The following is a 57,671-nucleotide window of genomic DNA, read 5'->3' as shown; positions in this document are numbered from 1 at the left end:
TTCTTAAACTTCAACAAATTTTCATCGTGAAATGTGTAAAATCTCATATACTGTAACATCTTTATTCGTTACTATATTAGGCTTTTCATTATAAAACCTGATATGGCTATATCCCCATTTATCTGGATTATAAATGATTATATTTCCTAAACATTTTTCTATGTTTTGTACATTCTCATTCATAGTGTTTAATTGAGTCTCTCTCAGTGAATTACTTTGAGAAATACTCCCTGTATACTCAACAGCATATTTACTTTTTTTAAAATCATCACTTAGATTAACAACGAATGGAACACCTATATTTATTTGTTGCCATCCAAAAGATTGTAAAATATTATCGTAATACCCTTCAAATATAAATTTATTCATTCCTTCATGGCCATTCCAAACATATATAGGGGCATAACAGTTATAGAAATTCCCCTCCTTACCTGCCTCATTAATTAAATACGCTTTAAAATTTAGTTCTTGAAAACCATCAGTTTTATGCCCATTGTCCTTTACCCTATTCCTAATAATCTCCATATCATAATCTTTCGGCAAAATGACCTTATATTGCATTCCAATCATGTTTATCACTCACTTTCTATCCTATATACATAATGATAAAGCGATGACTGGCTAACGTAAAATAGGTATAACTTATGCTTGGTATCATTTATAATGATATCTTATAAGGAGCTGTGATAAATGGAAATAAATGATCTTATTATATTCAAAACTGTAGCTAGCGAAGGTTCTATTAGTAAAGCTGCGAAAGAGTTAGGATATGTTCAACCAAACGTAACTGAGCGAATCAAAAAATTAGAACTAGAATTAGAAACACCTTTACTACATAGAGATAACAAAGGCGTTTCGTTGTTACCTTCTGGTGACATTTTACTAGACTACACAAATCAAATATTAACGCTAGTAGAAGAAGCGAAAGATAAAATTAAAATGTGTGGTTCTTCTTATATAATTGCGACGTCACAATCGATTTTGACTAATTATGTAAGTAAGCGCATTAAAGAAAATTTCAGGAATTATCAAATATATGTAGAAAATAGTAGTCATTTGCAAAAATTACTGCAGCAACAAAAAGTTGATATGGTCATTACTTATGAGGATTACCCGGACACAGCGTTTAAAAAAGTATTTGCCACTTCAATTTCTATCGGTTTATTAAAAGTTAAAGAAAAGTGTACCGTTGACTATTCAAAGGAACTCTTCTTCGTTAGCAATGACAAAAAGTGCCCTTTTAGAAATAAGACCATTCAATTTCTAAAAGAAAATAATTTATCTCAGCGTCAACTTCAACAACTAGATTCTTATTCGCTTATGGAAGAGTATATTCAGGACGGAAAAGGGATAGCCTTTTTACCGATTAATAATGATAAATTGGTACCAATTGAAGATGTTCAAATTGAGAAATTAACTATCCATTTTTTCACAAATCAAAACTCTTTAAAACAAATCCCTGATGAATTATTTAATTAATAAAAAATCCCTCCTTTACGAATCTAAAAGAGGGATTTTCATATTTTATACAATCGATTTTTCACACGTTTTGCTCCACTTCTGCACTTTTCTCCTTCTTATTCCGTTTCATATTCTTCAGACCCTTAACCATGCCAACTAATCCTTTCGGGAAAACTAGCAATACGATAATGTACAATAAACCAAGAATAATTGTCCATCGTTCAAAAATCGGATACTCTGTAGCTAGTTCTGATAAATAATATTTTAGGGATTCAATAATTCCAGCTCCAGCAATTGCTCCAATTAACGTTCCAACGCCTCCAATCATCGTCATCAATAATGCATTTAATGTCATTTCAATTGAAAATACAGTTGTATTAACAAAGCGTAAAGTGATAACAAATAAACCACCGCTTATCGCAGCTACTACTCCTGCAACAACACTAGCAATAATTTTATAATGAAGAACTTTATATCCTAGTGCTTCCACACGTTGCTCATTTTGTGAAATTGCCTTTAATACTTTTCCAATAGAAGATTTTGTGAAAAGACGTAACAGAACAAAAATGATAAGTAAACATATAAGTGTTACATAATAAAACGTAAAGCGATCACGGAATACGTCTGGTACACCAAATGTAAAACCGTCTCCTCCGTGAGTGAGCCCACGCCATTTTTCAGCAAGTACGAAAAACAACTGTGAAATAGCAAGTGTTAACATTGCATAAAAATGACTTTTCAGCCGTAAAGAAAGCAAACCAATTATATAACTAACAATGGCTGAAATGATAATTGCAGCTACTATCCCTATAAAAAAGTTCGTTATGGATACTCCTTGTCGATCAAATAAAAGCGCTACGCCATATGCTCCTATTCCAAAGAACATACAATGACCAAATGATACAATCCCTGTATACCCAAGCAATACATCAAAACTCATTGCAAAAATAGCAAAGATGAAGATTTGAGTGAACAAAATTAACAAGCTCCGTGAATCATTTACGAATGGAAATACACTTAAACAAATGAGCATACATACTCCGAAGTATACTTTAATTCGAATTGATGTGCTGTTCACCATTTCACCCCTTTTCACCAACAAGTCCATTTGGCTTCACGATTAAGAAAAACAGTAGCATTAACATATTGATTGCAAGTGATAAATCCGGTATAAAATACGCTGTAAAAGCACCCGCTAATCCGACAATTAAAGAAGCGATTGCTGAACCTTGTACGCTTCCTAACCCTCCAATGATTACTACTATGAAAGCTAAAATCGCATACTGCATACCCATCTCGGCGAAAATAACGCCTGAATACGGTGCTAATAAGAAGCCTCCTAAGGCAGCCATCCCTGCTCCTAATAAAAAGACGAAAGAAAATATTGCTTTTACGTTAATACCGAGCGCTTGAACCATCTCTTTATCCATTACACCTGCACGTATCATAAGACCTATCTTTGTTTTTTTGAGCAATACTAGTAAGGCAATGTAAATGATGATCCCAATTAAAATAACGAATAAACGATATTTAATTAATATAACGCCTCCAAACGTAAAACTTCCTTGTAGCCATAACGGTAATTTTGCACCAATTGGATTAGGTCCCCAAAATACTTTAATACATTCACTAAGTACAAGCATTCCTCCAAGCGTCACAAGAAGCTGACGAACATGATTTCCATATACCGGTCTAATAAGGAATCTTTCTAAAATGAATCCAAGGAACATTCCCATAGCTATTGCTCCAATTAACGCTAATACGTAACTACCTGTCATATTAAATAGCCAAACTCCTGTAAACGCTCCCCACGCAAATAAACCACCATGTGCGAAGTTTAGAACGCTCATTAAACCGAAAATCAGTGAAAGACCTGATGCTAATAAAAAAATGAGCATCCCTGTTGAAATCCCATTTACAAATAAATTGATTAACACATCCATCCTTCTCACCTCGGATTCATGTTAAGAGATTCCTAAATATTTGTGACACATTTCCTTATCCTCTTTTAATTCATGCATAAAACCGTTATGAACAATTTTTCCGTTATCCATAATATAAAAGTAATCACCAATTTGACTAGCCATCATAAAATTTTGTTCAACGAGTAAAACTGTTGTTTTCTCCTTCATTTTCAAAATGGCTAGCATTAACTTTTCTATCATAATAGGGGACAAGCCTTTACTCGGTTCATCAATAAGTAATAAACCACCACTATTAATAAATGCTCTTGAAATGGCTAGCATTTGCTTTTGTCCTCCGCTTAAGAGCCCACTTTTTTTGTGCCAAAACTGCTTTAAATCTGGAAATAATTCCAGCATCCACTCGATTTTCTCTTCCGCTTCTTCTCCCTTCCCTCTAGCAAGAGCGAATGTTTCTTCTACTGTCAGGTCGTGAAAAATACCTTGATTTTCTGGCACATACCCTATTCCTTTTCTTGAAATTAAATGTGTAGATAATCCATTTACTTGTGTACGATCATAATAAATTTCACCTTGTGCGATATGGTGAAATCCCATAACCGAACGTAATGTCGTAGTCTTTCCTGCACCATTTCTTCCAAACAGTACAGTAATCGTTCCTTTCTCAACAGCAAGAGAAACCCCTTGTAAAATATGAAACTGATCTAAATACGTTTCTATATTATTCACTTGTAATAGTGCCACTGTATAATCCCCCTAAATAAGCACTTTGTACACGCTCATCTTTCATAATTTCTTCAGGCAAACCTTCAGCCAATAGCTCTCCATGAAATAAAACGATAAGATGGTCTGACAAACCTAGTACCATATCCATTTTGTGTTCAATCAGTACAATTGTACTCTCTGGATGTTTTTTTATATTTTCAATCACTTGCAAAATAGCCGGTACCTCTTCAACTGATATACCTGCCGTCGGCTCATCCAGTAGTAACACATCTGTTTTTAAAGCTAATAACATCGCAAGCTCTAACTTTCGTTTTTCCCCATGTGCTAAATCTTTCGCTAATACATGTTCTTTTTCCTGAAGTAATACTGTTTTTAAGAAACGTCTCGCCTCTCCAACTTGTTGCTTAAATTTTGCTGAACTCGGAAAAAAACTATAGTAATCTTGCACGAATGATTGAACACTTAATCGAACATTTTCAAGTACCGTTAACTCTGGGAATATATTTGTAAGTTGAAAAGAACGACCAATTCCTAATCGAGTTCGATCCGAAATTGATAACTTTGTAATCTCTTGTCCTTTAAAATATACTTCACCCTGTGTTGGAGAAATTTGCCCACTTAATAAATTAAATAACGTTGTCTTTCCTGCACCATTTGGTCCAATAATGGAAATGAGCTTCCCTTTTTGTACTGTTACATTCACATCCTTAATAACATGATGTTCACCAAAAGATACGCTAAGATTTTTCGTTTCAAGCAAATGTGTCACGAAATCCCTCCCTTTAAAGCTTTAAGTATGAAAGAAATACGTATAAAGAGGGGTTCCCCTCTTTATACAAAAACAACAGAAAATTCAGTCTATTTATTTTGAACTGGTGGTTCTGTCTCTTTCATCGTTAATTCACGCTCTAATACTGGCACAGGATAGTCTACACCATCTTGCTTTTTCAATGTGATGGAATACAGTGTCTGCATCGCTTGATGATCCTTTTCTCTAAACTTCATCTTTCCTTTCGGTGTATCAAATTCCATTCCTTCCATTTTCTTAATCAACGTATCTACATCTGTATCGCCTTTTGATTTCTTTAAAGCTTCTACAATAGAAATTGCTGCTGACATTCCACCTGCTGTAAATAAATCTGGCACAGCACCATTAAATCGTTTTTTATGTTCTTCCACTAACCAATCATTCACCTTATTTTTCGGGAGTGTATGATAATAAACAGAAAAACCTTGCATTCCTAGTAACGCATCCATTGTTTTTAATGCCGGTATATCTGGTGCACCTGTAGAAATTTTAATACCTTGCGCCTCCACATTCATATCTTTTAACTGTTTCCAAGGTGAATTTGCCCCTGCCCAAACGATAAATAAATAATCTGGTTTTGAACTAATGATATTTTGAATATTAGCAGTGAAGTCAGTCGAATTTGTATCAGCATATTGCTCGTTTACAATATTTGCACCTAATTTCTTCGCTCCAGCTTTAAATGCCGCAATTCCTTCACGGCCAAATGCATTATCTGGGGCAAACGTCGCAATCTTTACATCTTTTTTTGCAATTGCAGCTGCTCCTGCAATCGCATCTTGCGAAGAGCTTCTTCCTGTTCTAAAAACATATTTATTCCAATTCTTTCCGGTAATACTATCAGCAACTGCCGGTTCTACAACCATTATTTTTTCATATTCTTCAGCTAGTGGTAAAACTGCTAATGTATCACTCGAACTAGACGATCCAACTAAAAAATCGACTTTCTCTTCTTCTAATAACTTTGTAGCTTTTTTAACCGCTACCTCTGCTTTCGTCTCTGTATCTTCTACAACAAACTTAATCTTCTTCCCTTCCACTTTCCCAGTTCCACCCGTTGCATAGTCTAACCCTAATTCAAATCCGTTCACTGTTTGTTTTCCATACGATTCTAATGGACCTGTTAAGGAAGCAAGAACTCCTACCTTAATCGTCTTTTCATCCTCTGTACTTGTTTTCTTTCCTGAACAAGCTGCCGTTATTAATAACGAGCCTAAAACACAACCAGTAGCCATCATTCTTAGCCATTTACGTTTTTTCATCGACATTGTGATCCTCCTCATACTTTTCTTTCTGATAGAATCAAACACGCCAAAGTCCCCTGCCCGTAATCATGACTAACTATAAGGTAGGTAATGGAAAACTCTTGTAGTATCCTCTACATTCGGCACAAATCTATAATCACCTTCCTATTTAATGGAAACGGACATACAATCAATATATATTCTACTTTCTAATTTAAAATACTGTTTCGTTTTAGTATTAATCATGAAAAAACTACAATAATTAACTTAAGTTATTAAGTCAATTATTGTAGCCTATGTAAAAAACACTTAATTATTTTCTACTTTCTCTAACCCTTCAGCCAATTGTTTCTTATCTAGCCCTTCCCCTATTACTACTAAGTTCGTCGGGAAACCGAAGTCTTGTTCCAGTAAAGTTGGTACCCCAAATGAATATTGGAATAGGTGTGGGTATTTATCTCCATGGAATTTCACAAATCCTTTTACACGATAAATACTATCTGGTAAATTTGAAAGCCATTCATATAAATTGTCTTGATCAATCGATTTCGTAAATTGATACGTCATCGTTTGTATATGTAAATGCTGTTTTACATGTAGTGTCTCATGTTCCGCGTCATTCGTAAATTCAGCTTCTTCTATGTCTTCTAAAGATATATTGCAATATTTTGTTTCAAACAATTTCGCATGATTATTTATCACTTTCACTTCTTCTATTACTTTGTTCTTATCCGTATCTGTTAGTAAATCTGCTTTATTAATTAAAATGTGGCTACCAAACTTCAGTTGCTCATACAATAATTGCTGAACGTTTGCACTTAATACACTTCGATTTAACCACCTTACTGCATCTAATACAACGACAATTGATTTCACTTCTAAGAAAGGTGCTAAAATTGGTGATACACATGCATCTAACACTTCAATTGGATGCGCAACACCTGTCGTTTCGATATAAATGACATCTGGTCTTTCTTGCTGATATAACGAATGCAGCTGTATTTCAAGCTCTTCTTTTAGCGTACAACAAATACATCCTTTCAGAAGTTCTCTTAAAACATTCTCTTTTCCAATAATATCTGTATCTACCGAGTATTCACCAATTTCATTCATTAATACTGCGACTTTTCTATTCTTCTTTTTCTCCGCTAACAATAAATTTTGTAATAATGTTGATTTTCCACTTCCTAAAAAGCCACCTAATATATGAATTTCTACTTTATTCATGTAATCGACCATCCATTTCTTTATTTCAAACGAATTCAAAGCGTAATAATTACGATTTATATTTATTATTTTATTAAAAGAATAGTCATTTGTAAATATATCTTCACCGTTCGTTTACTTCATACGCAACTCTAATTCCTGACTCTATTGCTCCTTGCATCCACCCATGTGTTAATGTCGTATGCTCTCCTGCAAAGTGTACTTTTCCAGATGGTGGTGTAATATACGGAAATAACTCGAGCTCTTGACCTGGTTCAAAAGCTGTAAATGCGCCGCAAGAATACGGATTTTTACTCCAGCTAAAAGATGTTCCAGTAACAAACTCACTATAAACGATGTCACCATATATTTCCGCTAAATTTTTTAATGCGTAACGAATACGATCTCTTTGCGAGAGACTATCCCATGTTAATGCCTCATCTGCCCACGTATAACTCGCTAAAACAATGGCTGCTCCTGGTGTGTGAATGCCATAACTCGGATAATATGTAAATCGTATAGGTAAATCTGTAATAGATTTACCGCCACATTGTCCCGCTTCCTCCCAGAATCTACTTTTAAACTCTATTGCAATTTTAGTTGCAGCAATATAATTTAACTCACGAATTGCTCGTCTTTTAAAATAAGAGAATAAATGATATGGCTGAATTTCTACAAATCGTAACGCTGAAAATGGAATTGTAATAATAGCAATATCACTTGTTATTGTGAATTGTTCTAACGTTTGCTCATGATTTCCTTGTAGCATTACTTTATCATCTTCCTGTATAATTTTTTCTACTTTATAAGACATAAAAATATTATCTTTTAACTCCGGTAAAAATGAATTTGGTAATGTATCCATTCCGCCCGTTATTTCATAATATTTTGTCGTTGAAGTAAAAAAGATCATTTCACGTAATACTTCAATTAAAGATATTCCCATATATGCTTCCATATCAAGAAGTACACCGATCATATCGATTGCTCCATCTGAATAATACTCAATTAAAAATGAGCCGAGCGAATATGCTTTATACTTTTGTTCAATGATAATCCAGTTTTTGCTCGGATCTTTTTTTATAAAATTAAGTATTGGTTCTAATACTACTAACATTAACTCTTCTGCCGTTTTTCCCTTTTCATTCTCTAAAATGGGGTATCCAAGTATACTTGGATTTTTTTCGAATATGCTCAATCTCGTCTTACTATTATTTGTATAAATAATATCTGAATCGGTTTTATTTATAAACGGATTTAACGGTAACTTAAACTTACGAATGTAAGCTACAGTTAAATCGTGTGTTGCAGGAATTCGCATCGGCCCTGCATTGAAATATAAACCTCTGCTAAACGGTTTACGAATCGTATATATTCTTCCGCCTATTCGGTTGTTCGCTTCTAAAATTGTTATATTGTGCCCTGCTTCTTTCAATAACGATGCTGCAACTAACCCTGAAATTCCTGCACCAACAATAATAATTTGCTTTGGTTTTTTCGTTTTAACGAGCCCCACATTAATAATATGAAGCATTCTTTCCGTCGTTAATGGCTGCATCATACCCTTTTCCCCTTCAACAAAGGATTTTATTGCATTATATTCAGTTAACTTGATTCCTATGTTTCATGCAAGAAATTGCACGGATACATTTTCAATTACTTGAATATCTTTTATAAAATGTAATAAACTAGATATGAATCTATAGAAGTAAGACGTATTATCTTACATAATAAAATCAATGAAATTGCGAGGAATTTTGAAATGAAAAAAGGTATTAACCGAGTTGTATTAGTAGGAACAGGAGCGGTTGGATGTAGTTACGCTTACTGCATGATTAACCAAGCTGTAGCTGAAGAGTTTGTTTTAGTTGATGTAAACGAGGCGAAAGCTGAAGGAGAGGCAATGGATTTAAGTCATGCTGTTCCTTTTGCACCAGCTCCAACTAGAGTATGGAAAGGCAGCTATGAAGATTGTAAAGATGCGGATCTTGTAGTCATTACGGCTGGATTACCACAAAAACCAGGCGAAACACGTTTAGATTTAGTTGAGAAAAATGCAAAAATCTTTAAACAAATCGTTCGCAGTATTATGGATAGCGGATTTGATGGTATCTTCTTAATCGCAACTAACCCTGTCGATATTCTAACTTACGTAACTTGGAAAGAATCTGGTTTACCAAAAGAACGCGTAATTGGTTCTGGTACAACACTTGATTCTGCTCGTTTCCGCTATATGTTAGGTGAGTACTTCAATATTGGTCCACACAACATTCATGCTTATATTATTGGAGAACATGGTGATACGGAACTTCCTGTTTGGAGTCACGTATCGGTTGGTATTCAAAAACTACAAACACTTCTTGATAAAGACAACACATACACACAAGAAGATTTAGACAAAATCTTCATAAACGTTCGTGATGCAGCTTACCATATTATTGAGCGAAAAGGTGCAACTTACTACGGTATCGGGATGTCACTTTTACGTGTTACTAAGGCCATTTTAAACGATGAAAATAGTGTATTAACTGTTTCGGCATATTTAGAAGGCCAATACGGTCAAAAAGATGTTTATATCGGTGTCCCTGCTGTTTTAAATCGCGGCGGTGTTCGTGAAATTTTAGAAGTAGAATTAAGTGAAGAAGAAGAATTAAAATTCGATCACTCTGTTCAAGTATTGAAAGAAACAATGGCCCCAGTTCTTTAATATGTATAGTAAAAAAGCAATCCAATTTATTTTGGATTGCTTTTTTTGTTTATTTTCTATTTTTTAATCGTTTCCTCATTATTTACATTCAGTACATCTAGTAAGAAGATGAAGATTGGTATCCCGATAATAAGCCCCCATATTCCAAGGAAATGCTCTGAAAAGATGAGAATCATAAATGTATAAAAGATTGGTAAATTCGTTTTCGCAGACATGAACTTCGGGTTTAAAAAATAACTTTCAAGAGCATGGATTATTGTAATGAACACAAGTATGTATACAACATACATAACTCCGCCTACGTTATAAGCAATAATACATAGCGGGAACAAGGAAATGATTACACCCGCAACAGGAATCAAACCGAGTAGAAAGACCATGACAGCCAATACAAGAAGCTGCGGAAACCCTAAAATCACAAGTGCAATTACAGTGAGTACACAATTGACAACTGCAATTAAAAACTGTGCTTCAATTACTTTACCGAACGATCTTGCAAACCTTTCACCAAAATATGCAATCTCCTCATAGAAAACCTTAAGACTACTATCTTTAAATTTTGAAGTAAATGATATGATGCGTTCTTTTTCTAACAAGAAAAATAAACTTAAAATAAGAGAGAGTAGTATTTGCAAACTAACTTTTCCTATATTTGCAATGGATTGATAGATGACATCTACACCTTGTTCTATATATTTTGATACTTCCATTCCATTAATTGTTGAAAGCGCATATTTAATGATCTCATTATCCGGTGGATTTTGAAAAAACAACCTAAACTGATATATCAATTGGGAAATTTGTATCGTTAGCACAGGTAAGTATTTATACAATGTTGTGCCGATAAAAGTAACTAATATGATATATAAACACGCGATAACAATTTTCCGGTTCACTTTCAATTTCTTTGAAATAAAACGTTGAAACCGATCCATTAAAAAAGTCAGTATAAACGTAATTAATATTAAATTGATCATACTTTTTAGTCCATATAACATAAGCGCTACTATTATTAAAACGAGAAACCGTTGGAACCCTCTACTTCGAAAGAAATTTTTCACTTCATTCATTAAAATTTAACCTCCCCCTTCAATGGATGGAAATTGAATATATTACACTTTATGAACTTCTATAGACAATCTTTCTTACTAATTGAGCAGAATCCTTTTTTTCTTTTTATAATGTTAGATTCTTTTTGTATTAGCCCATCAACATATTTTAGCGGAACTCTTTTTTCGTTAATCTTTTACAGTTTTGGTGATTTTCTATTTTTAGACTGCTGCTCATACGCATATCCTATATTGAACAGTTCTTTCTCACCGAATTGCTTCCCGACAAACACTGCACCTACTGGTTCTCCATTGTTATCATATCCTGCTGGCACCGCTAATTCTGGATAGCCAGCTACAGCGGATAGAAGAACTTCTTCGTTGTTAATCATAACTAAAGCATCCAAATCCTTTTCTACTAAATATCTATCTAGCTCTTTTCTTGCATTTTCTTGACTCGTTTGCACTACTTTTTGAAACTCATCTTTCGTTATAGCAGATTTTTCAGATCCCTCAATTAATGTTTGTCCATATTTTATTCGTCTATTGCTATCCTTTTTATTAAACGCTATAATCTCTTCTAACGATTTTACCGGCGCATTTTTTTGCTTTGAAAGATAATCGTTAACATTATGTTTGAATTCATATTCTAATGTTTGTAGATTATCCACACCCTCAGCGTTTAACTGAATATCATCAGTCAAGATCGCACCTGCATCTTGAAGGTCTTTTCTTATCTTTTCTGCTACTTCCTTTCTATTCTCATCTTGTTGATCTATTGAAAAAAGAACCCCTATTTTTTTCCCTTTTAATCCGTCTATTGATAAGTCCTTCGTATAATCCATTGTTTCTTGATCTTTCATTTTTTCTGTCATAGCATCTTTTTCATCATAACTTACCATTACGTTAAATAACGTTGCCGCATCCTTCACCGATTTTGCCATCGGTCCTGCTGTATCAAGTGTTTCAGCTAACGGAATAATACCTGATCTACTCACCATACCTAGTGATGGACGTAATCCAACTATTGATTGTTGCGCTGCGGGGGCTACAATTGACCCAGTCGTTTCCGTCCCAATTGCAAGTGGTGAAAAATCTGCGGCAACGACTGTAGCAGATCCAGAACTTGATCCCGATGTATCAAACGTAATCGGACCGTATGGATTCAAATTTTGTCCTTTTTTCCCGCTATATCCGCTAGGCATTGTAAAAGATAAATAATTTGCCCACTCAGACATATTCGCTTTTCCTAAAACGAAAGCACCTTCTTCTTTCAACTTCTTCACGACCGTCGCATCTTCATCAGCAATCCAATCTTTTAACACATACGTGCCTGCACTTGTCGGCATCACCTTTTCCGTTTGTACATTATCTTTTACGATGACCGGCATGCCGTATAAGTTCGACTTTTTATTGAAAGATCTTTCTTTATCTAACTTTCGCGCTTCTTCCATTGCATTTGGATTAATCTCTGTAACAGCATTTAATGATATTCCATTTTGGTCATGTTCTTGTATTCTAAAAAGATATATACTCGTTAATTCTTCATATGATAATTTCCCATCATCAATCATTTTTTGAAGCTCATCTACAGTCGCATTTACGACTTCTTTTTCTTTTATCTTTACATTTTCTATATTAATTCCTTTTAACTGGTTATGTATCGGTTTTAACACTCTATCTTTATCATATACGATACGCTCCGGTTCCTTTGGAAAATAATTTTTATACAAGTAATATCCTCCGGCACATGCCAACAGGACAATTCCTCCAGCAATCGATAACGTTATCTTTACCCACTTTTTCATGTTGTTTCCTCCACTCTAAAAGTTGCTCAATTGTATTGAAAAAGAGAGTTATCCTTATAACTCTCTTTTATTAAAATGCTAAATGAAAAAATGAAGAATTTCAATTTCATTACTTCTTTTTTTGCATTTGCTTCACTAATAATTCCTTCACTTGATTATACGTTAATCCTGAATCTTTATTTAAACGTTTTACTTCCTCAACATCAGTACCTACTACTGTATATTTTTTCTCATCATTCATTTTTCCACTTCCCTTTCTATTGCATTATTTCTAATATTTTTTCCCTAAACCCTAATAAATTAATACAAATAAGGAAACTGTACGAAATTCAATACCTAAGGGCAATTACGTAAGAGGAAAAGATAAAAAAATGTCGAATGTATATACTTGTTGAATTTAAGAGCTTGGAGGGTATATTTTGAAAACATATGAGTTTAAACATAACATTCCAACATTAGAAGAGTACAAATACTTGTGTGATTCTGTTGGATGGACTGATTATATGAATTTTGAGGTAGCAGATATTTCACTAAAAAATTCTATCCACTGCATCACAGTCAATGATAATGAAAAAATTATCGGTATGGGGAGAATTGTTGGTGACGGATCTATCTATTTCTATATTCAAGATATAGTAGTTCACCCAAATTATCAGAAACATGGTATCGGGAAAGAAATCATGCATCGCTTAGTTACATACTTACATGAAAATGCCCCTGATAGGGCATTTGTCGGTTTGTTTGCAGCAGAAGGTAAAGAATCATTCTATGAGAAATTTGATTTTAAAGATTACTCACCAAACATGACGGGGATGTTTACGGTCATTTCAAAATAATAAACATAATAGATTTTTAATTGTAAGGGAAGAATTACATTCATATGAATGTAACTCTCTTGCAATAAACGTTTATTACATACGAAAGGAGAGTACATATATGGCTGTACTCTCCTTTTATTTCACTCTTTACATATTAAATTTCTTAATAAAATTTCACTACATCTTCAGTAGGTAAGAATGTTCTTTCTCCTGGTTGTTCATTTGGCTCACCAAATGGCATTTGTCCTACTAAGCTCCACTCTGCTGGAATGTTCCAAGTTTCTTTCACTTCAGTGTCTACGATTGGATTGTAGTGTTGCAGGGATGCACCAATTCCTTCAGCTGATAATAACATCCATACAGTATGTTGTAACATTGCATTTCCTTGATGAGACCAGAATGGGAACTGATCTTTATATAATGGTGCATTTTCTTGCATTTTTTCTACTGTTGCTTGATCTTCAAAGAATAACACAGTCCCAACACCTGCATGGAAACCTTTTAATCTTTCTACAGTCGCTTCAAAGTTTTCTGCTGGTACGCGGGCTCTTAGTGTTTCTTTAACAATATCCCAAAACTTTTCATGTTCTCCATCCATTAATACAACCATACGACCACTTTGCATATTGAAAGATGTTGGTGCGTGTAAAGCTGTTTTTAAAACTTCTTCAATTCTTTCTTTCGTAATTGCATCGTTTTTTGTTACTTTACGAATAGAACGGCGGTTCACGATTGCTTCTTTTAAGTTTGTTGTAGTTGCTGACATTTTTATTCCTCCAAATATTTGTTTTATAATTTATCCCGCTTTAATGGGCAGTAAGACCCCCACCTCAAAATTCAGCGAAAGCAAAGAAGTTAGGTTTGGGATCAACTGCCCATAAAAGTCCGATTGGTGAGGGCTGATAATCAGTGGGGGATGAAGAAAACCCCCACTGATTAAAGCTTCACTTTATTTTGTTATTTCATAACAAGTGAATTAGCAATATCCATCTGTATTACACTGCATACCTTCAAATGAATTTGTTTTATCCTTTTCAATTTCTTTATCAATGACTCTTTGTAGCGTTTCTTTACTAGCAAGTCCTTGAATGACTTCATCTCCAATCATGACAGTTGGAACAGCCATAATATTGGCTTCATCATATGCGTGCTGAATTGCTTCTTGATGCTTCTCTTTATATTTACGGGTTACTAAAGCATCTTTAAATTCGGCTTCAGGAAGACCTACTTCCATCGCTAATTTTGTTAAAACATCAATATCTTCAATGTTTTGCTCTTCTTGGAAAAATGCTGTGAATACGCGGTGATGATACTCATTTCCAAGTCCGCGTTCTTTCGCAAATTGACATCCTTCAAAAGCTAAATGTGTATATGGATGCGGAGAAACACGCGGCAAACGCATATCAATTCCTAACTTCTTCGCAGTTGGAAGAATGAAAGCATCCCATGAGCCTAATTTTTCTGGCTCATTCCATGGATCTATTTTTGAATATGGACTTGGACGTAATTCAAATGGCATCCATTCAATTTCTATATTTTTCTCTTTCGCTACTTCGTCTAATGGACCTTTTGCTAAAAAACAAAATGGACATATAAAATCTGAGTATACTTTCATTTTTACAGTCATAACTTTTACACCTTACCTTTATTGTTGTAATCGATCTGGTTACATTAATGATAAAAAAATATAAATATGATTTAAACATTCATTTTTTCTTGCAAAGTTTCAAACAACTGCCCCATCGTAATATTTCTCAAAACTTCTTCCATCGCAGATTGTGCTTGTATTAATATAACTTCTAATACAGCTTGAATATTTGCTCCAATTGGACAATCTGGATTCGGTTGCTCGTGAATATGAAATAACTTGTCTTCTTCCACTACATTCACTGCATGATACACATCTAACAATGTGATTTCATGTAAATCCTTTAATAATCCCGCACCACCTGGACCGCGATTTACATATACAAATCCAGCTTGCTTCAAATACGACATGATTTTACGAATGACTACTGGATTCGTATTTACACTTTCAGCCATATAGTCTGAAGTACAAAGTGAAGATGGATTGTTTTTCAAAATAGATAAAATATGAACAGCTATAGAAAAGCGGCTACTAATTTTCATCGTGATCACCACCTCGATGTAATCATTATAGTTACAACAAAAAGATAAGTCAATCCTTTTCATAGATTTTTTATAAGCAAATTAAAAAGTGTCCCATTAAGATATATGAGACACCACTTTTTATTCTGCAAATAGCGCTTGAAATTCCTCAATAAATAGCTGCACAGCGATTGAAGAATCCTTTAATGAAGGAACAGCTAAAGCAATTTCTCTCCATACTTGTGGTTCCAATTCTCTCGTTTGCACATTCTGTGGTAAATTTGTTAAAGATAATTCTGCTAATATTGCAATACCTAATCCTTCTTGAATCATATTTAAAGCTGTAGTAACGGTTGATATTACATACTCAGCCCGAAGTGGTACGTTGGCTTGTTTAAACATATCAATAATGGGTGGTTCGTATCCGCCCTTACATAATATGATCGGTTCATTCTCTAAATCACTAATTGTAATAGAGTCCTTCTTACAAAGAGGATGATCCTCTCTTAAGATAACAACCATTTTTCCTTTCGTTAATGGAACAATCTCCATCTCTTTATTAGGCAAAATAACAATTCCTATATCAACAACCCTCGATACTAACCAACCTTCCACTTCTTGAATCGTTCCTTCGCAAAGAACGACCTCTAAGTTCGGATATTTCTCCTTAAAATGGTTTATCATTTTCGGTAAGAAATGTGCAGAAGCACTCGGAAAACTCCCAATTCGAATCGTCCCAACTTCGTGCCCTTTCTCCATCGCAACTTCTTGTTCAATCTTCTCTACACCGTTCAGAATCTCTCTAATATGTACAAGAATTCTGTTTCCTACATCCGTAACGATTAGCCCTTTTCGTTTATCACGTATAAGAATCGTAACTCCTAATTCTGACTCAATACTTGAAATGGCATGACTTACAGCTGGCTGCGTCATATTTAACACCCGGGCCGCCTTCGTAAAACTACCTAACTCAAAAGTTTTTATTAGTACTTGCAGTTGTGTAATGGTCATAACTAATCACTTATACTCCCCATAAAAAAGATTCATTTTATTTATTACAGTCGATATCATATCATAGTGAAATGAATAACAACAAGGAGGTCTTACCGTGACACAGCTTTCTCGAACTAAGACGGCCATAATTCTTACCTTTCTCGTTTTCATGTGGGGAATCAATTGGCCTTTATCTAAGTTTGCCCTGCATTATACACCACCCGTTTTATTTGCAGGTGTTCGAACTTTAATTGGAGGATTCATTTTACTCTTGTTCGCAATACCGAAATACAAAGAGTTACACTTAAAAGAAACTTGGCATTTATACGTTATTTCTTCTTTACTTAACATCATTATATTTTACGGATTACAAACTGTCGGCCTTCAATATATGCCTGCTGGGCTATTTTCCGCCATCGTATTTCTACAACCTGTTTTACTCGGCATCTTCTCATGGATTTGGCTTGAAGAATCTATGTACGCCTTAAAAATTTTCGGGCTTGTTCTTGGATTTATTGGCGTAGGTGTTATTAGCTCTAGTAGTTTAACTGGACATATTTCTATTATCGGAATCCTTCTCGCGTTAGGATGCGCGATTGGCTGGGCACTTGGCACAGTATTTATTAAGAAAACTGGGCACCGTGTTAATGCTATTTGGATGGTAACACTGCAGCTTATTATTGGCGGGCTTTGTTTAATTGGATTTGGTTCAGAGTTTGAAAGCTGGTCTAGTATCGCTTGGAGTATACCGTTTGTTAGCGTACTTCTCTTTATTTCGTTCTTTGTTATTGCAATGGGATGGCTTGCATACTTTACTCTTGTTGGAGCTGGTGAAGCAAGTAAGGTTGGGGCTTATACATTTCTTATTCCACTAATAGCTATTATTGTAAGTTCAATTTTCTTACATGAGGCTATTACCATTAGCTTATTCATCGGACTATTATTTATTGTTGTGAGTATTTGTTTTGTAAATATAAAACCGAAAACACTTGCTGTAAGGCAGCAAGTTGAAGTGAAATAAATATGGGAAAGAGCTTACTGTTTGTAGGCTCTTTTTTATTGTATGATGATATTCAAGTAGTAAGAATATTACCTCTACTATACATGGATGAATTAACAATTCTAATCATAAGGGGGAAATTATATGACTTTACTATATAAAGAATTTGGAGATTCAAGCTCTCCACTTATGGTTTTTATTCATGGGGGACGGAGTCGGTGGATGGATGTGGGACAAACAAATTAAACATTTTACTAACTTTCACTGCCTTGTTCCTGATTTACTTGAGCAAGGCAAAAATAGAAATAAAGATCATTTCTCAGTAAACTTTAGTGCTGAAAAAATCATAGAACTAATTGAAAAAAAAGGACAAGGTAAAACTGTTATAGTAATTGGATTTTCATTAGGCGCTCAAGTATTAATTGCTATGCTCAGCATGAAACCAAACTTAATTCAATATGCTATGATCAATAGCGCATTAGTTAAACCAATTCCTTTCGCTAAAATAGTAAGTAACTCCCTTGGCTTAACCTACTTCCTAGTAAAGTGTAAGGCATTCTCCAAAATACAAGCAAAATCAATGTACATAGATGAAACACAATTTGATAACTATTATCATGACAGTTGTCAAATAAGTAAAAATACATTTGTAAGGATATTAGAAGAAAACATGTCGTTTACAATACCAAAAGGTTTCAAGGATGCTAGTAGTAATATATTAGTAACTGTTGGAGACAAAGAAAAAAGAATTATGAAAGACTCGATGAATGAAATCCTTGCAAATAATACGAATTGCACAGGTATTATCATTCCTGAAATTGGTCATGGAATCTCTTTAGCCAATCCCATTCTATTTAATACTATAATTGAAAACTGGATCGAACATGATATCCTGCCGGAAAACTTAATAATCGTCAATTAGATTCCATACATTATTACTAATCCAAAGACCTAATAAAAAAGGTCTCATTATTTTCTATGAGACCTTTCAACCTTACTTATCTTTTACGACGTACGACAAAAACACACGCTCCTACCGACGATACAATCGCTAAAATGGATAAAACAATCACTATCACTTGCATATTACTAGTACCTTCGTTCTTTTCTACACTAGACACTTCACCATGTTCTCCTGTTAATGACGTACCTTTTGCAATTGTAGTAAGTGAATGTGGTTTTTCAGCTTTTTCATCGCCTGTCCATTCAACAATTTCTCCGTCTTTATATTGTTGATATGCATCCCAAGCTATTTTTTGTTCTTTATCCGGATTTTTAGCGACGAAAGTAAATCGCTGGAACTGACCAGGTAAAATCCCTTCTCCCGTTGCTTCCCATACTACAGTTTTGACTTTTCCAGCATTATCTTTTTGCTCTGCCACTTTCCATCCTGGCACTGGTTCATACTGTTGGAACTCCACTTCAGACGGTATTTTCAGTGTAACCTTTGTCGTTGCTACATTCTTTTCAACTGGTACTTTTATCGTGTAAGTCTCCCAAGAGTTGACGTCCGAAGTTGCTGGCTTCACAGTGACGTGCGCACTAACAGGTGATGAAAAAATTCCCATTGCAATCATTGTTGCGATCATTGTTGTGCCAAAATTTTTTATACGTTTCATTTTCTATTAGCTCCTTTTTATCTATATCTTCTCTTTATCTGCCGCCTACTATAAATTTATAATCCGTATCAAAGCTATCAAGAGATTTTGTTAATCCGTGCACTTGTATATTCCAGTTTCCTGTCATGTTAATATACATACCTTCCGCTTCATATTCTCCTGGTGAAACAGCGGAAACTTTAAATGACCCTTTTCCCATATTCATATCTAATGATTGCGTAGTTAAAATAATTTGCTCCATATCGGTAACAGGTTGTCCATTCTCATCCTTTAAAGTAATATGGAATGTATTTTGTCCTACTTTATTAGGACTTACATGTAAAGTAAGTTCATATCCATTATCTAATTGTTTACTCTCTGTAAAAGGTCCGGTAGGAGGCATCGGTGGTGTTTGTACGTTCGTCATAAAAGCTACGATTATGAAAATGATAATTCCAATGATAAACTCTATTTTCACCGTAGCGCCTAATCCTTGCTCTGCTCTCATTTTCCCTTTCACATAATGAACAATTCCCAATATCCCCATGAAAATGAATAAAAGTATCTTTGCTAATAAAGCTAATCCATACTTCGTATCAAATAACGAGTGGATTGTTGGAATAAAGAATGTACTGTTAAAAAGACCAGTTATTAAGATCACAATGACAGCACCTGTTGCCCACGGCGAAAAACGCTTAATCATATCCCAATACTCACTCCACTTGTCATCCTCTTTACGTAAAAGAAGAATAATGGATGATAGACCACCAACCCATAATGAAGCTGCGAATAAATGTAGAAAATCCATAACGACAGCAATGTCTTTAAACTTTAAACCATATGCATGACTATTAAATGCTTTCATAACAAGTATCCCAATAAACAATACTATCGGAATGCTCCATACTTTAAACGACGACAGCTTCTCACACTTCATCGCAAAATACGTAACAATTATAAGCGAACCAATAAGAACCATTTGAGTAATCCATACATATCCAAAAACAGAGAGCTGCAATGTTTCTTTTAATAGTAAAGGATTGAATGCTTCTAGCCATGAAACATCAGCATTTATTTTCGCTTGCAATGGTAGATTGAATAGTAAACTAATGAATATGCCAATTAATGAGATCCATATTATTTTTTCACTTCTTGATCGAACCGAGGTTGCATTCCCTTTATACATAATCAGATTAAAGAATAGCACTCCTATAAATAGCGAGAAACTTGTATATAAAACTCCACGTTCCATAATCATATCTATTTGTGGGACATATCCCATCTCTTCTACTTGTATATCGTCTGCTCCCGCTTCCGCTTCCCCAATTCGGAACGGAATAACTCCTTGAATTGGATGCCCGTCAGCAGAAATCACTTTCCACTGAATAGAGTAGAGTCCTTTTTTCAAGTTTTCTTTCAACCCTGCTTCTAATAATTTTTTATTTTTCTTATCAATATGAGCATCTTTTAAATCTACTCTTGTACCTGATGTATCTCTTACATACAATGTATTAAAATGCGAAACTTGTATATCCTCATCGAATTCAATTTTCACAACAGCTGGCGCTTTCTTCATTGTTTCATTTTCAGCAGGGTTTGATTTCACAATGTACGCATGAGCAGATGCACTTTTTGGTATCAATATAATAAGCACACATGCAATTAATAACCATGCCCCTAACCTTCTCATTACTTTCACTCTCATTTCACTTCTTTCTTCCACATCACTATATTTTCATTCCTTTAACTTCCCAAGTTCAATTCTCCGGCGAAATATTAACCTGATTAAATATAAATTTCTATACAATATAACTCTTTATTTCTCCCTCACCTCTAAACTTCTAATACAATAGTAACTACCTTCAGTGATATAACTTACATTTTTAAAGCTGATTGTTATTATATCATAAAATATATTTATGTAAGTTCCTGAAGAAGAAAAGTTATCGTGAATCATTTGTGAAGAAAGTGTGAAATACATAAATAAAAAAAGGTATTACGTTTTTATGTAATACCTTTCTTCCATCATAAAATTTCTTTATTTCTCTTCCGGATAATCACAATACTCAATGATTGTTCCCTCTGTATCCGCTGGGTTAAGATATATTAATCTTCTACCGTGCTTATTAATTCGAAGTGTATGCTCTAACGTTCGAATGCCTTGTTCTTTTAACTCTTCTAATGCTACATCTAAATCATCGACACGATATGCAACGTGATGAACACCTTTACCTTTTTGCTTTATAAATCGGGCAATTGGTGAAGTCGTATTATTCGTCGGTGCAAGTAATTCAATTCTATCCCCATCCACTTCAAGAATGGCTACTTCGCTTTCCACACCAGGAGCTTCACTTACGTAACGATCTATTAAAGTTCCTAACAATACCTTTTCATAAAAACGTATCGTGCTATCTATATCTCGAACTGCGATGCCGATATGATCAATTGTTTTTTTCATTTTATTTCCCCTACTACTTTATTTTCTATCCTTATCAATAGTAACAAAAAAAGTTATAGAATCAAATTCTATAACTTTTTTATTTAACCTATTTTCTTATTTGCACTAGCTGTTGGTTGAACTTGATTTTTTACTTTCATAATGCTAATGCCGTATCCGATAAATCCACCGATAATCGCTGGTAAGATCCATCCTAATCCTACTTCTTGCATCGGAAGGAATTTAGTGAACACTTGGCTTACTACTTCAATGTTAACTCCAGCTGCACTTAATCCATCGAATAAGCTGATGATAAATGTTACGATTAAGCTCACTTGATAAACTTCAGCTCTTCCTTTGAATAATGAATGGAAGAATGTTAAGAAAATCAATACAATGGCTAGTGGATAAATTGCTGTTAATACTGGAACAGAAACTGCGATTAATTGTGTTAATCCTACGTTTGCAACAATGGCACTAAATACACATAACGTGATTGCAATTGCTTTGTAAGGAACATTTGGGAATAACTTATGGAAGAATGAAGAACATGCTGATACAAGTCCCACACTAGTTGTTAAACAAGCTACTGTAATCATTAATCCTAATAATACTCCGCCATATGATCCAAAATAGTAGTTAGAAACTTTCGCTAATACTTCTCCACCGTTCTCTAAATGTCCAAGCTTTGCAACACTTGAAGCACCCATATAAGAAAGAGCTGTATAGATAATTGCTAAAATAGATGCTGCAATGATTGTTGCTTTTGCACAAACGACCATAATTTGTGTTTTCGTTTTTGCACCTTTTTCTTTAATTGCATTAATGATAATAATTCCAAATACGAATGATGCAAGTGTGTCCATTGTTAAGTATCCTTCTTGGAATCCTTTAAAGAATGCATGTGATGTATAAGCTTCCACTGGTGCTTGCATATCTCCAATCGGATGTATAAAAGCAACGATTACTAAAATACCAATGAAAGTTAACTTAATTGGCGTTAAGATTTTCCCAACAATATCGACAATTTTCGCAGGATTTAGCGAAAAAAAACAAGTGATGCTAAAGAAAACAATTGTGAAAAGAATTAAAGGTGTAGAACCTAATCCTTCTGGCATAAACGGTTTAAGACCAATTTCATAAGAAACATTTCCTGTTCTTGGTATTGCAAATAACGGACCAATCGCTAAGTATAAAACTGTTGTAAACACAATCCCGAACACTGGGTGAGCACGACTTGCTAATGACTGTAAATCATCTTTACCCGAAAAACCAAATGCTAGTACACCTAGTAATGGTAACCCTACACCTGTTACTAAAAATCCAGCGTTTGCAATCCATACATTCTCTCCTGCCGATTGCCCTAACATTGCCGGGAATATTAAATTTCCTGCCCCAAAAAATAGTGCAAATAACATTAATCCAATAACTACTATGAACGAAAACGGTACTTTATTCGCCATAATATAACCCCCATTCAAATTTCCTTATCTCATTTTCCATTTTTAACTAATTGAATTTTCTGAATTTTTAATTCAACTATCAACTATTCTTGACCTCATTATAGTTTGCTATATAATATTTTGCAATACTATTTTCAAACTTTTCATTTATTTTATAAATATACATTTTTTAACATAGAAATAGACTAAAAAACCAACATGGTCATTCATGTTGGTTTTTTACATTTATTATCAATTAAAATTTAGACGCTACTTTTTTAACGTTCTCTAAACCTTCTTCAACAATTTGTTGTGAACGATCTGGATATTGATTGTGCCCTTCAATTACAACAGTCTCTGGATTTGTAATTCCCCAGAACCCAAGTACATTCGTTACATAATTAACGGCCATTTCCATAGGAGCCATTTGCTCTGAAGAGTAATCTGAACCACGCGCACCTAATACAACGACTTTCTTATCACCAGCTAAACCTACTGGGCCATTTGCTGTATATTTAAATGTTTTTCCAGCTTGAGATAAGTATGAAATATATGTGATTAATGGCGCTGGTACTGTGAAGTTCCATAATGGGAACGCAAATACAACTTTATCAGCTTCTAAAAACTGATTTAAATATTGATCTACCGTTGCTACAGCCTTCTCTTCTTCTGCTGTTAACTCCATTCCTTGACTACGTTTATATCCACCTGAAATAGCGATATTTCCGTAATACGGAAGATCTAATGCAAATAAATCTAACTCCGTAATTTCTGTATTTGGATTCGCTTCTTTATAAGCACTTACAAATGTTTCATACATTCTTGAACTAACTGCTTGCTCCGCTGGACGATCGTTTGCTTTCACAAATAATACTTTTGACATTGTTTTATTCCCCTCTACTTTTGTATTTTCTTCTTTTTTACCAAATAATGAGCTAAATAATCCCATTTTCTTCACCTAAGCTTTCTTGTCATATTCATTATTTATCATCATAAAAATTCTTATTCTAATAAAAAGTTCCAATTGATACCTTAAGTAAAACACTTAAAACTTTTTGTTATTTAATTACCTTATGTAAGTGATTGTAATACACTAACTTACTTTAGTCAAGTAACTTTAAATAAAAAATAATATCTCGAATTAAAAATAATAACTACAATTCAATTCATACACCCATTGTAACTTTATTGTTTGTATAATAGATGTAGAGAATGCAATTTATATTTAGAAAGGATTCACTCATGAGCACTATAGAAAAGATTCAAACTTTTATTATTCTTTTTGCTGTTACATGCGGCATCGTAATCGGACAATTTAATGTCATACATATGCATTCAGACAAATTGATTATTCCCTTCTTATTTTTCATGCTGTATGGATTATTCCTCAGCATCCCATTGAAAGAAATAAAAAACGGGTTCCGCAATTTAAAATTTGCAGGAACGAGCCTTACTATTAATTTTGTATGGACACCTTTACTCGCTTGGGGGTTAGGAGCATTATTTCTTTCAGATCACCCAGCACTTTGGGTTGGATTTATTATGTTAATGGTTACTCCATGTACAGATTGGTACTTAATCTTTACTGAAATAGCGAAAGGAAATGTAGCACTTTCTACTGCAATTTTGCCTGTAAATTTAATATTGCAAGTACTACTCCTTCCCATTTATTTGTTTTTATTTGCTGGTGTCATGAAGACTGTAGCGGTTTCTGTTTTAGTAGAAAGTATAGTTATCGTAATCGTCTTACCATTTGTACTTGCACACGCTACAAAATTCATTATGCATAAAATGAAAAAAGCTGAAACACTCGAGAATACACTCATTCCGTTTTTCAGCTCTGCGCAAATTGTATTTTTAAGCTTAGCAATCGTAGCGATGTTTGCATCACAAGGGAAATACTTACTACAAAATATGAATGTCGTTTTCCTATTACTCATTCCGGTTCTATTGTTCTTCATCATCAATTTTGTCCTAGGACAATTTATCGGGCGCATGATGCGTTTATCTTATAAAGATACAGTCAGTTTAAACTTAACAACTTTAGCAAGAAACTCACCTGTTGCACTCGCTATCGCTGTAACAGCTTTTCCAGACGAACCTCTTATTGCACTTGCACTTGTTATTGGACCGTTGATTGAACTGCCAGTACTTGCTTGTGTTTCACAGGTATTGTTGCTTATTAAGAGAAAACAGCAGTATACATAATAAAAAAACGTCCTAATTCGGGACGTTTTTTTATTATCGAGAAATTATAGAAGTAACGATAATTATCGGCTCTAACGATTTTATACGTGATAACAAATTTTCTTTTCGTTACATTCACAAAGTCTTTCTAATTAAACATTATAGGAAAAGTAAATATTACGAAAGCTGCCCAAATTCCGTAGATTGGCAAATACTTCGTAACGGCATCTTGGATAGCTGTCGGTCCTGATTTGTTTTGTAGAAAACGCATATAGGAAAACATAATCCAAATGAGATTTGCCCAGATCAGTATGTTTACACCTAAAACAGCAAGTCTATTAGGTGTAATCCCGTAAGAAGAAAGTCTGAATACGATGGCTGACAATGCGACAGTGTCAATAATAAGCGCCAGAACAATTAAGGCAAAATTTATATAATCTGAAATGCTCTTTTTCTCGTCTGAATCACTCTCAACGATAGAAAATATAGTAACAGCCAATACACCAAGGAGTATTCCGTTGAAGGCCATTAGGAAATTGCGGTCCAAGAATGGATTTTTCCCGACCCAAATTACCGTTATAAGATAGATAAACAATGTGATCAAGACAAGCGGACTAAAAATTTTAGATATGTATGGTGTAATATTTTTAGCAAGTTTAAGATTCAATGATACTAAGTATGCAGCCACTACAGCTAGAGCAGCAGCTCCAAATAAAACAACATTACTAAAATAGAACTCTCCTATATCCAAGTCAACAAAGCTAAATAAGCGCATGGTGAATACTGCTAGTATCATTCCGCTCACTGCCATGCTCGCGTAGAGAAGACCATATTCTAAATTAAATTTAATATACGCTAATCTTGTACTACCTTTTGAATATTCATTTCCCGTAAACGCAAGTCCCAATAAGACCCATAACAATATAGGAAGATGTAAATACGCAAGGATACTGCTGTCTTTATAATTTAATGGCAACATATTAAGATAAAATCCGGCAATTAAGAACAACGCTGCAAGGAAATAAATAATACTTTTTTTCGGAGTATTATTGTAAATAAAATAAGCAGCAATAAAGGGAATTACACCAAAAGCCAAGTTAATTGGAGCAATTGCCTCCTGCTCAACAAAATGGAAAATGATTCTAGTGCTTAGCCCTGCTAAAATAGCTAACATGCCCATGAATAAGAAACCTTTTTGAAACAGTGATATTTTTTCTTTATTTGCCGTCTCCTTGAAATACAATCTTTCATACCAAGCAGCTAGTACCTGAGAATCAAGGTTTTCATCCCATGCTTGTGAGAATGACTTTTTAAAAGCTTTTGGGTCTTTTCTATACATTCTCTCCAACTCATGAGGATTATCCATATTTTCAATAATTAAATTGTGATTGTTCATAGTTTTACCTCCTCTAATAAAAAACAGCGTTGTTACCTTTCTATAAAAAGCACCTCACTGATTTATCATGATATTGATTTTAATACAAAATTTATTGTTTTACAATAAATAATTATCAATTATAAAGATTTTTTTATTGTATATTTTATTTTAAATAATAATAAATATTACTACTTATTCAAAAAAATATCCTATAGAATAGACTTTTTTAAGTGTCTATTCTATAGGATATAGTTTAATTATCATATTTTTATTTGTTGAAACCACTTAATTCTCAAACACGAAATTAATCTTATTATCTTTCCACTCTAGCTTCGCATCAAATGTTTTCTCGCCTTTTTTAAAGCCTTTAATTAAATCGGTCTTCTCACCTTTTAAAAGCTTAGTCATATTCTTTTGCGAAATTGTTTTACTTAATATCTTCTTTGAGATAGTAAAATCACATTGTGTTGTGTTGTAGTTAGAACAACCGTAAAACGTTGACTTATCAATCACATCGCCATCACACTTTTTACAGCTACCAACCTTTTTACCTGTTGTAAATTTCGATCCTTTTCGCTCTATCGATTCAACATGTAATCCAGTGAAATCCCACTTCTCTGACATTTCCACTGCATCTTCAATAATTTTCGCTGATAGTTTTTTTGTTTGCTCCATAAATGTAGCTGGTGATGCCGTACCTTCGCCGATTTCCGCAAGACGCTGCTCCCATTTTGCAGTCATTTCTGGTGAAGCTAGTATTTTATCACCGATTGCAGTAATTAATACTTTCCCTTTATCGGTCGCATACACTTGGTTCTTCTTCACATCTATATATTTACGGTCTTTCAGCATCGTAATAATTCCAGCACGCGTTGCCTCAGTACCTAAACCTTCTGTTTTCTTTAATACTTTCTCCAGCTCTTCATTCTCTAAATACTTACCAGCCGTTTTCATTAACGTAATAAGTTGTCCTTCTGTATAACGCTTCGGCGGCTGTGTTTTTCCTTCTTTCACTTTCACCTTTACAACTTTTCCTTGTTCACCTTCAGCTACAATCGGAAGAATTGTTTCGTCATCTTTATCGTCTTGGAAAATAACTTTACGCCAACCTTCTTGAATTTGCTGTTTTCCTTTTGAAATGAATTCCGCACGTTCATCTACAAGCGTTATAATGGTCGTATAATCAAAGATTGCAACTTCATAGTGAGCGGCAATCAGTCTTCTTACAATCATATCGTAAATTTTCTTTTCATCACCTGATAATCTGCTTGGGTTTGTAACTTGCTCTGTCGGAATAATGGCGTAGTGATCTGTTACTTTCTTTTCATTCACATAACGCTTATTATTCATAATCGATTCAACTGGAGCTGGTAATAACCCTTTATATTCATCAAACTGACTTAACTTCTGCAAAATATCAGGGAACGTCGCTGCCTCTCCTTGAGTAACATAATTGGAATCTGAACGAGGATAAGAGACAATCCCTTTTTGATATAATGCTTGCGTTATATCAAGCGTCTTTTTCGGTGAAAATTTGAATGCTTTATTTGCCGTGGCTTGCAGTGATGATAAGTTAAATAAAAGCGGTGGCTGAAACTCTTTACGCTCCGTTTTCATTTCCTTTACTTCAGCTGGTTTCCCTTGGCAAAATGCCGCAATTTTATTTGCCATATCAGGGTCTTGTAAGCGGGATTCACTATCCTTCTCCCATTTCCCCTCATACTTCTTTCCTTCTATATTAAAGGTTGCGAACACTTCCCAAAAAGGCTCAGACTTAAAGTTTTCTATTTCTTTTTCACGCTTTACAATTAATGCGAGTGTCGGTGTTTGTACACGTCCAGCAGAAAACACATCGTTCATTCCTTTTTTCTTTAGCAAAATACTAAAGACACGTGATGCATTCATACCAACGACCCAATCCGCACATGACCTTGTATACGCCTCATAGTACGTATTAATTGTATCTGATTCATCAAGTAAGTTTTTAAATCCTTGGTAAATAGCTTGTTTCGTTAAAGATGAAATCCAAAGACGCTTCATCGGCTTTTGTACGTTACACAGATTAATAATATTTCGTACGATTAATTCACCTTCACGCCCAGCATCGCCCGCGTGAATAATTTCTGTTACCTGAGGATTATGTAACAGCTGTTTCACAACGTTAAACTGTTTATACTTTGACTTTGTTACTTCAAATTGAAAACGCTCTGGAATCATCGGTAACGTATTAAGCGACCATTTTTTCCACTCTGCGTGATAATGCTCTGGATTACATAACTGCGTCAAATGACCAATTGCCCATGTACAGTACGCTCCATTTGGAAATAACTCATTTGCTTCTACTTCTAAATATCCATCTTTCCGGCGATATTTAAACTGTGAAACAAGAGCCAAACCTTGATCTGGTTTCTCGGCAATAATTAATTTCATTTTATAACTCCCTATCTGTATTCCAGTGTTACTTTCATTGTCTATCTGTTTAGAGGCGATGATAAAACAGCAATCTTATTTATCATTCGCGGGTTACTCCCCATAATGGGATAACTATAATATTATACGCTTATTCTTTATGGCTTCACAATAGAAACTCATTATAAAACAATTTCTTTCACATGCTTATATTTGAAATTGTGCAGATAATATGCAGATATAAATAAGCATAAGTACTCTCCATATGAACATATGATGAAATGAATGATAGGACAGGGAGGTATCATAATGTTCGCTTACATATTAACGGCCTTAACACTTTGTTGTATCTCGATTCTTATTACATCATATATATCTAAATGCAAGGGTACCTTAATGGAGTATATGGTATTTATTATGTCTTTTAGTATGAGTATCGGTTTAAGCATAGGATTTTATTTAGGTATTCTTTTTAAAGGTGAATTACTATATTCTACTTTGCTTGCGATTCTGATTAGTGGTTGTATCGGTTTTGTATTTGGTCTACGTTTTCACCTATATACTGCTTTAGAAGGAATGTTCTCTGGATTAATGGCAAGTATGATGGGAGCAATGCTTACAGAAATGTTAAACGCTCAACAAGCTCATAGTATACTGTTTATTAGCCTTTTACTTACGATAACAATAACTATGTCATGTATAATTCAACTTTTATCAGAAACTTTTTCTGCTTTTATCCAAAAGCGTTTTTTGTTATTACTTTCAATTAGTGTAGCAATTATCGTTGCCGTATTCGTGACATTCCCAGATCATACCCCTCCACCTTCAACCGGGCATGATCAACATATACATTGATACTTGCACCGAAATTGAATAAGCAGCTATCCATAGGATAACTGCTTCATCTTATTCTGGCTTATTAGGAATGTTTGGATTTGGAATATAGTCAGATTTATAATCTGTATATTTCACTTCTGTTACCATCCCCGCGGAAGCATGGTGTAAATCATGACAGTGGAACATCCAATCACCCGGATTGTCTGCTACAAAGGCTACTTCATATTCTTCACCTGGTTTTAGGTTCAAAGTATCTTTCACAATCGGAGAACCTTCTACCGGTTTTCCATCTTTACTCAACACCTGAAAGAAGTGACCATGTAAATGCATCGGGTGATCGTCCATTTTAGAACGATTTACTAATTTTACTTTTACTAAGTCACCCTTTTTCACTGGAATTGGGTCAATATCTGGGAATACTTTTCCGTTAATTGTATATACCATTTCATTTCCATTCATTTGCGTATTCAAGTCCATATTATGTGTGGCAGTGTACTGCTGGTCTAACGTGAAACTACCTAATTTTTTAGCACCATATTTCGTCATATCTAATTTCGGTAATTTTTCTTTTTCATCTGCTTTATCTTTCATCTCTTTGCTGCCATCATATTCAATAACAGCTTTCATTCCTTTTGCACCTTTATTTGCTGAATGGTCTTCAACATACCATTTCCCAGGATTATTAGCAGTAAATTCAATATCATAACGTTCACCAGGTGCGATTGAAATTACTTGATCCTTTATAACTTTTGGATCGTTTATTGGTTGACCATCTGTCGCAATTACTTTTATATCATGACCGTGAACGTGTATATCATGTGATAGATAACCAGCATTAACGAGTCGAAGACGGACTTTATCCCCCTTATTCACTTTTAATGGTTCTACTAAATCCCCGCTTTTACCATTGATTGTGAATAAATCATACATACTCATATCATGACCTTCCATCTTCATATTTCCATGGTCCATTCCTGCCATATTGCCAGAGTCTTTTTTATCACTGCCCATGTCCAGACTAGAATGATCCATAGCGTTCTTATCATCATTCTTTTTCGTATTTTCATTATCCTTAGATTTATTACCTTTTTGCCCTTTTGTCATTTCTTTTAACTGTTTATTAATCTCTTCTTTATCTGTTACCCATTCATCTAACATTACTGTGTAATCTTTATCATATTTTTCCTTTGTATCTTCTACAATGAGCGCTCCATACAAACCTCTATCTAATTGATTTACAGAATCTTGATGTGAATGATACCAATACGTTCCTAGTACGTTCGCTTCAAACTCATAGGTGAAACTTTTTCCAGATTCAACCGCATCTTGCGTCACACCTGGAATTCCATCCATATTATTTGGGACAGGATACCCATGCCAATGAATAGATACTGGTGCAAATAATTCATTTTTTAATGTCACTTTCACCTTTTCGCCTTTTTTCACCCGAATTTCTGGACCAGGAGATGAGCCATTAAATGTCCAGACTGGAACAATAACACCGTTACTTAATTTTTGTTTTTCTTCTTTCGCTATTAAAGTCACTTCTGGTCCTTTTTCAACTTTCAATGGTTTTGTAGCCGTTTCAGTCTGTGTTGTTTTTTTATCTTTCATATTTTTATGATCGTTTGTTGTATTTGTGGTCGCAGAACATGCAGCAATTATAGATATGACAGAGACTGTAACTGCTGTTAACACAAATCGCTTCATGGAAAATCCCTCCTTTTTCTTTTTCAAAATCATTATAAAAAATGACTTTCAAGAAAATATGGAGATGTGAAATGAACCAAATAAAAAGACGCCCAAAATTGAGCGCCTCTACTTTTGATTATTTCGTAACTACTTCATCTTCTTTTACATTCACATTATTTTCTCTCATAAACGCTTCAATCTCTTCAACTTCTCTAATGATATCTTTTGACAAGTTTTCATGTCCGTCTTTCGTTACAAGAATATCATCTTCAATACGAATTCCAATTGATTCTTCTTCAATATAAAGACCAGGTTCAATTGTTATAACCATACTTTCTTCTAGCACTCTATCTTTATATGTTCCTACATCATGCGTATCTAAACCAAGGAAATGGCTGACACCGTGATAATAGTATTTTGATAACTCTTCGTCTTCTTGAATTAAACCAATAGCTTTACACTCTTCTGCTAGTACCTTTTTCGTATGCTCATTTAATGCAGCAAACTTTATCCCTGGCTTAATGAGCTTTGTTGTTTCTTTCAATGCTTTTAATACAATATTATACATTTGTTTTTGGCGATTAGAGAATATTCCATTTGCCGGGAATGTATAACTAATATCAGCGTTATAGTAGTCTTTTTGAGCGCCTAAATCTAGTAGTACTAAATCACCATTTTGAATTTGTGCATCATTATCTTCATAATGAAGAACTGTAGCATTTTTCCCACTTGCCAAAATTGTATTGAACGCATGATGCTTAATGCCAGATGACTTCAGTGTGAAATCAAACTGAGCTTCTAATTCATATTCCATCATGTCAGCTTTTGCATGCTTCAGTACGTTGTAAATACCCTCTTTCGTTACAGCAATCGCTTCTTTAATGATTTCAATTTCTTCTTCTGTTTTAAACACTCGTAATTCACAAATATTCGGATATACATTACCAATTAAAACGTGTGGATACTGTTCTCTTACATGTTTAGCAAATGCTAGCGTTTTTGTCTCCGTACCATTCCACTCACGACGCTCTAAATCTAAATAAAGATGCTTCACATTTTCAGTGAAAAGCATATTTGACATTGTCTTTTCAAAGCTATCTAAATATACAACTTTCTTTATACCTGAAATTTTCTCTGCTTCTTCGTTAGAAACTGTTTTACCGACCCATTTTTCCATTACTGGATCTGACTTTTCAATGAAAAGTGTTTCTTCTATACTACCTCCAACCTTCTTCAATATGAAAATAACATTTGGTTCATCGATCCCTGTAACATAGTAAAAGTTTCGATTCGGCACAAATTTATAATGTGCATCCGCTGACATATGAGGTGCTTGTCCAGCAAATAAAATCGTTATAGATTCATCTGGTAATGTGTTTACTAATCGTTCTCTATTTTGAGCAAAAAATGTTGATTTCATAATAATCCCCCTAGCGCTCTATGTATACTTTTAAATCTAATTATCCAATACAATTCATTCTATTATTGTTATAATTTTTCGTCAATTAATAGTACTCATAGAGAAAGGAAAATTTTCATTACTAAGGCCCCTTCCAATCAAAATTACGCATACTACTCCACAATTTCTTGACATTTATTCCATATACTTAAAATCTCATATATAGGAAAGGAGCTACAACTTTGAAATATTATGTAGCAACAGGATTAGCAATTACTTCTTTATTATTCATTTCAGGATGTTCTAACAACGCCGAAACAGCACCAGTGAAGAAAGACACGGTGCAATCTCAGCCAAAACATACAGAAACAGTAACTACGAGTCCGCAAAACTTCTATAAGGAAACTGCATCTGGAAAAATCGAGCACATTCACGGAATTGGCTTTGCAGGAAATATGCCTGGGGTTTCTATCGCCACTCATAGCGGGATAAAAGTTTATCAAGATGGCAAATGGTTTGAAACTAAAACTGCGTTACACGATTATATGGGATTTCAAGCAACGAAAAATGGATTCTTTGCCAGCGGTCATCCTGAACGAGGAGCAAATTTAAAAAACCCTTTAGGATTAATGAAAAGTTCTGATGGCGGTAATACCCTTGAAAAGCTAGCTTTTTATGGAGAATCTGATTTTCATAACCTTGCTGTCGGATATAATACAGAAGCAATTTATTTATACAATGAGCGTCCTAATTCTAAATTGCAACAAGATTTTTATTTCAGTACGAACAACGGACAAGATTGGAAAAATAGTAAGTTAAAAGGTCTTTCAAGTACGATTCATGCCTTTTCCGTACATCCAGATCAAGCTAGTGTAGTAGCGGTAAGTACGAAAGACGGTGTTTATTTATCTACTGATTACGGAAATACATTTGAACTTTTCTCTACATCACTTGAATCGACAGCAGTTACATTAAGTAATGAAGAAGTTATTTACGCCCCTATCAATAAGCAAATCGTAACGAAGAAATCTATTGCTACAAATGAAGAGACAAACATACAAATTCCAGCTTTAGATCCTAAAGATGCAATTATGTACATATCACAAAACCCTCAAAATTCAGCTGAAATAGCATTTGCTACAATGAAAGCTAATGTGTTCCTTTCTACAGATGAGGGTAAAACGTGGAAGCAGATTACAAAAGAGGGAGCATTCCAATTTAATTAGAAAGGTGAATATAACGTGTTTTCAACAATTAGTGAATGGAGCTATCAACTCATGTCTCCTTTAATGGATGTCGCGAATGCTACGAAATCAGTACCTCTATTATTTGCGTTTTTATTAGGTGTAGTAGGAACCCTTGCTCCTTGCCAATTAACAGGAAACATTAGCGCTGTTACACTGTATGGCAATCAATCTTTACAAAAAGGACATGCATGGAAACATATGTTGTTATTCATTTCAGGAAAAATAATAGCTTTTACAACGCTTGAACTACTAGTATGGTTTTTAGGAAAAGAGATTCAGCAAATATTAACTTTGTACTTCCCGTGGTTACGAAAAATAATTGGACCTTTATTAATTTTAATGGGGCTAATGTTGGCAGGTATTATAAAGAGTAGAAATTTCTTCTCAATCAAATTTATACGAAAACAAAATGAAGTTGGCTCATTTTTATTTGGATTCTTCTTTTCCTTAGCTTTCTGTCCGACTATGTTCGTTTTATTTTTCGGAACGTTAATCCCTTTATCGTTCTCATTTAATTATGGTTACTTGTTTCCAACATTCTTTTCGATAGGAACTGCTATCCCTATCGTTATATTACTGTTCATCATCTCCTACCTTGGATTAAATGGGACACTACTTAAAAAGAGCCGAAATATAGGAAAAAACATTCAGCTTATAGCAGGGCTACTACTCATTTTAGTTGGCCTTTATGACATATCCTCATACTGGTTATAAATAAAAAAGGTAAGTTCCAGTGACTTGAACTTACCATTGCTAAAATAAATAAAATAGCAATCGTATATGAGATGATTGTTTCTTTCTTTGAAATTACTACATTCATTCATACATACTCCTCTTTGCTTGTTACTTTCATAATGAAAAATAATACCTTTATATACCCTACTAAGGTATTGTATATTAGCACCTTTTCTATTTCAAGTATTTGTAGTTTTTTCATTTTTTATCCCCTCATACCCTTACAAAACAAGGCATGTTTATAAGCATTGACACATATTAAAAGATACGTTACAATAACTATATATTAGTAAGTAACTAATGTAATTAAATTTAACTAGAGGTGAAAACAAATGAAAAACATTTTATTCCGTATTAACGAATTATCAAAAAAAGAAAAAGCATCTGGATTAACAGTTGATGAAAAACAAGAACAACAAATGTTGCGTCAAAACTATACAAAAACATTTCGTGGAAGCTTAGATTCCATTTTATTAAACACAAAAATTGTTGATCAAAATGGTCATAACGTAACACCAGCCGCATTACAAGATGCTCAAATACGTTTAAAATTAAGCAAATGAAATTAAAGCTAAATAAACAAACGTATAAAACGTAAAAAGAGCCGGAATTCCTACTTAGAAATTCCAGCTCTTTTTATTATTTTTTCTAATTTAGCAAATGAGCGATACATTGCAATTCTCCACGATACAATCATCGCAAATGCGAGTAAGAAAAACATTCCGCTTAACTCTGCTAAATCAATTGATTGACTTAAATATGATTTTAACGCTACTCGTACAGCTAATAATCCGACTAAAATAAATATAAATGCTTTTGACGGTTTCATATATATATATTCATTTCTTATTTCAAACTTCGTTGTTTTAATAAGAAATATAGAGAAAATAAGTCCTATACTAATCGCCTCTACTATTTCTAACGATGTTAATCGAAACTCTGGTAAGAAGTACATCATTGCGCCAGTACTCATAAAGATTGGCGGTAATATAATTTTCTTTTTCGTTACCGGTTTTTTCGCTGCTTTAAAACGAAGAAACATGACACCAACAGCCATACAAACCGCTATAATACTTGATAAAAGTGCTATCATCCTCTCCACTCCTATCTATTTAACAGACTTTTTGAGTAAAATCATAAACCAAACGAGCCCAATACTTATAATAACGTGACCTAATCCGGCCATATGGCTTAAACCGTTAAAGTCAGTTCCATTTACTTGTAGAAGTCCTCTCCATAGCATTGTAGCAATAGTAAAAATTAATCCTACATTATAAACTACAAACCATGCACGAAAGCTCTTTGTTTCTTGTACATGAAACACTTTACATAAAGCTAAAGCAATTAAACAGAATACGAAACCGAGCACTAATACATGTGTATGCACCAATTGCAACATTGTGGATCCTTTAATTCCTTGTGCTTTCGTATACTCTCTTGCAAATACTCCTGAAAATAAACCAATAATTAAGTAAATGAATGCCGCATTATATAATCTCTTCATTCTATTCCTCCTGTTGTAAACTTTCTATATTCGCTGCAATTATTTTAAGCAAAGTTTATGAACGGAATATGAACAAAATATTACATTCAATTTTTGAAAATAAAAAAACCATCCCACAATTAAAAATTGCGGAATGGCTTTTCAACTTATTTTAAATCTTCTATCGAGAAAGCGCCTGGAAGTAATTGCTCAACAGTCACTTCTTTTTCGTCGCCTTTTACATTCGTTAGTAAAACTGGCATTTTCGGTTCACAGAATTCAGCTATCACTTGTCTACAAGCACCACATGGTGAAATCGGTCCATCCGTTTCGCCTGTAATAACTAAGTAACTAAAATCGCGCTCCCCTTCTGATACTGCTTTAAAGATCGCTGTTCTTTCTGCACAGTTACATAAACCGTAAGAAGCATTTTCTATATTACAACCAGTATAGATTTTACCTTCTTTCGTAACTAACGCTGCACCAACAGGAAATTTTGAATACGGAATATATGCTTTTGCTAACATCTTATTTGCTTCTTCGATATATTTTTTCTTATCCATATTATTTCCCCCTCAAAGTACGTGTAATTATGATTAGTCAGTAATCACTGTATGAACTAATTTAGGTGCTACTGCTGTTTCAGCGATAGAAATGTTCTCATAGATTTTTGCTTTTACATCTTCTACATTTTCACGGTTTGCATAGATTGTTACGAATGGCTCGCCTTCTTTTACTGCATCGCCAATTTTTTTACGCAACATTAATCCTACTGCTAAATCGATTTCATCTTCTTTCGTTGCACGGCCAGCACCTAGTAACATAGCTGCGATACCAATCTCATCTGCAACAATGTTAGAAATAACACCTGAAGTTTTAGCAGGTACATCAATTACATACTTCGCCTGTGGCATTTTTTCTGGATTGTCTACAATTGAGCTATCCCCGCCTTGATTACTTAAGAACTCTTTAAACTTCTCAGTTGCTTTTCCGTTTTTCATCACTTCAATTAGCATTTCACGAGCTTCTTCTAATGTATTTGCTTTTTTCGCAAGTACGACCATTTGACTTCCTAATACAAGTACTAATTCTGTTAAATCTTCTGGACCTTCACCTTTTAACGTATCGATCGCTTCTTTTACTTCTAGAGCGTTACCAATCGCAAATCCAAGCGGTTGTGACATATCTGAAATAACAGCCATAGTTTGACGTCCTACATTATTTCCGATACGTACCATTGCATGTGCTAGTTCTTTTGCATCTTCTTCTGTCTTCATAAATGCGCCAGCACCTGTTTTTACATCAAGTACGATTGCGTCAGCACCAGCTGCAATTTTTTTACTCATAATTGAACTTGCGATTAAAGGAATTGAGTTTACTGTTCCTGTTACATCGCGTAATGCATAAATCTTTTTATCTGCAGGTGTTAGGTTTCCTGTTTGTCCAATAACAGCTACTTTGTCACGGTTTACAATATCAATGAACTGCTCTTTCGTAATTTCAACGTGGAATCCTTCTACCGCTTCTAATTTATCAATTGTTCCGCCTGTATGTCCTAAACCACGACCAGACATTTTTGCTACTGGTACGTCTAAAGCAGCTACTAATGGTCCTAATACTAATGTTGTTGTATCACCAACACCACCAGTTGAATGTTTGTCTACTTTAATTCCTTCAATTGCTGATAAATCGATTGTTTCTCCAGACTCAACCATCGCCATCGTTAAATCTGCACGTTCACGATCTGTCATATCTTTAAAGAAGATTGCCATTGCAAGTGCACTCACTTGATAATCAGGAATACTTCCGTCTGTATATCCATTAATAAAGAATTTGATTTCTTCAGTTGTTAATTCTTTGCCGTCACGTTTTTTTGCAATAATATCTACCATTCTCATTACAATCACCATTCCTTTTTATATGATATGAATCTGTTAAAATAATAAGCCAACGATTGTTGCTGATAAGAAACTTACTAATGTTGCACCGAACAGTAATTTCAGACCGAATCTTGCGACTACATTCCCTTGTTTTTCATTTAAACTCTTAACTGCCCCTGCAATAATTCCAATTGAAGAGAAGTTTGCAAATGAAACTAAGAATACAGAGATAATCGCTGTCGTTCTATCTGAGAAATTAAAGTTTCCTTGTGCTAAATCTGTCATAGCGACAAATTCATTTGATACTAATTTTGTTGCCATAATATTTCCGGCATTAACTGCTTCATGCCAAGGTACACCCATAATAAATGCAAATGGTGCAAATACATAACCAAGTATTTCTTGGAATGAAATACCGATTACACCTTTAAATATGGCATTAATGAATGCGATAAGAGCAACGAAACCGACTAACATAGCTGCTACTGTAATCGCAACTTTAAATCCATCTATAATGTACTCCCCTAATACTTCAAAGAAAGTCTTTTTCTCTTCTTCTTGTACTTCTAACATATCTTCTTCTTCAGTAACTTCATAAGGGTTAATGATAGAAGCAATGATGAAACCACCGAATAAGTTAAGCACTAAAGCGGTTACAACATATTGTGGTTTTAATAACACCATATACGATCCAACGATAGACATTGAAACGGTAGACATTGCAGATGCACATAATGTATACATTCTTTTCTCTGGCAATAATCCTAGTTGCTTCTTAACTGAAATAAACACTTCAGATTGTCCTAAAATCGCAGAAGCAACAGCGTTATATGATTCTAGTTTCCCCATTCCATTTACTTTACTTAATGCTAGACCAATAGATTTCACAATAATAGGTAATACTTTAATGTGTTGCAAAATACCTATTAAAGCTGATATAAATACGATTGGCATTAATACACTTAAAAAGAACGAAAACTCTTTTTGATTTACTAATCCACCAAATACGAAATTCACACCGTCAGCGGCATATTTTAATAATTCTCCAAAACCATCTGCTATTCCGCTAATTAATATATTCCCAACACTTGTATTTAATAATAGAAATCCCAAAATAAATTGTAATATAACCATCGTTATGATTGGACGATATTTGACTTTCTTTCTATCATTACTAGCAAGCCAAGCGATACCTAAAATCAATACGAGGCCAAAAACACCGATTAAGTATTTCATAAGCCGTTTCCTCCCATTCGTATCCGCTTACATTCTTTTCAATTGTTAAAGCAATAGATACACTTTACTTTGTGTATCTATTGCTTTTGATTTCATTAATGATTAGTAGTTATCTGTAGCACCTTTTGCATCATTTAATACGATTGCAACACTAGCACTTGCTCCAACGCGAGAAGCTCCAGCAGCTACCATTTTGTCTGCATCTTCACGTGTACGAACGCCACCAGATGCTTTTACACCAACGTTTGGTCCTACTGTTTTACGCATTAATGCGATATCTTCAGCAGTTGCTCCGCCAGTTGAGAATCCAGTTGAAGTTTTTACGAAGTCAGCACCAGCTTTTACTGATAATTCACAAGCGCGTACTTTCTCTTCATCTGTTAATAGGCAAGTTTCAATAATTACTTTTACAAGAGCTTTTCCTTTTGCTGCTTGTACTACTTCATAAATATCTTTTTCAACGAACTCGTTGTCGCCGTCTTTTAAAGCACCTACGTTGATTACCATATCAACTTCAGTTGCGCCTTTTGCGATAGCATCTTTTGTTTCGAAAGCTTTTGTTTCAGTCGTGCTTGCTCCTAATGGGAAACCAATTACAGTACAAACATCTACGTCATGTCCAGCTAATTCTTCAGCAGCTAGCTTTACCCATGTAGGATTAATACAAACAGAAGCGAATTTATATTCTTTTGCTTCTTCGATTACTTTCATAACATCTTCTTTTGTAGTATTAGCTTTTAAAATTGTATGGTCAATTAACTTTGCAATATTCATTATCTTCACTCCTCATATCTTTTAACAACTTCATTCTAACTCTAAGTTGAACAAATGTAAATACACTTTTGAAATTTTGTTCACTCTTTTTGAAAAGTTATTTTCTTGTAGTAAATAAAGCGCATTCTAACGAAGAAACACTTCCTATTTAAAATCAAAACTTTTATATTAACAATGGTAGTATGTATCTCAATATCCATAATTATTTTTAAAAAGGCAATTTGTATTCAAAAAACACTCCCATAATTTATACATAACAAAATAAAAGGCTTTCTCAAAATTAACATCTTGAGAAAGCCTTTTATTTCTAACCTTTTTTATAATGTAACACTTCTTTTGCCGTATGCTGATCGATAATTAATACATTTGCATACCCACCACGTAACGCACCATCAATTGCTTTTATTTTTCTATTACCACCAGCAACTAAAATAGAGCGTTTCTTTAATTTCAGTTCTTCTAACTCAATTCCAATAGTCCGCTTATTAATTTCTTCACTACTAATATTTCCGTCCCCATCAAAGAATCGTGAACAAATGTCACCGACCGATTGTTTTTTGAGTAAACTCGTTTCATCCTTATCGAAATAACCTAATCGGAATAATAGCGCTTCGTCTCGCACTGTTCCTACAGTGAAAATTGCAATATTTGCTTGTTTCCCCATTTCGATAATGTGATGAATATGTCGATCCTGCTCTACTAATTCTTTTGTCACTGCATTATCAAATATAACTGGAAGGGGGAGATTTCTTGGCGTCGTTTGAAAAGCATCTGCAAATAAAGCTATCGTCTCATTCGCATATGTATTTACACTCGAATGACTAATACCACCCTTTAACTGGACAACTTCTACACCTTTTACATGTTGCGGTACAATTTTTCTAGCGATTTCATACATCGTCATTCCCCAACTTACCCCAACGATATCACCAGTTTTAACCGTCTTTTCCATATACTCAGCTGCATATTTACTTATATACTCTGTAATCGTTGCATATTCTGGCACTGGAGAAAATACGACATGTGCCTCTAACAAGTTATACTTTTCTTTCAGTAAATTCCCAACGTTATCTAAATCAGCAAATGGATCGGCTATACTAATTTGAACAAATCCTTTTTCTTTTGCGTACTTTAATAATCTAGAGATAGTCGGTCTTGAAATATTTAATTTATTAGCAATTTCTTGCTGACTATAATCTGATTGATAATATAATCTAGCAACTTCAACGCTTAATTGTTGTTTATCTTTATCCATAGTAACTCATTACATATCCTTTCCTGTATTTCCTTTTCGTTACAAGCATTATACAGCTTTATGCAAAAAAATTCGACTCCCGAATTTTTTCTAACTGAACTTCTACTACACTTAATTTATGTAATGAAAACTTATTGTGTAGATTTACAAACTTAATATAGATACGCTTGAAGCATGTAAATTGATTAACATTTAATTCGCATTTTTTCTGCAGTAACGATAGCAAAGCCGTTCAAATTGCATGATAGAATTAAGTTATTGAACATAGAAAATCTTGTATATGAGGCCTAGGATATTAAAGACTTTTTTCTCATTCCTATAGAATTTCCATCCATTTTTCTGTAAGATTTAGTAAAGAGACCATTTTTGGTCTCTTTTTCATGCTTTTTCTTAATTCCATACGTAATGTCATTTAAAACCTTAGCTGGATGGGCATATGTGGTGACTCCTATTACATAAACACCCCTGTTATTTTATAAAGGCGATTTACTGGGAATTAAGTTAAAACGCCAATTATTACATTGCATAAAGTTACCAGGAGGGTATTCGAATTCGGATTCGGAGATTAATTCGAATCCAAGCTTCCGACAAATTGCATTTGAAGCTGGATTGTCAACTGAGGGGAAAGCATGAATATACCTATACTTATTCTCAGCGGATGCTTCTTCTATTGCCAACTTTACTGCAGTTGTCGCTATTCCTTTCCCCTGAAATGCGGGAAGGACGCTCCATCCAGTTTCGTACACACTTTCATCATTCCAAGTAGTTTGCCAATAGCCAACAGAACCTACTGATTCTCGTTCTGGTAACAATAAAATGCTAAACATACATCCTCTACTAACCAGTTCAAGGTACCGTTTGTGTCGCTTCAAAATTTGTTCTTCATTTTCTGGACCTCCAAGATGCTGCATCATCACTGGGGTGTTAATACGATAAAGTAAATCAAGGTCCTTGTCTTCCCAAGGTTTAATTTGAATAATATGATTGCTTCGTTCTAAAATTTTATTCATCCCCTTACTTTTTTCTTTCTTTATTTTTTCTTTACGGTAAGCAAAACTCCTTTATCTGTTCCATTAATCTGCACCGTTAGACAATAAGTAAAAATGAAAAATAGTAAAGGTTTTTATTCTCAAAATTTATTATAGATCATAATTCAATCATTCATCTTTTAGAGGCAACCTCCACATTTTTTTAGTCATCTAAACCACCTTGATTTTTTCTTATAAAGCAAACCGGTCAGATTATTGAGGAAGTCATTTTTAAAGTTCAAATTAGATATGTGTATAAAATTAGTATGAGGGTGTGAAATCAATTGTAAAATAGTAGTTGTGAAATAAAGTGAAACTTTAATCAGTGGGGGGTTCTTCATGCCCCACTGATTATTAGCCCTCACTAATCGGACATTTATGGGCAGCCCGTCCCCCACCTAACTTCTTTGCTTTCGCTGAATTTTGAGATGGTGGTCTCACTGCCCATTAAAGCGGGATAAATAAAAGAAATAATCAATAATGATTATTTCTTTTATTTATATACATATTTATTTTTGGAAAAACAATCTCACTCCAAATACTAATAATACCGCGCCTGTAATACCTTCTATTGTACGGTTCACTCTTTCTTTTCTTAAAAAAGTTCTTAATTGACGTATGAGTGAGATATAAAGTAAATACCATATCGCTGTCAAAGTCGTAAATATGACTCCTAATAAAAGAAATTGGAGGAAATGATTTTGATTACTTACAATAAATTGGGGTAAAAAACTAAGGAAAAACACAGCAGTTTTTGGGTTTAAAATTGCCGTAGTAAATCCTTGCCTAAAGCTTTTAATTGCTCCTATATCCTTAGAGTTCATTTCTATTGAACCTGACATATCTTCTTTTTTATGTAAGGCACTTTTAATTGACTTTACAGCTAAATAAATTAAATAAACAGCCCCAGCATATTTTATAAATGTAAATAACATAGCAAATTTCATTAAGATAGCAGAAAGTCCTAACGTAGCCATTATTGTATGAATCATCATTCCAGATATCGTTCCTAAAACAGTCTTTATCCCACCATTTTTACCATGCGAGATAGTATTTTTTGTAACTAGTGCAAAACCAGGACCAGGCATCATTATGATTAACATTGCTGTAAGGATAAATAATAGATAATTTTCCATGTTCTAGTATTTCCTTTCCAATTTTTAGTTTTGCTTACAGTATAGCTTTTTTCATTAAAACATTAAATTTAAAAGACTTGATCAAGGGTTCCGACAGGAAAATGCGGATTTACAAAGATAAAGAAATTCCAATATTAAAAACCACAACTTCTCCGTAAATTTATAGAGAAAATTGGGATTTTTATTACTTCATTAAAATTCTCTTTTCTTGAATAAAGCTGATATTAAAACTATCTTCAAAATTCCTTTTCAATACGAAAATATATACACATTAGTTAATTTAATGAGAAGGTCGATAGATATGAGAGGGTAATGATGTCTTTATATCACCTTTAGCCGAATTAATCTGCATTTGGGTTAAAAACATACTGGTGGACAGATTTGCACCACTGAAATTAACATCTCGCAAATCCGCACCAATAAAATATTAATATCATAAATTCTATTAATGGAAATATTAAGCATTTGTAAAACTTATTTTCAAATTCTCAAATACGCTTTTGAATATACTATGCTCGTATTTTCACTTGAAACTATCATTTTTTTCGCTATTTTTCAGTTCGGTTATCCTCAATAACACCTCCCCAATTCAAACCAAATGCGAAGTCGGAAATATTCCCTTCTTCATCAACATGACACTCCATGTCATGTGCAACATCTTCAAATTGTGTTTCTACGGTCTTCATATTCGCAGGCATTTGAAATAGTAGGAGGCCTGAGGGTTCGAATTTACCTATTAGTAATTCCATGATTACCTTATCTTCCATACCAAAATGCGTGAAAATAGCATCAACTTCTGCTTCAAATTCTTTAACAATTGTCGGATTGGATTGCATCAATGATACAACAACTGGTTTGCCTTTCATCTTTTTATTTGTATCGAGAACAGCTTCTAAATCATGAGAATTGTATGTCGTAACAGTCTTACCTTTGTATGATGGGTTAAGAACATCATTTTCTCTCGGATCAACCTGCAATACTTTGTTCACGAACAACTTCGGCAGTATACGGTTTGTATTGAAGGCTGATCGGGACATAGCCGTTCCCTCCATTAATCATTATTGGATGTAGTTGTTTCTGCTTAAAAAACTATTGGAAAAGGCACCTTAGGGTGCCTTTTTTCACTTCAAACTGAATGTCGGGATGAAAGGTGAAAAGTTTAATAAATATAAAAAGATTATGGATAAAATAATTAAGAAAGTTAATGAATGCGCTTTCAATGCTTAGGATATATGATAAAATAATATTTGGCTGGGAGTCCAACACTCCTATTATTAAAATTAAAGTGGTTATCAAGTCGGAGAAAGGCACCTTAGGGTGCCTTTTCTTTATTAATGGACATTCCTCCTCTTAAAAATAAATACTTTGAAAACCTTGAAGTATTTGAAAATCAATTTTATCAGCTTTTGTCCTTTGAATTATAAAATCCAATCCATTTTTAGTATGATCTGCATATCTAGGCATTACTTCAAGTGTATCTGTCAATGGTTTGGTGAAATCATCCCAATGTATTGGAATAACAAGTTTCGGTTGCACCTTTCTTACCGTTTGTTCGTAATACGTATTTAGGAAAGTACTTTCCTGCTTTCCTAATCCCCCTATTCCTAAAAATAAAACATCAGCTCGAATATCATCTAATGCTCCTTCTATATAGTTAGCACTTGGTTTAACAAGGAAAGCTCTATTATTATGTGTAATTAAGAAATCATACGAAGAGTCCTCATGATAATCTAAGGCTTTAGCTGGCTGTTTGAGTGGCTCCGTTACTTTTTCCCCTTCGTCAAAGGTTGGTGAATGTTTTGATGGAAGAACAGTAATAGTAAAATCACCAAACTGTATAGCCTTATTTATCTCGTATACAGACATCTGTTTTTTATTTATGCCACCACCAAGACCTACATTCATTGTTGATTCTGAACCATATAGATGTGTTCCCGTTCGTTTAGCAATATAAGCTAAATCAAATGCATGATCATAATGTGTATGTGCGATAAACAATCCCTTAAGTTTATTATTATCAACTCCTATTCTATTAAAAACTTTATCTATAGTATCTTCATCTGTTTTTAAATTGCTAAACACTATCCTTGGAAAAGATGGCCTAGAAATAAAACCATCAATCATTAATTGTGTATTACCATCATCAAATAATAAAGATGATGTTCCTAAAAATGTGACCTTTATCCCTCCTTGATCCAATACTTTTTGTATTGTCTTTGGAGCATAATATTCCTTGTATTGCTGAATATCTGCTGAAGGTATTAAAAATTTATAATAAACAAAAATGGAAGCAATTATCACCAATACTAATAACCCTATAAAAATACCCTTAACTTTTTTTCTTAATATATATTTCAAAAACAATCTCCTTTTCTAGACATAATATATTATTAATACATATTTTAAAGCAATATTACTGGATAACTAAACATATTTATTCCATATTTAGAAATTCAATCTTGATCGTTATAGTGTATTCCCCAACCATAATTCTTCACTAAAGGAGAAGCTCTGAAGAAAGCCCTAGATTTTTAAAAGAATTGTTTTCGTAGTTCATCTTTATTTTCTTCTATTTGATTTTTGATTAAGCAAGTTTTAAATTGCACATCTTTTTGTGTAAACTTATAAGGCACATTCATAATTAAATCGTATTCAATAGAAGGAATAGTAGGTTTTCCACATCTGGTGGCAGGTACTATGGCAGAAGTAAGCTTTTGAATATCCTGAAATAGTAATAAGTGTGTTCTTTTAACTCATATAACACCCTCTTTAGTAAATCGATTTTTCATAAATATATGATATTTACAGCTATACAAATATCGTCGAACTCCTGCTTCAATAATCCTTCCCTTTGGCCTTAATAAAGATCATTTCAATTTTCTATTATTTGAACAGAGTGACTTGCATTTTTTAACAACTTTATTTTGAATTAAATAGCTTTTTCGTCGCTTTATGTATAAAAATAAAAATTTCCAATCTATTTTTCACTTAGAAGGATTCCCCATTCTATAGATTTAAAACTATGACAATTTATAAAAACTGAAAATTACAACATATACAAATTAAAGATTTTTTACTAGCCATCACAATCTTATATTTATAAAATAAATACAGGGTATTTTGTAAAGCTATGTAAATTTTTAGGAATAGCTTTAGGAGAGACAATTTATGAATATACTTGTATCAAACTTAATTTATAACAAATCTACAAAAAGAAAAATTCAAATCCTTGAAATACTAAGTGGTGAACAAAAATCCATATCCTCTATTGAATTGGCAAAACAAATTAACTGTTCAAATCGGACTATTACAAGTGAAATTAGTGAACTTAAAATTTCGCTTCCTGAAACTTGGGATATAGTCGGAGAAAAATCTAGAGGCTACATGTTACAAAAACCAACAACTGACAGTCTTTCTCCAATTATTATGTCATCCATAAAAGACAGTATGATTTTCAAAATTCTCACAGAAATATTTATTAATAGGTATTATTCTTTAGAAAAGTGGTCGCAAATTTTATATATAAATAAATCCACATTACGGAGTAATTTAAAGGATTTTGAAAAATCTATATTAACTCCCAATAATTTAGAATTTAAACTAGGCTTGATTAAAATTAACGGAGAAGAAATCAATATAAGATTTCTTTATAAAGCTTTTTTCTTTAGTATAGAACAGTATACAAATGTAATTTCACTACCAAACGATTTAATGGTAAACATTAACAATACTCTTAATTCACATAATGTAAAAATAGATTCTAATTTATTAAAAGTGATTATTTATGTCTCTATTCAGAGAATTATTGGCAATCATTTCGCAGATACTAATATTCAGTTCCCTGTTATTTTTACATTCGAACAATCACTTTGTTTCAATGAAATAATCTCTATCATTGAGGATTACTGTATGGTGAACCTCCCTCAGGACGAAATAGACACATTAAATCTTGCTTTCTTTCTTTGTTCAACTAGTATTGCGCAACAAAAAGTCAAAACGCTTAAATATCTTGAGAAAAAAAACGAAAACTATTATCAAGATTTTTTAAAGCTTGTGGATATGCTTATTTCTAATAATAAAAGACATACTATACAAAGTGGTTATTTAAAATCAGAATTATGTATTTATTTTTATAAACTTTATGTTGCTAAACAGTATAAATTCTCAATGGACTGCTTTTATACACAGCCAAATTACCTAGTTCCCAGCTTAAAAGAAATGTATGATACAAATCATCTTATTATTTCTAAGTGGAATACTACTATCAACGAGAATAAATTTAATGAAAATGACATTAGTCACCTAGCACAACACACAATTCATATTCTTTACTCCACCTACTCCAGAAAGAATGTATTATTTTCTTTTTCAGGAAATCCAGCGTATGCAAAACTTGCCAATATGACTTTAAAGACACACTTTGAAGAGTCTATAAATATTCATTTAAACCTAGACAATTCAACAAAATACGATCTTATAATTACCAATGATGGAACAACTTCTTATCCTAATGATTCACCTGTTTATTTCATTCATCAATTTATTACTAAAAAAGATATCCAAGATATTAATGATTTACTATTTGATTAAAAGTTCCCTTCATAACAACATGGGGTACAAACCCTTATTTTCTTCCAAGCAAACCGTCTCACGCAAAAAACAAAGTGAGGCGGTTTGTTCTTTAAATAATAAAATGATTTTTAACACGTAAACGCATATAAATGAAAGATAATCACAGTTTAACAAACTTCAATTATTATTTAGCAAACAGATGATTTCCAATTTGCGCCACAGTTTGACGTGTTGTAATCCATTTGTCAGTGGATGTTTGAGGATTATAGAAATAGAGCCATTCCGAATTTGTTTCTTTGGAGGTGAGAGCCTCTTCTACTGCTATTCTTGCTTCCTGTGTAGCAGGCTGATTAATCCTACCGTCTGTAACAGGAGTAAATGCATAACCATTTTTAATGGGTTCATAAATTACGTCTTTAATTGTATTTGGAAAGCCATTAGCGTTAACCCGATTTAATACTACCTTTGCAACCGCAACCTTTCCTGCATGAGGTTCTCCTCCTGCTTCTGCATTTACTAATCGAGCCATTAAGTCCACTTCTTGTAATGAAATACCAGTATTGATCTTTAAGTGCTGACCGACAAAAATATGATTTCCGTCTATTTTATTGTTTTGTTTTATAGACTGTATTGAAACCTTATATTGTTGTGATATAGAACTTAATGTATCCCCGCTTTTCACTTGGTAAATTGCTTGATATGTATTCGTTGAAACTGTTGAATTATTATTTTGAACATATTCATTTGCAGTTGACGATCCTGGAATTGTTAAGCTTTCTCCAATATTAATTTGATCATTTACTTTGCTATTAGCTTGTTTAAGTAATTGTACGGACACTCCATATTGTTTACTTATCGCTTCCATAGTGTCATTTTTTTGAACTGTATAGACTGTTGAAGCTGCAGCCCCTACTGGATTTGATATTATTGTAATCATTGCTGCAGATAGTGGTAACCAGGTTTTCACCTTACATAACTTCATTCAAAAAAACCTCCTAAAAAATTCAAATAAGCTTAATTATGTTTAAACTAAAAATAAATCAAGCTAGTTATAGCGTAACAAAACATATAATTTAAGTCATTGTATTTGCATTTCTATATACACAGTTAAATTGCCGATGATATTAACGTTTAGGTTTCAATAGAACTGTATAATCTGTCCTAATCCTCAAATTAAAAACTACCTTGAATCTATAAGAGTTTCAAGATAGGATCTTTAATACATTTCTTCTTCAGTTATATACGTATTTCCATTTTAACTTTATTACGAATAATAATTTGTTCATATACAGGCTTTAACTTAATTTAAATAACCTTTTACTGTTTGCACAGCTGGCTTCACTTCACAATTTTTTGTCTAATTGCCAGTACAGCTGCTTGTGTACGATCTGTTACTTCTAACTTTTGCAGAATTTTATGGATATGAGTTTTAACCGTTCCTTCCGAGACACAAAGAATTTTTGCTATTTCATGATTTTGTTTCCCGTAGGCTAATAATTGTAAAACATCAATTTCTCGTTTCGTTAAAGCCTCTGCATATTCATTTGCTGTACTATCCTCCTCAGGAACATTATCATACTTCAAAAATTGCGCAAAAGCATGATTTGCTGTCGTACTATTATAAATCATGGCCCCTCTATTCATGGCACGTATACCATCTAACATTTCCTCTGTTTCTGTATCTTTTAATATATATCCAACTGCACCGGCGCGAATACCATCTAAGACATATTGCTGTACATCAAACGTTGTTAATAAAACAACCTTAGTATTTGGTAATTTATCCATAATATTTTTAGTAGCCTCGATACCGGATATATCAGGCATTTGAATATCCATAATAACCATATCTGGAACCGTCTCTAAAGTTGTACTAATTACCCCCTGCCCGTTTTCACATTCTCCTATTATCTCCATATCTTCTTGCATTCCAATAATATAACATAGGCCCTTTCGAACAAACGGTTCATCATCAGCCAGTACAATTCGAATCTTTTCTACCATCATCCTACTCCATTCTTATGAATTGGAATCCTCGCTTCCACACGTAATCCTTTCGGTTCATTTAAAGTAAAGGAACAACTGCCCCCGACCAACTCACAACGTTTTTTCATACCATTCAGACCAAATCCCAATTCTAATTCCTTATCACCCTTAAATATGCCATTATCAGCAACTGACAAACTTACTACTCCATCTATTTCTATAACACTCACAATAACAAAATCTGCATGTGCATGTCGTAAAATATTTGTTAAAGACTCTTGTAAGATACGATACATTATTGTACTTTCCTCCATTGTCCACTCAGATATTTTTTCACTGTGAATAAATTCTATTTGTAATAGTGAGTTCGCCTGAACCTGTGAAATTAATCCCTTTAAGGAAGTAAGTCCAAGATCCTTTTCATCACTTGTCCACTCCCTTACAGCAGTTCGGATCTCTTCCATCCCTTTACGTGCTACTTTTAAAAGATCGTCGACAGATTCATTTGCTGCAGTTGGTTTTTTCTTTAACATAATTTTAAGCGCTTGTAATTGAATAATAAGTGAGGTCATTTGATGTCCAAGTCCATCGTGAATTTCTCGCGCTAATTTTGTTCTCTCGGCAAAAGCAGCATATCGCATTGAAAGTAGAGTTGTTTCTTGTAGTTCAGCATGGGCTTCGTCTAATTCTTTTAACTGCTTTTGATTTTTTTGATATGCTTCCTTTAGCTTAGATGTACTACGAACCGAAACATAGATACCAGTTATCATTAATATTTCTTGATATGGAAACAGATTAGAACTTATAAACAACATTAATATTATGCCAGTTATACCAGATAACACAGTCGTAGTTCTTGCCCACTTTGGTTCAGCCGCAGCAAGAAAAATTAGAAGTGGTAATAATACATAGTTGGGATAACCAGGGTAAAAAAAATGTACCATACAAGACAATATTACTAATACAGAGAAAAACAACAAATATTTTTTTTCATTCCAACGGTATTTAGGTGCATTTAACATCCATAGATAAATTGCTACAAATATACTACATACCCATATTGCAAAAGTACCATATGGAGCGAAGGCTTTATAAAAAAACAGACACAACAAAATACTTCCAATTGCATTCCCTACATGACTACCAATAAATTTATAAAATGTTTTTTCCATATTGATAGAACCTCACCCCCTATTATTAAAGTATTATATTTCCCCATAAATAGATGTTGATTTCCTTATTTATTAATTACGAATATAAAAATTCATATCTAGATATTTCATGGTAAATAAAATTTTTGAGATATATGATTTCCCATATAAACTGCAGAAAATATATTTATAAAATAACGTATTAATATTAGCTATGTTATAAGACAAAGGAGCTATAACATTAAAATTCAATTGATTTGAAACTATAATATCTATAAATTGTTGTGAATACCGGTATTCTGTTACATACGCTATTACAACACCCCAGATCAATAATCAACAATGATAAATATGAAATACCAGCTATTATCATAATTATAAGTACAGTTAAATTTGGTTAAGAAATAGATACTTTCTCGGCAAACAAATAAATTTCGTTTCGTTTCGTTTAGAATTAAGAAAAGGACCAGTACAATATGTAGGGTCCTCTTCTTAAGATAATCGTTATTTTACGGCTTCTTTTAATTCTTTTCCAGCTTTGAAAGCAGGTACTTTTACTGCTGCAATTTGCATCTCTTCACCTGTTTGTGGGTTACGATCTGTACGAGCAGCGCGTTCACGAACTTCAAATGTTCCAAATCCGATAAGCGTACTTTCTCTCCGTTAGCTAAAGCTTTTGTAATTTCATCTAGAACAACTTGCGTTGATACAGCAGCATTCTTTTGGGACAGTTCTACTTTTTCTGCTACATTTTTTACTATTTCTATTTTATTCATTACCGTCATTCCTATAATTGTACGTGAATGAAATTATAACGAATTTTATATTTCATTACACCATTTAAGTGCTTGCCATGATTTAATGCTAGATAAAATAAATAAAAATATTTTATACTACATAAAATTCTCAAATATTTTTTATTATCCTATTTACTCTTAATCAGATGAACTAGAGTACAAATCATATAAGTGATTATTAACTTAATTATTTATATCTTTGTTTGTAATGACCATGCTTAACAACCTGTCGAGGTTCAATCTCTTCGCATCCCCTCTTTAATATATCTTCTGAAATATCTACAACTATAGTATTGGTTAGTACACTTACTACATACCCTTGCAATTTCACCTTAGAATTATCTCGATATGTAAAGCGTACAAGATCCCCTTTATTAACTTCGGATAATTTGCACATATAAACCTCCTATGCAATATTTGCAATTGTTTCTTCAAACTTCCTTTGTAATTTTATAATCATCAATTGGGTTGTTTTCTGTTTCTCTAAGGATATTCAAGTGTATGAGTATATATAAAAATGAGTTCTCAAGTTCAAACTAGCTCATATCCCTCTTTTTACACTATATTTTAAGTCTATTTATAAACTATTTATTTAAATTTAACGCAATATACACTTCTGAATTTTTTGTTTTTCTTTCCTGTCCATTCTTAAAACACGAGTTGTTAGAGGAAGCAAAACCAAATGGTGCTATAAGTAACAATATAAAACTTATTCTATAAATTGGAACGATCCCTTAAAAAATTAATGACTTTTCTCTTATACAGAAATTTCGTATATCTTAGTTTTTCATGTTAGCAAAAATAAGGTAGGTAGATTCTCTATTTATATTGGAAGAAACCCCTTCTGGCTAGGAATGCAGAAGAGGTTTACAATAAGGGATCTTGCTCTTGCAATTTTTAAGGAGACAACGTGTTTAGTTGTCAGTTATTATTATTACACAGATCTCTTTCAATAAGCGTTCTTAAATTTCCTTATTAAAAGCAAAAATGAAAATGTTCAACAAATACTATTATGTTATGATTTTATTGCAAAGATGGGAAAGCAATAATAGATATTATGACACGGAAAAATAGCCGGTACTCAATTTGAGTACCGGCTATTTTTGTATTTATATAGAAGATTCACTAAATTAACGAATTTTATTACCCCTACATATTGTCTTATATTAAATGAAAATGCCTCCAATTCCAATTGGAGGCATTTTCAAATCATGGCAGAATAGAATTTTTTCTCTTACTACTTGAAGTGGATCCTATTAATTATCATATCAAGCTATCTTTATCACATTATGATCAATATAAGACAGCTTATTTAAAATATAGATAATGTTATTTCTCAGTATTCAATAAATATTTCCCCACCATAGCAGCAGCGATTCCACCTAGGATTGGAGCAACAATGAATACCCATAATTGAGAAATAGCTTCTCCACCAGCAAATAATGCCGGTGCAAAACTACGTGCAGGATTCACAGAAGTTCCTGTTAATGAGATACCTAATAAGTGCACTAACACTAAAGTAAAACCAATCACAATTCCAGCTAAATTAGTAATCCCCTTTTTACCAGTTACAGCGATAATAACTAAAATAAAGATAAATGTTAACACGAATTCAACTATTAATGAACCCGATGCCCCTAAATCTCCAAAACTATTCTGACCTAAGTTACTTAATGTCATACCCGATGATTTTAAAATGGTTACTAAGGTTACAGTTCCTAATAAAGCACCTAAGATTTGTGCTACTATATAATACGCAAGCTCCTTAGCCGTCATTCGTTTATTTATAAACATGGCAATAGATACCGCAGGATTCACATGGCAACCAGAAATTGTTCCAATGCTATATGCCATAGCAACAATTGATAATCCAAAGGCCATCGCAATCCCTAAAACACCAATTCCTTCCACTCCCCCACCTATTACCGCTGTTCCAGTCCCAAATAACACCAATACAAATGTACCAATACATTCAGCAATTGCTTTGTTTATCATGATTTTCCTCCTTTAAATATGCATGAAACAATTCTATAGAGTTATAAATCGTTTCATGTTAATTAAGTTCTCTTTAATAGAACTACAAATTAAAAAGCATTCACTTTTATTACAAGTGAATGCTTTTTAAAACACAGTGAATAAGATACTGAACTTGAATAAATACATTACAGTTCATAAAAAACTCAATTAAATTATAACAAACACAAAATAGTATTTTCGTTACATTTTTTCCGGTTAAGCGGTAAAAATGTAACGAAAATTATCCTTTTTGACATTTTAATATTATCGTTGCCAATACTTATTCCAATTAATTGATACACATTACATCTAATGAACTTCTCGTATTTAAGGGTAGGAAAAATTCATAAGTAACCTCTGGTGATTACTGTTTTTGTCTAATTTCCTATTTCTATTGTTACTACCGAATTTCAGTATACAACATGAACTTATAGAAACAGTAAAGGTTAATTCAAATGATAAATACAACTTTTAATTGAATTAATGTCACCTTCCGTTAACTTTCCTGAAAAGTATATAATTGGGGTTTTTGTATTTTGTGGCTGATAATTAGTAATAATAAAATCATATTTTATTCCATCATTAATTGAATTATATATTTTTACATTTCTCCCAATACTATTGGTTAATGTTGAATATATAAATCGCTTCTCCACCTCTATACCGTTAAATAAAAACAAAATATTAATTTCATCTGAGAAAGAATTTAAAAGGAGTGTCACATAAGTGGTGAAAAATTCAATTTCTTCTTTATACATTCTTTTTTCATTATGAGTTTTATTCCAAAATGAAACCAAGGTCCTATCTTCTTTGTAATTCTGTAAAGACTCATTTTCAAGTTTATCCAATGAACTGAAATAGAATCCTAATGATAAATTATATTGACTATAAATTAAGCAATAATAAAAAACAGAACTTAAACCTGCTACTAATTTTTCCTTTTTTTCTTTTTTTATATTATGTTTTTCCATAAGAATATCGATAAGCTTTAAATAGTTATGATAATCATTGTTTTTAAATTCTTTTAAATATTCAAGCGTTACCTCACTTTGTTTGCTCGTAGTAGCGAATGCTAAGATTAAATTAACATGTAATGCTTTTATTTCATTTTCAGGTAACTTGATTGAATAATACCTCTCAAACTTTAGAATAATTTCAGTAATACAATCGGCTTGGTGGCTATCATATATAGGTACATCTTTAATTTCACTTTTTATATAACTTTTATTGGACACTCTATTTATACAAATAGATAAAATAACACACAACATCTCAAAATCTACCGTTACTTTATACCCTCGTAGAATATTTAAGATCTCTTCCCTTAGTATATTTGGCAATAAGAATTGCTTTGTATATTTTTGCGTATTATAAAATAAAGCGTGATAATAATGCCTAATATTTAGTTCTTCCCCATCTAATTTGATTTCTCTTAATTTAATTTCTAACATGCTCTTTTTAAGCATTTTTTTATGTTCTTTTATATGTTTTTTCAGTGTTAATTTATTTACAAATAAATTTTGAGACCACTTTTCCAACGTATAGCATTTGTTATTAAATAGGCCGAGCATAATTTTATATATTATACTTTCATCTAAATACGAATTTATAATAGGTAATATCGAATCAGTAACGGGTTTAATTAATATATACCCTTTCAATTTTATGCTAATAATATCCCAATGTTCAGGAAGGTCGCTTTTCAGTTGAGAAATATCGTTTGAAACCGTCCGAATTGAACATTGAAGTTGCTCAGCTATGTCTTTAGAAGGCACCAATTTTTGACCATTATCTAAAATTTCAAGAATTTGAATCATTCTTTTTACTGGTTTATCATGAATTAGACTATGTGTAAACTCAAGCATTAATATTTCCTCTCTTTTAAATGTATTTACGATGCAGAATAGACTAATAAAAAAAGATTCTATTTAATGAAAGTAATTTTTCTACATACATATAAAATTTAGGACAACACTAATACTCTTTCTGTGTTACGACCTTATTATATATTCCATTCTTAAATCATACATTCTTTATTCTATTCCTACTTACTATAAGTTGTTTTGTATTTTAAAATCGGAAGGGCATATGAATCAGGCTTCTCAATGCATACACTTATTAAAAATAAAATTGTAAAAGTAATATCCATAAATACACAAATGAATGAATGTCAATCATTTATAGACTTGTATAAACTTATTAATATTCTTTCACAACGATAATTAATAAGTTTCATTCTCTAGTGAAAATAACCACTAATTATAAAGTTATCATTCTTATTATCTTTAGACATCTATCTTAAGATTGATTTTTTATAATCCCCTCTATCTATAGATAGAGGGGATTATAAAAAATCAAGTTGTGGTGCAAATGTATAATGAAGAACTATTATAACCGAAAGCATATTTACATATGATCAAAACGTATATTCCGCTAACGAAAATTATGTAAATAAGCTATCCAGAGGTATTTTTTCCCAAAACATTAACGATACCCAACGTGGTATAACAACCATAAATTCAGTGAAGTTCTTACTCTCTCGCCTTCGCAATTATATGAACGAAAAGAACGATGAATGAAGATTTAGATACTTTTTGAAGGATGATTTGTTTTTCTATTTTTTCTAATCTAATCTCTTCTCCACTCGCTCCATTGATTCTCTCATTTCTTTCAATTCTAATTTAATTATTTAGGAACTCATTTCACCCAACAAATCAGACCTGTACTAATTCAAAAGGCATAAGAGATAACATTTCTCTTATGCCTTTTATACACCTATTAACTATTTTTAGTCATAAATCTTAAACGTATTCCTAATAACACAAGAACAAGACCAACGAATGGAAGGTAGTTCATATCATGTCCTGTAGCTGGAAGTTGTTGATCATTAGAAGAACCATGTCCTTTTTCTGGTAAATTAGGATTTTCTGTTCCTTCACCCGGCTTTTCTGTTTCTTCACCCGGCTTTTCTGTTCCTTCACCCGGCTTTTCTGTTCCTTCACCCGGCTTTTCTGTTTCTTCACCCGGCTTTTCTGTTTCTTCACCTGGCTTTTCTGTTTCTTCACCTGGCTTTTCTGTTTCTTCACCTGGCTTTTCTGTTTCTTCACCTGGCTTTTCTGTTTCTTCACCTGGCTTTTCTGTTTCT

The 57,671-nt window shown here is 33.2% G+C and carries 52 protein-coding genes and 4 pseudogenes; 11 read left to right on the top strand and 45 right to left on the bottom strand.

Going from position 1 to position 57,671, the window contains the following annotated elements; translation table 11 throughout:
* Positions 1 to 21: 21 nt before the first annotated feature.
* On the bottom strand, positions 22 to 570 hold the full coding sequence (locus AC3WTI_RS00675; RefSeq protein ID WP_087959513.1) for a DUF4865 family protein: 549 nt from the start codon (positions 568 to 570) through the stop codon (positions 22 to 24).
* Between the two features lie 120 nt (positions 571 to 690).
* Between AC3WTI_RS00675 and AC3WTI_RS00670 the strand changes: the two genes are divergently transcribed.
* Entirely contained in the window at positions 691 to 1,479 is a 789-nt protein-coding gene (locus AC3WTI_RS00670; protein ID WP_097841843.1) for a LysR family transcriptional regulator, read from the top strand.
* Between the two features lie 61 nt (positions 1,480 to 1,540).
* Here AC3WTI_RS00670 and AC3WTI_RS00665 read toward each other — a convergent pair whose 3' ends face one another.
* The 7 genes from AC3WTI_RS00665 to AC3WTI_RS00635 form a co-directional block, all read right to left on the bottom strand.
* The gene (locus tag AC3WTI_RS00665) at positions 1,541 to 2,494 is read right to left on the bottom strand and encodes a branched-chain amino acid ABC transporter permease (protein WP_142286546.1); all 954 of its coding nucleotides are present in this window, start codon (positions 2,492 to 2,494) and stop codon (positions 1,541 to 1,543) included.
* Positions 2,495 to 2,543: 49 nt separating this feature from the next.
* On the bottom strand, positions 2,544 to 3,404 hold the full coding sequence (locus AC3WTI_RS00660; RefSeq protein ID WP_087959510.1) for a branched-chain amino acid ABC transporter permease: 861 nt from the start codon (positions 3,402 to 3,404) through the stop codon (positions 2,544 to 2,546).
* A 21-nt stretch (positions 3,405 to 3,425) separates the two neighbouring features.
* Positions 3,426 to 4,127, bottom strand: coding sequence for a branched-chain amino acid ABC transporter ATP-binding protein (locus AC3WTI_RS00655; protein ID WP_087959509.1), 702 nt, complete (start codon positions 4,125 to 4,127; stop codon positions 3,426 to 3,428).
* The gene (locus AC3WTI_RS00650; RefSeq protein WP_087959508.1) at positions 4,105 to 4,878 is read right to left on the bottom strand and encodes an ABC transporter ATP-binding protein; all 774 of its coding nucleotides are present in this window, start codon (positions 4,876 to 4,878) and stop codon (positions 4,105 to 4,107) included. The genes AC3WTI_RS00655 and AC3WTI_RS00650 overlap by 23 nt, the downstream gene beginning before the upstream one ends.
* 89 nt (positions 4,879 to 4,967) lie before the next feature.
* Positions 4,968 to 6,185, bottom strand: a complete 1,218-nt coding sequence (locus AC3WTI_RS00645; protein WP_097841842.1) for a substrate-binding domain-containing protein — start codon at positions 6,183 to 6,185, stop codon at positions 4,968 to 4,970.
* A 285-nt stretch (positions 6,186 to 6,470) separates the two neighbouring features.
* The gene (locus AC3WTI_RS00640) at positions 6,471 to 7,388 is read right to left on the bottom strand and encodes a CobW family GTP-binding protein (protein ID WP_087959506.1); all 918 of its coding nucleotides are present in this window, start codon (positions 7,386 to 7,388) and stop codon (positions 6,471 to 6,473) included.
* 103 nt (positions 7,389 to 7,491) lie between these two features.
* Positions 7,492 to 8,928 carry a flavin monoamine oxidase family protein gene (locus AC3WTI_RS00635; protein ID WP_097841841.1) on the bottom strand — a complete coding sequence of 479 codons (1,437 nt, stop codon included), beginning with the start codon at positions 8,926 to 8,928 and terminating at the stop codon, positions 7,492 to 7,494.
* Positions 8,929 to 9,129: 201 nt separating this feature from the next.
* Here AC3WTI_RS00635 and AC3WTI_RS00630 point away from each other — a divergent pair, with 201 nt between their 5' ends.
* A complete protein-coding gene (locus AC3WTI_RS00630; RefSeq protein WP_016088332.1) occupies positions 9,130 to 10,074 on the top strand; it encodes an L-lactate dehydrogenase in 945 nt (314 codons plus the stop codon).
* A gap of 56 nt (positions 10,075 to 10,130) precedes the next feature.
* Here AC3WTI_RS00630 and AC3WTI_RS00625 read toward each other — a convergent pair whose 3' ends face one another.
* From AC3WTI_RS00625 to AC3WTI_RS00615, 3 genes are all read right to left on the bottom strand, one after another.
* On the bottom strand, positions 10,131 to 11,144 hold the full coding sequence (locus AC3WTI_RS00625) for an AI-2E family transporter (protein WP_097841840.1): 1,014 nt from the start codon (positions 11,142 to 11,144) through the stop codon (positions 10,131 to 10,133).
* A gap of 176 nt (positions 11,145 to 11,320) precedes the next feature.
* Positions 11,321 to 12,931 carry an amidase family protein gene (locus AC3WTI_RS00620; protein ID WP_097841839.1) on the bottom strand — a complete coding sequence of 537 codons (1,611 nt, stop codon included), beginning with the start codon at positions 12,929 to 12,931 and terminating at the stop codon, positions 11,321 to 11,323.
* A gap of 109 nt (positions 12,932 to 13,040) precedes the next feature.
* Positions 13,041 to 13,172 carry a hypothetical protein gene (locus tag AC3WTI_RS00615; protein WP_048527332.1) on the bottom strand — a complete coding sequence of 44 codons (132 nt, stop codon included), beginning with the start codon at positions 13,170 to 13,172 and terminating at the stop codon, positions 13,041 to 13,043.
* A gap of 178 nt (positions 13,173 to 13,350) precedes the next feature.
* Here AC3WTI_RS00615 and AC3WTI_RS00610 point away from each other — a divergent pair, with 178 nt between their 5' ends.
* A complete protein-coding gene (locus AC3WTI_RS00610; protein ID WP_097841838.1) occupies positions 13,351 to 13,767 on the top strand; it encodes a GNAT family N-acetyltransferase in 417 nt (138 codons plus the stop codon).
* A gap of 145 nt (positions 13,768 to 13,912) precedes the next feature.
* Here the strand turns inward: AC3WTI_RS00610 and AC3WTI_RS00605 are convergent, their stop codons facing one another.
* The 4 genes from AC3WTI_RS00605 to AC3WTI_RS00590 form a co-directional block, all read right to left on the bottom strand.
* On the bottom strand, positions 13,913 to 14,515 hold the full coding sequence (locus tag AC3WTI_RS00605) for a nitroreductase family protein (RefSeq protein WP_087959501.1): 603 nt from the start codon (positions 14,513 to 14,515) through the stop codon (positions 13,913 to 13,915).
* A gap of 210 nt (positions 14,516 to 14,725) precedes the next feature.
* The gene (locus AC3WTI_RS00600) at positions 14,726 to 15,376 is read right to left on the bottom strand and encodes a DsbA family oxidoreductase (protein ID WP_087959500.1); all 651 of its coding nucleotides are present in this window, start codon (positions 15,374 to 15,376) and stop codon (positions 14,726 to 14,728) included.
* Positions 15,377 to 15,447: 71 nt separating this feature from the next.
* A complete protein-coding gene (locus AC3WTI_RS00595; RefSeq protein WP_087959499.1) occupies positions 15,448 to 15,879 on the bottom strand; it encodes an Rrf2 family transcriptional regulator in 432 nt (143 codons plus the stop codon).
* Positions 15,880 to 15,999: 120 nt separating this feature from the next.
* Positions 16,000 to 16,869 carry a LysR family transcriptional regulator gene (locus tag AC3WTI_RS00590; RefSeq protein ID WP_097841837.1) on the bottom strand — a complete coding sequence of 290 codons (870 nt, stop codon included), beginning with the start codon at positions 16,867 to 16,869 and terminating at the stop codon, positions 16,000 to 16,002.
* A 97-nt stretch (positions 16,870 to 16,966) separates the two neighbouring features.
* Here AC3WTI_RS00590 and AC3WTI_RS00585 point away from each other — a divergent pair, with 97 nt between their 5' ends.
* A complete protein-coding gene (locus AC3WTI_RS00585) occupies positions 16,967 to 17,872 on the top strand; it encodes a DMT family transporter (protein ID WP_087959497.1) in 906 nt (301 codons plus the stop codon).
* Positions 17,873 to 17,995: 123 nt separating this feature from the next.
* Positions 17,996 to 18,773, top strand: a pseudogene (locus AC3WTI_RS00580) (alpha/beta fold hydrolase).
* A 76-nt stretch (positions 18,774 to 18,849) separates the two neighbouring features.
* On the opposite strand, the gene AC3WTI_RS00575 reads toward AC3WTI_RS00580, so the two are convergent.
* The 5 genes from AC3WTI_RS00575 to AC3WTI_RS00555 form a co-directional block, all read right to left on the bottom strand.
* Positions 18,850 to 19,470, bottom strand: a complete 621-nt coding sequence (locus AC3WTI_RS00575; protein ID WP_087959495.1) for a YcnI family copper-binding membrane protein — start codon at positions 19,468 to 19,470, stop codon at positions 18,850 to 18,852.
* Between the two features lie 34 nt (positions 19,471 to 19,504).
* On the bottom strand, positions 19,505 to 21,154 hold the full coding sequence (locus AC3WTI_RS00570) for a copper resistance CopC/CopD family protein (protein ID WP_142305918.1): 1,650 nt from the start codon (positions 21,152 to 21,154) through the stop codon (positions 19,505 to 19,507).
* A gap of 333 nt (positions 21,155 to 21,487) precedes the next feature.
* Entirely contained in the window at positions 21,488 to 21,907 is a 420-nt protein-coding gene (locus tag AC3WTI_RS00565; protein WP_000750833.1) for a VOC family protein, read from the bottom strand.
* 83 nt (positions 21,908 to 21,990) lie between these two features.
* Complete coding sequence (brnQ, locus tag AC3WTI_RS00560; RefSeq protein WP_097841836.1) at positions 21,991 to 23,349, bottom strand: branched-chain amino acid transport system II carrier protein; 1,359 nt, start codon at positions 23,347 to 23,349, stop codon at positions 21,991 to 21,993.
* Positions 23,350 to 23,584: 235 nt separating this feature from the next.
* Positions 23,585 to 24,277 (bottom strand): FMN-dependent NADH-azoreductase, encoded by a 693-nt coding sequence (locus tag AC3WTI_RS00555; protein ID WP_087959493.1) that lies wholly within the window; start codon positions 24,275 to 24,277, stop codon positions 23,585 to 23,587.
* Between the two features lie 293 nt (positions 24,278 to 24,570).
* On the opposite strand from AC3WTI_RS00555, the gene AC3WTI_RS00550 reads away from it, so the two are divergent.
* Positions 24,571 to 25,536 (top strand): arsenic resistance protein, encoded by a 966-nt coding sequence (locus tag AC3WTI_RS00550; protein WP_087959492.1) that lies wholly within the window; start codon positions 24,571 to 24,573, stop codon positions 25,534 to 25,536.
* Between the two features lie 127 nt (positions 25,537 to 25,663).
* Here the strand turns inward: AC3WTI_RS00550 and AC3WTI_RS00545 are convergent, their stop codons facing one another.
* Together AC3WTI_RS00545 and topB are read right to left on the bottom strand one after the other, a co-directional pair.
* The gene (locus AC3WTI_RS00545) at positions 25,664 to 26,911 is read right to left on the bottom strand and encodes a DUF4153 domain-containing protein (RefSeq protein ID WP_097841835.1); all 1,248 of its coding nucleotides are present in this window, start codon (positions 26,909 to 26,911) and stop codon (positions 25,664 to 25,666) included.
* 267 nt (positions 26,912 to 27,178) lie between these two features.
* Positions 27,179 to 29,323: a DNA topoisomerase III gene (topB, locus tag AC3WTI_RS00540; protein ID WP_097842067.1), complete on the bottom strand. Its 2,145-nt coding sequence runs from the start codon at positions 29,321 to 29,323 to the stop codon at positions 27,179 to 27,181.
* Positions 29,324 to 29,611: 288 nt separating this feature from the next.
* Between topB and AC3WTI_RS00535 the strand changes: the two genes are divergently transcribed.
* Positions 29,612 to 30,157, top strand: coding sequence for a hypothetical protein (locus AC3WTI_RS00535; protein WP_097842068.1), 546 nt, complete (start codon positions 29,612 to 29,614; stop codon positions 30,155 to 30,157).
* Between the two features lie 51 nt (positions 30,158 to 30,208).
* On the opposite strand, the gene AC3WTI_RS00530 is transcribed toward AC3WTI_RS00535, so the two are convergent.
* Both AC3WTI_RS00530 and AC3WTI_RS00525 read right to left on the bottom strand, forming a co-directional pair.
* The gene (locus AC3WTI_RS00530) at positions 30,209 to 31,849 is read right to left on the bottom strand and encodes a multicopper oxidase family protein (protein ID WP_097842069.1); all 1,641 of its coding nucleotides are present in this window, start codon (positions 31,847 to 31,849) and stop codon (positions 30,209 to 30,211) included.
* A gap of 118 nt (positions 31,850 to 31,967) precedes the next feature.
* Positions 31,968 to 33,251, bottom strand: a complete 1,284-nt coding sequence (locus AC3WTI_RS00525; protein ID WP_097842070.1) for an aminopeptidase P family protein — start codon at positions 33,249 to 33,251, stop codon at positions 31,968 to 31,970.
* Between the two features lie 221 nt (positions 33,252 to 33,472).
* Here AC3WTI_RS00525 and AC3WTI_RS00520 point away from each other — a divergent pair, with 221 nt between their 5' ends.
* The 3 genes from AC3WTI_RS00520 (at position 33,473) to AC3WTI_RS00510 (ending at position 35,775) form a co-directional block, all read left to right on the top strand.
* Positions 33,473 to 34,456, top strand: coding sequence for a F510_1955 family glycosylhydrolase (locus tag AC3WTI_RS00520; protein WP_097842071.1), 984 nt, complete (start codon positions 33,473 to 33,475; stop codon positions 34,454 to 34,456).
* Positions 34,457 to 34,471: 15 nt separating this feature from the next.
* Complete coding sequence (locus tag AC3WTI_RS00515; RefSeq protein ID WP_253621543.1) at positions 34,472 to 35,191, top strand: urease accessory protein UreH domain-containing protein; 720 nt, start codon at positions 34,472 to 34,474, stop codon at positions 35,189 to 35,191.
* A 353-nt stretch (positions 35,192 to 35,544) separates the two neighbouring features.
* The gene (locus AC3WTI_RS00510; protein ID WP_087959485.1) at positions 35,545 to 35,775 is read left to right on the top strand and encodes a DUF896 domain-containing protein; all 231 of its coding nucleotides are present in this window, start codon (positions 35,545 to 35,547) and stop codon (positions 35,773 to 35,775) included.
* Between the two features lie 50 nt (positions 35,776 to 35,825).
* Here the strand turns inward: AC3WTI_RS00510 and AC3WTI_RS00505 are convergent, their stop codons facing one another.
* From AC3WTI_RS00505 to AC3WTI_RS00445, 13 genes and pseudogenes are all read right to left on the bottom strand, one after another.
* Entirely contained in the window at positions 35,826 to 36,305 is a 480-nt protein-coding gene (locus tag AC3WTI_RS00505; RefSeq protein ID WP_087959484.1) for a CcdC family protein, read from the bottom strand.
* Positions 36,306 to 36,320: 15 nt separating this feature from the next.
* Positions 36,321 to 36,716: a DUF2871 domain-containing protein gene (locus AC3WTI_RS00500; protein ID WP_087959483.1), complete on the bottom strand. Its 396-nt coding sequence runs from the start codon at positions 36,714 to 36,716 to the stop codon at positions 36,321 to 36,323.
* 146 nt (positions 36,717 to 36,862) lie between these two features.
* On the bottom strand, positions 36,863 to 37,258 hold the full coding sequence (locus AC3WTI_RS00495) for a cytidine deaminase (protein ID WP_000358522.1): 396 nt from the start codon (positions 37,256 to 37,258) through the stop codon (positions 36,863 to 36,865).
* Positions 37,259 to 37,291: 33 nt separating this feature from the next.
* Positions 37,292 to 38,593, bottom strand: a complete 1,302-nt coding sequence (locus AC3WTI_RS00490) for a pyrimidine-nucleoside phosphorylase (protein ID WP_097842072.1) — start codon at positions 38,591 to 38,593, stop codon at positions 37,292 to 37,294.
* Between the two features lie 36 nt (positions 38,594 to 38,629).
* Complete coding sequence (locus AC3WTI_RS00485) at positions 38,630 to 39,811, bottom strand: NupC/NupG family nucleoside CNT transporter (RefSeq protein WP_097842073.1); 1,182 nt, start codon at positions 39,809 to 39,811, stop codon at positions 38,630 to 38,632.
* A 102-nt stretch (positions 39,812 to 39,913) separates the two neighbouring features.
* Complete coding sequence (gene deoC / locus AC3WTI_RS00480) at positions 39,914 to 40,585, bottom strand: deoxyribose-phosphate aldolase (RefSeq protein WP_001017444.1); 672 nt, start codon at positions 40,583 to 40,585, stop codon at positions 39,914 to 39,916.
* A 307-nt stretch (positions 40,586 to 40,892) separates the two neighbouring features.
* A complete protein-coding gene (deoR, locus tag AC3WTI_RS00475; protein WP_087959481.1) occupies positions 40,893 to 41,840 on the bottom strand; it encodes a DNA-binding transcriptional repressor DeoR in 948 nt (315 codons plus the stop codon).
* Between the two features lie 473 nt (positions 41,841 to 42,313).
* Complete coding sequence (locus tag AC3WTI_RS00470) at positions 42,314 to 42,850, bottom strand: GNAT family N-acetyltransferase (RefSeq protein ID WP_097842074.1); 537 nt, start codon at positions 42,848 to 42,850, stop codon at positions 42,314 to 42,316.
* Positions 42,851 to 43,377: 527 nt separating this feature from the next.
* Complete coding sequence (locus tag AC3WTI_RS00465; RefSeq protein WP_097842075.1) at positions 43,378 to 44,004, bottom strand: LysE family translocator; 627 nt, start codon at positions 44,002 to 44,004, stop codon at positions 43,378 to 43,380.
* A gap of 280 nt (positions 44,005 to 44,284) precedes the next feature.
* Positions 44,285 to 44,428 (bottom strand): annotated as a pseudogene (locus tag AC3WTI_RS00460) (pentapeptide repeat-containing protein); the annotation flags it as partial.
* A 124-nt stretch (positions 44,429 to 44,552) separates the two neighbouring features.
* Positions 44,553 to 45,054 (bottom strand): annotated as a pseudogene (locus AC3WTI_RS00455) (glycoside hydrolase family 3 C-terminal domain-containing protein); the annotation flags it as partial.
* A gap of 300 nt (positions 45,055 to 45,354) precedes the next feature.
* Entirely contained in the window at positions 45,355 to 46,362 is a 1,008-nt protein-coding gene (locus AC3WTI_RS00450; RefSeq protein ID WP_097842076.1) for an MBL fold metallo-hydrolase, read from the bottom strand.
* Positions 46,363 to 46,535: 173 nt separating this feature from the next.
* Positions 46,536 to 46,661, bottom strand: a complete 126-nt coding sequence (locus AC3WTI_RS00445; RefSeq protein ID WP_370452595.1) for a DUF6157 family protein — start codon at positions 46,659 to 46,661, stop codon at positions 46,536 to 46,538.
* A 511-nt stretch (positions 46,662 to 47,172) separates the two neighbouring features.
* On the opposite strand from AC3WTI_RS00445, the gene AC3WTI_RS00440 reads away from it, so the two are divergent.
* Positions 47,173 to 48,594: an AcpB/EbpR/MafR family transcriptional regulator gene (locus AC3WTI_RS00440; protein WP_087959477.1), complete on the top strand. Its 1,422-nt coding sequence runs from the start codon at positions 47,173 to 47,175 to the stop codon at positions 48,592 to 48,594.
* Positions 48,595 to 48,760: 166 nt separating this feature from the next.
* Here the strand turns inward: AC3WTI_RS00440 and AC3WTI_RS00435 are convergent, their stop codons facing one another.
* The 8 genes and pseudogenes from AC3WTI_RS00435 to AC3WTI_RS00400 all read right to left on the bottom strand — a co-directional run.
* A complete protein-coding gene (locus AC3WTI_RS00435; RefSeq protein ID WP_000762325.1) occupies positions 48,761 to 49,558 on the bottom strand; it encodes a cell wall hydrolase in 798 nt (265 codons plus the stop codon).
* 356 nt (positions 49,559 to 49,914) lie between these two features.
* Complete coding sequence (locus AC3WTI_RS00430) at positions 49,915 to 50,580, bottom strand: response regulator (protein ID WP_087959476.1); 666 nt, start codon at positions 50,578 to 50,580, stop codon at positions 49,915 to 49,917.
* Complete coding sequence (locus tag AC3WTI_RS00425; RefSeq protein ID WP_087959475.1) at positions 50,580 to 51,734, bottom strand: sensor histidine kinase; 1,155 nt, start codon at positions 51,732 to 51,734, stop codon at positions 50,580 to 50,582. Before AC3WTI_RS00425 ends, AC3WTI_RS00430 begins: the two co-directional genes overlap by 1 nt.
* Positions 51,735 to 52,217: 483 nt before the next feature.
* A pseudogene (locus AC3WTI_RS00420) lies at positions 52,218 to 52,489 on the bottom strand (HU family DNA-binding protein).
* 208 nt (positions 52,490 to 52,697) lie between these two features.
* Positions 52,698 to 52,907, bottom strand: a complete 210-nt coding sequence (locus tag AC3WTI_RS00415) for a DUF2187 family protein (protein WP_000335216.1) — start codon at positions 52,905 to 52,907, stop codon at positions 52,698 to 52,700.
* Positions 52,908 to 53,839: 932 nt separating this feature from the next.
* The gene (locus AC3WTI_RS00410) at positions 53,840 to 54,505 is read right to left on the bottom strand and encodes an aquaporin (protein ID WP_097842077.1); all 666 of its coding nucleotides are present in this window, start codon (positions 54,503 to 54,505) and stop codon (positions 53,840 to 53,842) included.
* 467 nt (positions 54,506 to 54,972) lie between these two features.
* Positions 54,973 to 56,391 carry an AcpB/EbpR/MafR family transcriptional regulator gene (locus AC3WTI_RS00405; protein WP_087959473.1) on the bottom strand — a complete coding sequence of 473 codons (1,419 nt, stop codon included), beginning with the start codon at positions 56,389 to 56,391 and terminating at the stop codon, positions 54,973 to 54,975.
* A 913-nt stretch (positions 56,392 to 57,304) separates the two neighbouring features.
* Positions 57,305 to 57,671: LPXTG cell wall anchor domain-containing protein (locus AC3WTI_RS00400; RefSeq protein WP_492304291.1), on the bottom strand; the 367-nt coding region annotated here is incomplete at its 5' end.

The sequence above is a fragment of the Bacillus sp. EB106-02-03-XG38 genome (assembly GCF_058792175.1).
Note: the sequence above shows the minus strand (reverse complement) of the source record. Positions and strands in the feature narration are given on the sequence as shown.

What these genes read in the sequence shown, in the direction of transcription:
- AC3WTI_RS00675 (WP_087959513.1), bottom strand. Translation starts at nt 570, where the DNA reads ATGATTGGAATGCAATATAAGGTCATTTTGCCGAAAGATTATGATATG.
- AC3WTI_RS00670 (WP_097841843.1), top strand. Translation starts at nt 691, where the DNA reads ATGGAAATAAATGATCTTATTATATTCAAAACTGTAGCTAGCGAAGGT.
- AC3WTI_RS00665 (WP_142286546.1), bottom strand. Translation starts at nt 2,494, where the DNA reads ATGCTCATTTGTTTAAGTGTATTTCCATTCGTAAATGATTCACGGAGC.
- AC3WTI_RS00660 (WP_087959510.1), bottom strand. Translation starts at nt 3,404, where the DNA reads ATGGATGTGTTAATCAATTTATTTGTAAATGGGATTTCAACAGGGATG.
- AC3WTI_RS00645 (WP_097841842.1), bottom strand. Translation starts at nt 6,185, where the DNA reads ATGTCGATGAAAAAACGTAAATGGCTAAGAATGATGGCTACTGGTTGT.
- AC3WTI_RS00640 (WP_087959506.1), bottom strand. Translation starts at nt 7,388, where the DNA reads ATGAATAAAGTAGAAATTCATATATTAGGTGGCTTTTTAGGAAGTGGA.
- AC3WTI_RS00635 (WP_097841841.1), bottom strand. Translation starts at nt 8,928, where the DNA reads ATGATGCAGCCATTAACGACGGAAAGAATGCTTCATATTATTAATGTG.
- AC3WTI_RS00630 (WP_016088332.1), top strand. Translation starts at nt 9,130, where the DNA reads ATGAAAAAAGGTATTAACCGAGTTGTATTAGTAGGAACAGGAGCGGTT.
- AC3WTI_RS00625 (WP_097841840.1), bottom strand. Translation starts at nt 11,144, where the DNA reads ATGAATGAAGTGAAAAATTTCTTTCGAAGTAGAGGGTTCCAACGGTTT.
- AC3WTI_RS00620 (WP_097841839.1), bottom strand. Translation starts at nt 12,931, where the DNA reads ATGAAAAAGTGGGTAAAGATAACGTTATCGATTGCTGGAGGAATTGTC.
- AC3WTI_RS00615 (WP_048527332.1), bottom strand. Translation starts at nt 13,172, where the DNA reads ATGAATGATGAGAAAAAATATACAGTAGTAGGTACTGATGTTGAGGAA.
- AC3WTI_RS00605 (WP_087959501.1), bottom strand. Translation starts at nt 14,515, where the DNA reads ATGTCAGCAACTACAACAAACTTAAAAGAAGCAATCGTGAACCGCCGT.
- AC3WTI_RS00600 (WP_087959500.1), bottom strand. Translation starts at nt 15,376, where the DNA reads ATGACTGTAAAAATGAAAGTATACTCAGATTTTATATGTCCATTTTGT.
- AC3WTI_RS00595 (WP_087959499.1), bottom strand. Translation starts at nt 15,879, where the DNA reads ATGAAAATTAGTAGCCGCTTTTCTATAGCTGTTCATATTTTATCTATT.
- AC3WTI_RS00590 (WP_097841837.1), bottom strand. Translation starts at nt 16,869, where the DNA reads ATGACCATTACACAACTGCAAGTACTAATAAAAACTTTTGAGTTAGGT.
- AC3WTI_RS00575 (WP_087959495.1), bottom strand. Translation starts at nt 19,470, where the DNA reads ATGAAACGTATAAAAAATTTTGGCACAACAATGATCGCAACAATGATT.
- AC3WTI_RS00570 (WP_142305918.1), bottom strand. Translation starts at nt 21,154, where the DNA reads ATGAGAGTGAAAGTAATGAGAAGGTTAGGGGCATGGTTATTAATTGCA.
- AC3WTI_RS00565 (WP_000750833.1), bottom strand. Translation starts at nt 21,907, where the DNA reads ATGAAAAAAACAATTGATCATATCGGCATCGCAGTTCGAGATATAGAT.
- brnQ (WP_097841836.1), bottom strand. Translation starts at nt 23,349, where the DNA reads ATGGCGAATAAAGTACCGTTTTCGTTCATAGTAGTTATTGGATTAATG.
- AC3WTI_RS00555 (WP_087959493.1), bottom strand. Translation starts at nt 24,277, where the DNA reads ATGGGATTATTTAGCTCATTATTTGGTAAAAAAGAAGAAAATACAAAA.
- AC3WTI_RS00550 (WP_087959492.1), top strand. Translation starts at nt 24,571, where the DNA reads ATGAGCACTATAGAAAAGATTCAAACTTTTATTATTCTTTTTGCTGTT.
- AC3WTI_RS00545 (WP_097841835.1), bottom strand. Translation starts at nt 26,911, where the DNA reads ATGAACAATCACAATTTAATTATTGAAAATATGGATAATCCTCATGAG.
- topB (WP_097842067.1), bottom strand. Translation starts at nt 29,323, where the DNA reads ATGAAATTAATTATTGCCGAGAAACCAGATCAAGGTTTGGCTCTTGTT.
- AC3WTI_RS00535 (WP_097842068.1), top strand. Translation starts at nt 29,612, where the DNA reads ATGTTCGCTTACATATTAACGGCCTTAACACTTTGTTGTATCTCGATT.
- AC3WTI_RS00530 (WP_097842069.1), bottom strand. Translation starts at nt 31,849, where the DNA reads ATGAAGCGATTTGTGTTAACAGCAGTTACAGTCTCTGTCATATCTATA.
- AC3WTI_RS00525 (WP_097842070.1), bottom strand. Translation starts at nt 33,251, where the DNA reads ATGAAATCAACATTTTTTGCTCAAAATAGAGAACGATTAGTAAACACA.
- AC3WTI_RS00510 (WP_087959485.1), top strand. Translation starts at nt 35,545, where the DNA reads ATGAAAAACATTTTATTCCGTATTAACGAATTATCAAAAAAAGAAAAA.
- AC3WTI_RS00505 (WP_087959484.1), bottom strand. Translation starts at nt 36,305, where the DNA reads ATGATAGCACTTTTATCAAGTATTATAGCGGTTTGTATGGCTGTTGGT.
- AC3WTI_RS00500 (WP_087959483.1), bottom strand. Translation starts at nt 36,716, where the DNA reads ATGAAGAGATTATATAATGCGGCATTCATTTACTTAATTATTGGTTTA.
- AC3WTI_RS00495 (WP_000358522.1), bottom strand. Translation starts at nt 37,258, where the DNA reads ATGGATAAGAAAAAATATATCGAAGAAGCAAATAAGATGTTAGCAAAA.
- AC3WTI_RS00490 (WP_097842072.1), bottom strand. Translation starts at nt 38,593, where the DNA reads ATGAGAATGGTAGATATTATTGCAAAAAAACGTGACGGCAAAGAATTA.
- AC3WTI_RS00485 (WP_097842073.1), bottom strand. Translation starts at nt 39,811, where the DNA reads ATGAAATACTTAATCGGTGTTTTTGGCCTCGTATTGATTTTAGGTATC.
- deoC (WP_001017444.1), bottom strand. Translation starts at nt 40,585, where the DNA reads ATGAATATTGCAAAGTTAATTGACCATACAATTTTAAAAGCTAATACT.
- deoR (WP_087959481.1), bottom strand. Translation starts at nt 41,840, where the DNA reads ATGGATAAAGATAAACAACAATTAAGCGTTGAAGTTGCTAGATTATAT.
- AC3WTI_RS00470 (WP_097842074.1), bottom strand. Translation starts at nt 42,850, where the DNA reads ATGAATAAAATTTTAGAACGAAGCAATCATATTATTCAAATTAAACCT.
- AC3WTI_RS00465 (WP_097842075.1), bottom strand. Translation starts at nt 44,004, where the DNA reads ATGGAAAATTATCTATTATTTATCCTTACAGCAATGTTAATCATAATG.
- AC3WTI_RS00440 (WP_087959477.1), top strand. Translation starts at nt 47,173, where the DNA reads ATGAATATACTTGTATCAAACTTAATTTATAACAAATCTACAAAAAGA.
- AC3WTI_RS00435 (WP_000762325.1), bottom strand. Translation starts at nt 49,558, where the DNA reads ATGAAGTTATGTAAGGTGAAAACCTGGTTACCACTATCTGCAGCAATG.
- AC3WTI_RS00430 (WP_087959476.1), bottom strand. Translation starts at nt 50,580, where the DNA reads ATGGTAGAAAAGATTCGAATTGTACTGGCTGATGATGAACCGTTTGTT.
- AC3WTI_RS00425 (WP_087959475.1), bottom strand. Translation starts at nt 51,734, where the DNA reads ATGGAAAAAACATTTTATAAATTTATTGGTAGTCATGTAGGGAATGCA.
- AC3WTI_RS00415 (WP_000335216.1), bottom strand. Translation starts at nt 52,907, where the DNA reads ATGTGCAAATTATCCGAAGTTAATAAAGGGGATCTTGTACGCTTTACA.
- AC3WTI_RS00410 (WP_097842077.1), bottom strand. Translation starts at nt 54,505, where the DNA reads ATGATAAACAAAGCAATTGCTGAATGTATTGGTACATTTGTATTGGTG.
- AC3WTI_RS00405 (WP_087959473.1), bottom strand. Translation starts at nt 56,391, where the DNA reads ATGCTTGAGTTTACACATAGTCTAATTCATGATAAACCAGTAAAAAGA.